This window comes from Desulfatibacillum alkenivorans DSM 16219, assembly GCF_900142135.1.
Lineage (GTDB): Bacteria > Desulfobacterota > Desulfobacteria > Desulfobacterales > Desulfatibacillaceae > Desulfatibacillum > Desulfatibacillum alkenivorans.
This window is the reverse complement of sequence record NZ_FQZU01000017.1, coordinates 1-57,671: the sequence shown is the minus strand read 5'-3', so window position 1 is coordinate 57,671 and position 57,671 is coordinate 1. Positions and strand designations below refer to the sequence as shown.

The 57,671-nt window shown below is 55.1% G+C and carries 43 protein-coding genes (1 of these 43 running past the window's edge); 26 read left to right on the top strand and 17 right to left on the bottom strand.

The features are described 5' to 3' along the window. Positions 1–707, top strand: the 3' portion of a protein-coding gene (locus BUE18_RS14300; protein WP_073476793.1) for a methyl-accepting chemotaxis protein. Its footprint begins 1,651 nt before the window's first position; 707 of the gene's 2,358 nt are visible here — the last part of the coding sequence; its start codon lies off the left edge, out of view; it ends in the stop codon at positions 705–707. 76 nt (positions 708–783) lie between these two features. Here BUE18_RS14300 and BUE18_RS27340 read toward each other — a convergent pair whose 3' ends face one another. Further along, positions 784–2,457: a LuxR C-terminal-related transcriptional regulator gene (locus BUE18_RS27340; RefSeq protein WP_083611027.1), complete on the bottom strand. Its 1,674-nt coding sequence runs from the start codon at positions 2,455–2,457 to the stop codon at positions 784–786. Positions 2,458–2,697: 240 nt separating this feature from the next. Between BUE18_RS27340 and BUE18_RS14285 the strand changes: the two genes are divergently transcribed. The 12 genes from BUE18_RS14285 to BUE18_RS14230 all read left to right on the top strand — a co-directional run bounded on the left by BUE18_RS14285 (position 2,698) and on the right by BUE18_RS14230 (position 21,362). Further along, complete coding sequence (locus BUE18_RS14285; RefSeq protein WP_073476792.1) at positions 2,698–4,188, top strand: 4-hydroxyphenylacetate 3-hydroxylase N-terminal domain-containing protein; 1,491 nt, start codon at positions 2,698–2,700, stop codon at positions 4,186–4,188. A gap of 229 nt (positions 4,189–4,417) precedes the next feature. Further along, on the top strand, positions 4,418–5,725 hold the full coding sequence (locus tag BUE18_RS14280) for a glycosyltransferase family protein (RefSeq protein WP_073476791.1): 1,308 nt from the start codon (positions 4,418–4,420) through the stop codon (positions 5,723–5,725). Between the two features lie 99 nt (positions 5,726–5,824). Then, positions 5,825–7,069, top strand: a complete 1,245-nt coding sequence (locus BUE18_RS14275; RefSeq protein WP_073476790.1) for a glycosyltransferase family 4 protein — start codon at positions 5,825–5,827, stop codon at positions 7,067–7,069. Between the two features lie 41 nt (positions 7,070–7,110). Next, positions 7,111–8,241, top strand: coding sequence for a glycosyltransferase family 4 protein (locus tag BUE18_RS14270; protein WP_073476789.1), 1,131 nt, complete (start codon positions 7,111–7,113; stop codon positions 8,239–8,241). Then, positions 8,225–8,845 carry a histidine phosphatase family protein gene (locus tag BUE18_RS14265; RefSeq protein ID WP_073476788.1) on the top strand — a complete coding sequence of 207 codons (621 nt, stop codon included), beginning with the start codon at positions 8,225–8,227 and terminating at the stop codon, positions 8,843–8,845. Before BUE18_RS14270 ends, BUE18_RS14265 begins: the two co-directional genes overlap by 17 nt. Before the next feature lie 39 nt (positions 8,846–8,884). Continuing rightward, positions 8,885–10,057 (top strand): glycosyltransferase family protein, encoded by a 1,173-nt coding sequence (locus tag BUE18_RS14260; protein ID WP_073476787.1) that lies wholly within the window; start codon positions 8,885–8,887, stop codon positions 10,055–10,057. Next, the gene (locus BUE18_RS14255; RefSeq protein WP_073476786.1) at positions 10,051–10,830 is read left to right on the top strand and encodes a polysaccharide deacetylase family protein; all 780 of its coding nucleotides are present in this window, start codon (positions 10,051–10,053) and stop codon (positions 10,828–10,830) included. The genes BUE18_RS14260 and BUE18_RS14255 overlap by 7 nt, the downstream gene beginning before the upstream one ends. A gap of 188 nt (positions 10,831–11,018) precedes the next feature. Continuing rightward, positions 11,019–11,717 (top strand): ABC transporter permease, encoded by a 699-nt coding sequence (locus tag BUE18_RS14250; RefSeq protein ID WP_073476785.1) that lies wholly within the window; start codon positions 11,019–11,021, stop codon positions 11,715–11,717. Next, complete coding sequence (locus BUE18_RS14245; RefSeq protein WP_073476784.1) at positions 11,714–12,466, top strand: ABC transporter ATP-binding protein; 753 nt, start codon at positions 11,714–11,716, stop codon at positions 12,464–12,466. Before BUE18_RS14250 ends, BUE18_RS14245 begins: the two co-directional genes overlap by 4 nt. Positions 12,467–12,630: 164 nt before the next feature. Beyond that, a complete protein-coding gene (locus BUE18_RS14240) occupies positions 12,631–17,379 on the top strand; it encodes a M28 family peptidase (protein ID WP_244549327.1) in 4,749 nt (1,582 codons plus the stop codon). Next, entirely contained in the window at positions 17,379–19,388 is a 2,010-nt protein-coding gene (locus BUE18_RS14235) for a DUF6785 family protein (RefSeq protein ID WP_083611025.1), read from the top strand. Before BUE18_RS14240 ends, BUE18_RS14235 begins: the two co-directional genes overlap by 1 nt. A 12-nt stretch (positions 19,389–19,400) precedes the next feature. Continuing rightward, on the top strand, positions 19,401–21,362 hold the full coding sequence (locus BUE18_RS14230) for a peptide transporter (protein WP_073476782.1): 1,962 nt from the start codon (positions 19,401–19,403) through the stop codon (positions 21,360–21,362). 401 nt (positions 21,363–21,763) lie between these two features. Here BUE18_RS14230 and BUE18_RS14225 read toward each other — a convergent pair whose 3' ends face one another. The 11 genes from BUE18_RS14225 to BUE18_RS14175 form a co-directional block, all read right to left on the bottom strand. After that, complete coding sequence (locus BUE18_RS14225) at positions 21,764–22,699, bottom strand: HD-GYP domain-containing protein (protein WP_073476781.1); 936 nt, start codon at positions 22,697–22,699, stop codon at positions 21,764–21,766. A 119-nt stretch (positions 22,700–22,818) separates the two neighbouring features. Next, positions 22,819–24,564, bottom strand: a complete 1,746-nt coding sequence (locus BUE18_RS14220; RefSeq protein ID WP_073476841.1) for a YgiQ family radical SAM protein — start codon at positions 24,562–24,564, stop codon at positions 22,819–22,821. A gap of 74 nt (positions 24,565–24,638) precedes the next feature. After that, positions 24,639–26,375, bottom strand: a complete 1,737-nt coding sequence (locus BUE18_RS14215; protein ID WP_170868372.1) for an RCC1 domain-containing protein — start codon at positions 26,373–26,375, stop codon at positions 24,639–24,641. A gap of 390 nt (positions 26,376–26,765) precedes the next feature. Then, positions 26,766–27,950: a hypothetical protein gene (locus tag BUE18_RS14210; RefSeq protein WP_073476779.1), complete on the bottom strand. Its 1,185-nt coding sequence runs from the start codon at positions 27,948–27,950 to the stop codon at positions 26,766–26,768. 104 nt (positions 27,951–28,054) lie between these two features. Then, entirely contained in the window at positions 28,055–28,738 is a 684-nt protein-coding gene (locus BUE18_RS14205) for an ABC transporter ATP-binding protein (RefSeq protein ID WP_073476778.1), read from the bottom strand. Positions 28,739–28,775: 37 nt separating this feature from the next. After that, complete coding sequence (locus tag BUE18_RS14200; RefSeq protein WP_073476777.1) at positions 28,776–30,008, bottom strand: ABC transporter permease; 1,233 nt, start codon at positions 30,006–30,008, stop codon at positions 28,776–28,778. A 13-nt stretch (positions 30,009–30,021) separates the two neighbouring features. Then, entirely contained in the window at positions 30,022–31,245 is a 1,224-nt protein-coding gene (locus tag BUE18_RS14195) for an ABC transporter permease (protein WP_073476776.1), read from the bottom strand. A gap of 2 nt (positions 31,246–31,247) precedes the next feature. Continuing rightward, complete coding sequence (locus BUE18_RS14190) at positions 31,248–32,006, bottom strand: outer membrane lipoprotein-sorting protein (protein WP_073476775.1); 759 nt, start codon at positions 32,004–32,006, stop codon at positions 31,248–31,250. Positions 32,007–32,010: 4 nt separating this feature from the next. Next, the gene (locus tag BUE18_RS14185; protein ID WP_073476774.1) at positions 32,011–32,637 is read right to left on the bottom strand and encodes a TetR/AcrR family transcriptional regulator; all 627 of its coding nucleotides are present in this window, start codon (positions 32,635–32,637) and stop codon (positions 32,011–32,013) included. 858 nt (positions 32,638–33,495) lie between these two features. Then, positions 33,496–34,479, bottom strand: coding sequence for a phosphotriesterase family protein (locus BUE18_RS14180; protein ID WP_073476773.1), 984 nt, complete (start codon positions 34,477–34,479; stop codon positions 33,496–33,498). A 77-nt stretch (positions 34,480–34,556) separates the two neighbouring features. Beyond that, a complete protein-coding gene (locus BUE18_RS14175; protein ID WP_073476772.1) occupies positions 34,557–36,218 on the bottom strand; it encodes a long-chain-fatty-acid--CoA ligase in 1,662 nt (553 codons plus the stop codon). A 1,599-nt stretch (positions 36,219–37,817) separates the two neighbouring features. On the opposite strand from BUE18_RS14175, the gene BUE18_RS14170 reads away from it, so the two are divergent. From BUE18_RS14170 to BUE18_RS14120, 11 genes are all read left to right on the top strand, one after another. Further along, entirely contained in the window at positions 37,818–38,366 is a 549-nt protein-coding gene (locus BUE18_RS14170; RefSeq protein WP_170868371.1) for an RsbRD N-terminal domain-containing protein, read from the top strand. Positions 38,367–38,397: 31 nt separating this feature from the next. Next, a complete protein-coding gene (gene dsrM / locus BUE18_RS14165; RefSeq protein WP_073476768.1) occupies positions 38,398–39,483 on the top strand; it encodes a sulfate reduction electron transfer complex DsrMKJOP subunit DsrM in 1,086 nt (361 codons plus the stop codon). A 1-nt stretch (position 39,484) separates the two neighbouring features. Beyond that, positions 39,485–41,104, top strand: coding sequence for a sulfate reduction electron transfer complex DsrMKJOP subunit DsrK (gene dsrK, locus BUE18_RS14160; RefSeq protein ID WP_073476767.1), 1,620 nt, complete (start codon positions 39,485–39,487; stop codon positions 41,102–41,104). A 1-nt stretch (position 41,105) separates the two neighbouring features. Next, positions 41,106–41,498, top strand: a complete 393-nt coding sequence (gene dsrJ / locus BUE18_RS14155) for a sulfate reduction electron transfer complex DsrMKJOP subunit DsrJ (protein WP_073476765.1) — start codon at positions 41,106–41,108, stop codon at positions 41,496–41,498. 5 nt (positions 41,499–41,503) lie between these two features. Continuing rightward, positions 41,504–42,319 (top strand): sulfate reduction electron transfer complex DsrMKJOP subunit DsrO, encoded by an 816-nt coding sequence (gene dsrO / locus BUE18_RS14150; protein ID WP_073476764.1) that lies wholly within the window; start codon positions 41,504–41,506, stop codon positions 42,317–42,319. A 7-nt stretch (positions 42,320–42,326) separates the two neighbouring features. Further along, on the top strand, positions 42,327–43,493 hold the full coding sequence (dsrP, locus tag BUE18_RS14145; RefSeq protein ID WP_073476762.1) for a sulfate reduction electron transfer complex DsrMKJOP subunit DsrP: 1,167 nt from the start codon (positions 42,327–42,329) through the stop codon (positions 43,491–43,493). 256 nt (positions 43,494–43,749) lie between these two features. Then, positions 43,750–45,579, top strand: coding sequence for an NAD-dependent malic enzyme (locus BUE18_RS14140; protein WP_073476760.1), 1,830 nt, complete (start codon positions 43,750–43,752; stop codon positions 45,577–45,579). Positions 45,580–46,156: 577 nt separating this feature from the next. Continuing rightward, positions 46,157–47,683: a HEAT repeat domain-containing protein gene (locus BUE18_RS14135; RefSeq protein ID WP_073476758.1), complete on the top strand. Its 1,527-nt coding sequence runs from the start codon at positions 46,157–46,159 to the stop codon at positions 47,681–47,683. Beyond that, complete coding sequence (locus BUE18_RS14130; RefSeq protein ID WP_073476756.1) at positions 47,665–48,336, top strand: CPBP family intramembrane glutamic endopeptidase; 672 nt, start codon at positions 47,665–47,667, stop codon at positions 48,334–48,336. The genes BUE18_RS14135 and BUE18_RS14130 overlap by 19 nt, the downstream gene beginning before the upstream one ends. Further along, entirely contained in the window at positions 48,336–50,315 is a 1,980-nt protein-coding gene (locus BUE18_RS14125; RefSeq protein WP_073476754.1) for a penicillin-binding protein 1A, read from the top strand. The genes BUE18_RS14130 and BUE18_RS14125 overlap by 1 nt, the downstream gene beginning before the upstream one ends. A 1-nt stretch (position 50,316) precedes the next feature. Continuing rightward, entirely contained in the window at positions 50,317–50,766 is a 450-nt protein-coding gene (locus BUE18_RS14120) for an N-acetyltransferase (RefSeq protein WP_073476753.1), read from the top strand. Between the two features lie 9 nt (positions 50,767–50,775). Here the strand turns inward: BUE18_RS14120 and BUE18_RS14115 are convergent, their stop codons facing one another. Genes BUE18_RS14115 through BUE18_RS14100 form a run of 4 tightly spaced genes read right to left on the bottom strand, consistent with a single transcriptional unit; the run spans position 50,776 to position 54,073 of the window. Further along, the gene (locus tag BUE18_RS14115; RefSeq protein ID WP_244549326.1) at positions 50,776–51,804 is read right to left on the bottom strand and encodes a hypothetical protein; all 1,029 of its coding nucleotides are present in this window, start codon (positions 51,802–51,804) and stop codon (positions 50,776–50,778) included. 45 nt (positions 51,805–51,849) lie between these two features. Further along, entirely contained in the window at positions 51,850–52,554 is a 705-nt protein-coding gene (locus BUE18_RS14110; protein WP_083611023.1) for a TVP38/TMEM64 family protein, read from the bottom strand. A gap of 38 nt (positions 52,555–52,592) precedes the next feature. Next, positions 52,593–53,786 carry a phosphoglycerate kinase gene (locus tag BUE18_RS14105; protein ID WP_139264745.1) on the bottom strand — a complete coding sequence of 398 codons (1,194 nt, stop codon included), beginning with the start codon at positions 53,784–53,786 and terminating at the stop codon, positions 52,593–52,595. A 26-nt stretch (positions 53,787–53,812) separates the two neighbouring features. Then, positions 53,813–54,073, bottom strand: coding sequence for a hypothetical protein (locus BUE18_RS14100; RefSeq protein ID WP_073476747.1), 261 nt, complete (start codon positions 54,071–54,073; stop codon positions 53,813–53,815). Positions 54,074–54,268: 195 nt separating this feature from the next. On the opposite strand from BUE18_RS14100, the gene BUE18_RS14095 reads away from it, so the two are divergent. Together BUE18_RS14095 and BUE18_RS14090 are read left to right on the top strand one after the other, a co-directional pair. After that, on the top strand, positions 54,269–55,093 hold the full coding sequence (locus BUE18_RS14095; RefSeq protein WP_073476745.1) for an amidohydrolase family protein: 825 nt from the start codon (positions 54,269–54,271) through the stop codon (positions 55,091–55,093). Positions 55,094–55,166: 73 nt separating this feature from the next. Further along, on the top strand, positions 55,167–55,679 hold the full coding sequence (locus tag BUE18_RS14090; RefSeq protein ID WP_073476744.1) for a chemotaxis protein CheD: 513 nt from the start codon (positions 55,167–55,169) through the stop codon (positions 55,677–55,679). Between the two features lie 423 nt (positions 55,680–56,102). Here BUE18_RS14090 and BUE18_RS14085 read toward each other — a convergent pair. Beyond that, a partial coding sequence (locus BUE18_RS14085; RefSeq protein WP_073476742.1) for an SUMF1/EgtB/PvdO family nonheme iron enzyme occupies positions 56,103–57,671 on the bottom strand: 1,569 nt, incomplete at its 5' end.

Below are 57,671 nucleotides of genomic sequence, written 5' to 3'. Positions count from 1 at the left end.
TTTCCATGGGGGAAATTTCCAAGGCCAGCGAAGAAACCTCCAAAATTATCAAAACCATCGATGAAATCGCCTTCCAGACCAACTTGTTGGCCCTGAACGCAGCCGTGGAAGCGGCTCGGGCGGGAGAAGCCGGCGCCGGGTTCGCCGTTGTGGCTGACGAAGTGCGCAACCTGGCCATGCGCGCCGCCGAAGCCGCCAAAAACACCGCCGACCTTATCGAAACCACGGTGAAAAAGGTGGGAGACGGCGGAGAGATTGTCACCAGAACAAACGAAGCCTTCAGCCAGGTTGCCGAAAGCGCCAAAAAAGTTGGAGAGCTTGTGGGCGAGATTTCAGCCGCCTCCAACGAACAGGCTCAAGGCATTGAGCAAGTCAACAAGGCTGTTTCCGAAATGGACAAGGTCACCCAGCAGAACGCCGCCAACGCCGAAGAGTCGGCTTCTGCATCCGAAGAGTTGAACGCTCAGGCGGAAGTGATGAAAAGCTCGGTGGAGGAATTGCTGGCCCTGGTGGGAGGCGCCGGTCAAAAACACGCAAGGAGCGAAAGGAAGGGCAATGTAAAGCCTCTGGCTATCTCTTCCGGCCGTGCAGGCGCCAAACCGGTCGCAAAGACGGCCGCAAAGCAGAAAAAACTGGAGCAGTCCCAGGAGGTCAGCCCTGCTCAGGTAATCCCTTTTGAAGACGATGATGATTTCAAGGACTTTTAACCAGCAAAAATGATCATGGGCTAAAAGGCCCGGACTAAAAACAGGGGGCTTGCGCACAATCCGCGCAGGCCCCTTTTTATAACAGCCCTTTGGAAACCACATAGCGCACAATTTGCGCGTCGGTTCGCATATGCATTTTTTCAAACACCCTGGCTCTGTACGTTGCGATGGTCTTGTAGCTGAGGCGCAACTCCGAGGCGATTTCCTTCATGGTCTTGCCTTCGGCGATCATAAACATGACCTGGCGCTCCCGGTCGGAAAGTTTGTATAGAAAAGGTTTGGGCGCGTATATGTCCACCTCAAAGGCCAGTTTTTCGGCGATGCGATTGCTCACATGCTTCCTGCCGGCGGCGACCTTGTGCACGGCTGCTATTAATTCGTTGACGCTACTGGAATGGGACAGGCATCCTGCTGCGCCATGGCGAAGCATCCGAACGCTGAAATCATCGTCATCGCTGTCCGGAGTTAGGGTCAGGATGGGGGTGTATGGAGAGGCTTCCTTGATTCTCATGAGATTATGGACCGCCTGGGCGCCCAGAACGCCGGTATCCAAAAGCAGCAAATCAAAATCCAAATCCTTGAGTCTCTCCATGAGTTCCAGGAAGGTGGAGGCTTCTTCCACGACGGCCGCATCTTCCATTCCCGACAAAATCCGAACAATTCCCTCCCGCAGGATGGGCTGCCCGCTTCCCAACAAAATGCGGGTTTGCCGCTCCCCCGAGGCGAAGGGCGGGGCAAACGAGGCCTTTAGCACGAGCTTGCGTTCCTGCTTGTCAAGAGCCAGGCCGCCGTCCCATTCTTTCAGCCGTTTTGATAAAGGATGAAAACGGGCTTCATCAATGCCCGGGATTGACGGGCCGCCTTTATCGGGGGGGCGGCAGATGCACTCCACTTCAATGCGTTGACCTTTATAATCGAGATGGACCTCCATGGCTTGCCAATCGCCGATGTCAGCAAGCGTCTTCAACATTCCCCCGCATAACCGGGCTATGGCGGCGGCGTCCTTTGCAGCAAGGCTGATTTTCTTTCGTGCAAGGCTTAGCTCCACCTTTTTGCCGGTTTGCTCTTCAACTTCCCTGGCATGCCTCCTGACCGCGCTGTTTAAGTCCGGGGTCTCCTTTTCCCGCCAATTCATGTGGGCCCAAATTCCGGACAAAGCGTCTTGCGCCAAGTCAATCTTGTGCAGGACAGGGGCCTTGTCCGATTTTCCGCCCTCAAACAACTCTTCGATTTCCGTGCGCAGGCTCTCCAGGGTTGATCCAAGGTTCTCCTGGATTTCCCAGCCAATCTGAGCACGCTCCTCTTCCCGCACCAGTTGCATGTTCAGAGTGGCCTCCTCCAGCTTTCGGCTGGTTTCCTGAAGCTCCGACCACGTTTCCTTTGTCCGGCTGATGTCAATATAACTTCCCAGGACTGCAGGGCGGCCGCGAAAATTGATCCTGACCAAAAAGCCCATGACCCACACGATGTTTCCGTCCACCGTGTGCAAACGCCACTCAAAGGGATGGATGCTTTCGCCGTTCATCACCTTGCGGGTCATTTCCGCGATGAGCTTTTTGTCATCCGGGTGCACGAACTTTAAGGCGGGCTTTCCGTATACGTCCCGCTGGTGATTCAGCCCCGTGATCCTGCATCCGTTCTTGTTGCCGTATACGAATTTTCCGTCCTGGATGACGTAAAAGACGCTTTGCGACGCCTCGTCCAGCGCATCCAGAAGCTCCGCCGCGATTTCGCTGCGCAAAACATCCATGCGTTTCTCTCGTTTCTTAGGTTAAAACGAACTTCCATTCCCGGGCCGGTTTATGATGATTCCAGGATATACTGTAGTCCAAATTCTGACAAGTTCCTATCGGCATTCTGTCAAAATTATCCGACAAGGGCCGATAGCCAGGGCGAATACCGCCCGCTATAATGGTCTCAACAAATTGCAGGCAAGGGACTAACGCCTTGTTTCATATCCCACAAAAACCAAAAATGGAAAGGAGACGCCATGGCTATCAAAACCGGAGAAGAATACCTGGATTTTTTGCGGCAGACCAAACCCAATGTATACATGTTAGGGGAAAAGGTGGAAAACATCTGGGACGATCCCCGTTTTGAATCCACCATGAAGATCGTCTCCCAAAACCATGATTTTGCCTTTGAAGCAGCCAACAAGGATGTGGCCGCCGTGCAGTCGCCCCTGACCCACGAACCCATCCGCAGGCTGAGCACCCACCTACAAACCTCCATGGAAGACTCCCTGCTTAAGCTGGATTTAACCCGGGACATTGCCAATCGGCGGTTTTGCGCCTGGTGCGGCTCCAACATCCAGACGCTATTATGGGCCGTTACCTGGGAGACGGATCAGAAGCACGGGACCAAGTATCACGAGAACATGAAGCGTTTTGCAGAGCTCATGCAGAAAAACGACTGGGATTCGTCTTTGGGCAAGATGGACGCCAAGGGGGATCGTTCGGTCAGGCCGTCCAAGCAACAGAACTATCCGGGGGTGCGGGTCGTTAAAAAGGACGCCAAAGGCATTACGGTCAGCGGGTGCAAGGTGCACACATCTTACGGCCCCTGCACGCCCATTATCAGCGTCATGCCTTGCCGGGCCATGACCGGGGAGGACAAGGATTTTGCCGTGGCCTTTTGGGCGCGCACCGACACGCCGGGCATCACCATGATCGCCAAACCCTCTCCCAACGTGGAGCATATCGACATGCCCATGCAGTGCCCCATGAGCTCCGCTTTTGGAATTGTGGAAGGCACGACCTTTTTTGAGGACGTCTTCATTCCCTGGGATCAGGTCCTCCTGTGCGGAGAATGGGACATGGCGGCTTTGTTTCCCTACTATTTCGGAACGATTCAGCGTCAGTCCAAGTGCAGTTGCCTGGCAGGGCACTCGGACCTGGTGGCCGGCATCGCCGCCCTGGTCGCCGATGTAAACGGAGTCTTGAACAAGTCCCATATCCAGGACAAGCTGACGCACTGCATGCAAATGGCGGAAATCGCCCAAGGTTGCGCTTTTGGAGCTGCGGCGGCGGGCAGGATGCATCCCAGCGGCGTGTTCATGCCCGATCCCCTCAAGGCCAATGCCGGGCTAAATTACATCAAGGAACTGACCGGAGAGCATATCCAAATGCTTCACGACATCGGCGGCGGAATTATTGTCACCATGCCCACGGCCAGAGATTACCAGAACCCCGCGCTCAAAAAGCTCCTGGACTTCACCCTGGCGGGAAACGGGAAATACACCACCGAAGAACGCATGCGCGCCCTGTATTTGTGCAGGGAGCTGTCCTCCACCGAGTTCACGGGCTATTATATGGGGTGGGGCGTGAACGCTTCGGGCTCTCCCCATACCGGGCATATTCTGGTGCGGTCCCATTATGATTTGGAGTACCGAATCGGCATTGCCAAGGAATGGGCCGGCATCGGCGAATCAAGCGAATGGCCGGGCCACAACAAGGGCGCCAAGGATTGGGCCGGCAATTAAAATACTGTTTGATCCCACTCACAAGGCCGGACCCTATCGGGTTCGGCCTTTTTTGTCCCATCCTTTTGTCATGGCATCTCCACGCCGCTTGAATTTGTCGATCGCCCTCCGCGACTTACGGAATTCTAGAAAATTGTTCCCAACCCGTCGAATTTGATTTCCCTATTGACCCGAAAAGCCATTATTGTTAATACGAAAACACTCCACGCACACCACGTTGGAACAAGGGATGAAACGCAAATCGACATATAATATCCTGATGTACTCCCACGACACTTACGGCCTTGGGCACATCCGCCGCACCATGGCCATTGCATCGCATTTACGTGGGCGTAACACCAATATACTCATACTGACGGGCTCCCCCATTGTGGGGCGGTACGCCCTGCCGGACAAGATCGACTTTGTCCGGATTCCGGGCATGATCAAAAAAGCCAACGAAGAATATCTGCCTCTTTCCATCAAGATTCATCCCAATCAGGCGCTGGACATTCGCAAGAGCATTATCAAGGCCACGGCGAAAACCTTTCAGCCCCATTTGTTCATTGTGGACAAAGAGCCCCTGGGCCTTAAAAAAGAGATCCTGCCCACCCTTCAGTGGCTGCGCAGGTCTTTGCCCGGAACCAGGACCGTCCTGGGGCTGCGCGACATCATGGACGAGTCGTCGGCCACCCGGAAAGACTGGCGGGATAAGGGCATCTACGACCTGCTGGAGGACACCTACAGCGAGATCTGGGTCTATGGAATTCAGGATTTCTACGATCCCATAACCGAGTATCAGATCCCTTCGGCAATCAGCGACAAGATGCTTTTCACCGGCTATATTCCCCGAAACGTACCCGAGACCGCCGCCGTAAAAGCCATGCGTAAGAGGTTTGGGTGCTCCAACGGCGAAAAGCTGGTAGTGGCCACCACCGGCGGGGGAGGGGACGGCTACTCCCTGCTGAACTGCTTTTTATCCATGCTGGAACGCCAAAAGGGAAAAACCTCCTTTAAAAGCCTGTTGGTCACAGGACCTTTTATGGCGGAAAAAGAGCGGGATAACGTGGTTTCCCGGGCCAAAAAACTGGGCGTACAAGCCATCCAGTTCCACCGGAGCATGGAGGAGGTTCTGGCCGCTGCAGACCTGGTGGTCAGCATGGGAGGATATAACACGGTTTGCGAAAGCCTTACTTTGGGAAGAATGTCCCTGATCATCCCCAGGGAGACGCCGCGCAAGGAGCAGTTGATTCGCGCCCAGGTTCTCAAGGAAAGGCGTTTGGTTGACTATATCCCCGAAGACTCCCTTTGCCCGGAGGCCATGGACTCCAAAATCAAGGAGCTTCTGGGCAATTCCAAACCTTATTTAAAGGCCATTTCGGAATTTCAACTCACGGGCCTGGACGTCATCAGCCAGCGCCTGAAACAATTCCAACGCCAACCCGCCGGTTGTTCCTGCAAAAAGGCCGCCGCATCCACCTCGTACGGCGGGCTTTCAGAGCCCTCCAACCCTTTGCCCGCCCACGCCCAAATGGCCCGCTATCATGGGCCGGATTGAAGTCAGAGCCCGTAATATTAAATTCAAAGCCGCCGCGGCGCTGCGGGGCCGTTGTTCCCGGCGAACGCCTTCGGCTTTTTACGTTTAGGAAAATGCATAATGAGTGATCAGGCAAAACCCGTGTTGGGCATCATCTTAAAAGGCTATCCCAGAATTTCCGAAACATTTATCTCCAATGAAATTCTTTTGCTCGAACAAATGGGATTTAAAATCCACCTGATTTCCATGCGGCATCCCAGGGAATCCTTTTGCCACGACAGCGTTAAGCAGATTAAAGCGCCTGTGGATTATCTTCCCCAGACCCTTTGGAGGCCCATGGGGACTTTTTTACGGCATAACATCCCTTTGCTGGTAAAAAAGCCGGATGTCTACCTGAAGGCCCTGGGCCTGGCCTTTAAACGATTTTTGCGCACCAGAAAGTCGGCCACTTTCAAGCACCTGCTTCAGGCCGGATACGTTGTGCATAAAATACTGCCCCAAAGCGGGGTTGCGCATTTGCACTCCCATTTCGCCCATTCGCCCACGTCCGTGGCCATGTTCACCAGCATGCTTTCCGGCCTTCCTTTTTCGTTCACGGCCCACGCCAAGGACATCTACACCTCGGACGAAAGGCAGCTTGCGGAAAAAATCAAGCTGGCCCAATACGTGGTGACGTGCACGGAATATAACCGCCGGCACTTAAAGAAAATCGCCCTGGACGGGTCGACGCCCATATACAGGATTTATCACGGGATCGATGTGGAGTTGTTCGCCGGGTCCGAAAACGGCGCCATGCCCAAACCGCCTTACAAATTATTCACCGTAGCCAGGATGACCGCCAAAAAAGGCCTGCCCACCGTGTATAAGGCTCTGAAAATTCTGGAGGAACGAGGCGTGGATTTCCAGCACACCCTCATAGGCGACGGAGACGACAAGGAAGACCTCCTGGCGCTTATCAAGGAACTTGGCCTGGAATCCAACACGAAAATTCTGGGAACCCGGCCCCACGGCGTTGTGCTGGATCAATTCCGCAAGTCAGACCTGTTCGTCCTTGGCTGCGAGGTGGCCAAAAACGGAGACCGGGACGGAATTCCCAATGTATTCCTGGAATCCATGGCCATGGGCGTGCCTGTTGTGGGAACCAACGTGTCAGCTATTCCGGAGGTGCTGCGCCATGAGAACACCGGTTTGGTGGTGGATCCCAAATCGCCCGAAGCCATGGCGGACGCTATTATGAAACTTCTCACGCAAGAAGAATTGCGGAAGGAAGTCGCCGAAAACGCCCGGGCGCTTGTCAATGCCGAATTCGCCAACAAAAAGCTCATAGGGGATTTGGCCGAACTTCATCGGGCCGCCGGAGTGTAATAATATTCAATTAGTCAGCCGACAATTGCCTGGACCGGTGTATGAAGATATTTTTTTATCCTCCATTCAAGCCGCTGGATCACCCCAATCCCTCCGGGGATCTTGTGACGGCCCGGGGACTGGTGGAATACCTGCAAAGCCGGGGCCATGAAGTCACGGCCGCCAGCAGGCTGCGCACCCGTTGGATGTATTGGAAGCCTGGGATGCTTCCCCAAATCCGGGCGGAAAAAAGACGGGTGCTGGATCTCGCCGCTTCTGAAAAACCCGACCTTTGGCTGACCTATCATTCCTACTACAAAGCCCCGGACCTGCTGGGGCCCGGCGTCTGCAAGGCGCTCAACCTGCCTTACGCGATTTTTCAGGGCATCTATTCCACCAAGCATAAACGCCGCATAAAGACCATGCCCGGATTCCACCTGAACCGGCTTGCCTTGAAGGCTGCGGATCATATTTTCGCCAATCGCAGGGAAGACCTGAAAAACCTCAGGCGGTTGATCGCTCCTTCCAGGCTAAGCTACATCCGCCCGGGCATTAAGCCTGGATTGTTTGCTTTTGATGAAGAGGCAAGAGTTGAACTAAGAAAACAGTGGGGCGCGGAAGACAAGCCCGTGGTGCTTTCCGCCGCCATGTTCCGGGCTGACGTCAAAACCCAGGGCCTGCTGTGGGTCATCAGGGCCTGCGGGATCCTCAAGAATCAGGGCCTTCCATTTAAGCTGGCCATCGCCGGCGACGGCAGGGAGCGCCGCCGCATCGAACAGGCGGCCGAAGAGTCTTTGGGCGAAGATTTTATTCTCTTGGGAAAAATTCCGCGGGATCACATGAACAGGGTGTACAGCGCCGGGGACGTGTTCGCCTTTCCCGGATTCAACGAAACGTTAGGCATGGTCTATTTGGAAGCCCAGTCCTGCGGCTTGCCTATAGTCGCCTGCCATAACGGCGGCATCCCCGAGGTCATGATCCACGGCCGGACCGGCTTTCTCACCCCTTTGGGCGATTTGGGCGCTTATGTGAACGCCATGAAGGACTTGCTGGTCAATCCGGAAAAAAGGGCGGAAATGGGCGCCCGGGCGGCTTCGTATGTGAGATCCCGGCATGACCTGGATTGCAATTATTCCAATATGGAAGATATATTGAACCGGTGCATTAGGGAGCATTATGAACGACAAGGCTGAAACAACCCGGTTTATTCTGGTGCGTCACGCGCAGACAAAATGGAACCAAATGAAGCTCATCCAGGGGATGACGGACAGCCCGCTCACCCCGGAAGGGGTTCAGGCCGCGCGCTCCTGGGGGGCGATTCTAAAAGAATATTCCCCGGATCGAATGATATGCAGCCCCTTGAATCGCGCTGTGGACACGGCCGTATACATCAACGAAGCCCTGGATTTGCCCCTGAGCCAGGACGTGGGTTTTCTGGAACAGTCCTGGGGGCGTTGGGAAGGCAAGACCCTGGCTGAGATCAAAGAGGAGTCGCCCGTTATATTGCAAAGCATGGTGGATTTGGGGTGGGAGTTCTCTCCGCCGGGCGGCGAGTCCCGCATATCGGTCATGAAACGCTGCATCAAGGCCTTACAAAGGCTTCATGAAAAATGGACGGGCCAGACCATCATTATCGTAGCCCACCGGGGCGTCATAGCCTGCATCATGTACCACCTTTTGGGCCGGGCTTTTTTACCCTCAGAGCCTTCGGTGCTGAAAAAAGGATACGCCCAGATTTTGACGTGCGACGGCGCTGGGCTGACAATCGAGGCCCTGAACGGCGTGGCTTTGAAATAATTGGCCCGGCTATTGCTGCTATCAATATAGAAAGAGTTCATGAAAATACTTTTTTACTGCCAACACGTGCTGGGGATGGGGCATTTTTTTCGCAGCCTGGAAATCATCAAGGCGTTTTCAAGCCACGAGGTGATTCTTGTGTCCGGAGGTCCTCCCGTGGACGCGGAGCTTCCCCCTCACGTTCGTGAAATCCGCCTGCCCGGCCTGGCCATGGACGCGGATTTTTCCCGCATGCACTCCCTGGACCCGGCCAAGAGCATTGAAGAGGTCAAACAAGAGCGCGTGGAGCTATTGGGGAAGATGTTTTCACATGAAAAGCCCGATCTTTTCATTGTGGAATTGTATCCCTTCGGCCGTAAGGCCTTCAGGTTTGAGTTGGATCCCATCCTGGCGGGAATCCGCCGGGGGGACTTGCCTCCTTGCAAAGTGGTGTGCAGCCTTCGGGACATCCTGGTGGAAAAGAAGAACCCCGCCTCCTATGAAAACAGGGTAACGAGCATTTTAAATGCGTGTTTTGATGGATTAGCCGTGCATGCGGACCCCTCGCTGGTCAGCCTGGACGACACATTCGCCTCCATGGATAAAATCACGGTTCCGGTCTGTTACACTGGTTTTGTCACGCCCAAGCCCAGGCCCGGCGCCGGAGAAAAGCTGCGCAAAGCCCTGGGGATAGGACCGGAGGAAAAATTGATCGTGGTCAGCGCCGGAGGCGGCAAGGTGGGGGCGCCATTGCTGGAGCCCGTGGAAAAGGCCTTTTTGGAAAAAGCCCCGGCAAATTGGCATATGCACGTTTTTACCGGCCCGTTTCTGGATGATGACCATTACGAGCGCCTGGCCGCCTGCTCCAACGACCATCTGGTCGTTGAACGATTTTCCGACGACTTTCTGACCTGGCTGGACGCCGCGGATTTGTCCATCAGCATGGCGGGCTACAACACCTGCATGAACACTTTGGCCGCCCATGCACCGGCCCTGGTACTGCCTTTTGAGCAGAATCGCGAACAGCTTATGCGCGCCCGGAAGCTGGAAGCCTTGGGCGCCCTGGAAATTCTGGACGAAGCGGGCTTAAGCCCGGACCAGCTCATCCCTCGCATGCGAAGAATCATCGAAAAGGGCAGGGGGAAAACTCCGCCGGTCAACCTGAACGGCGCCGCGGAAACGGCGGCATGGGCCGAGAGCCTGGCGCTCAATGGGAGCGGAGACGGATGCTGAAAGTTGTTTCTGACATTTGGAAATGCGACCCGGACGATTTTAAATGCTCGCTTGACCGAACCATGAATGAGTCCCTGGAAAAAATCAGCCGGGGAAAGGTCTTTTTTCGGGCTGACGATATTGCCGCGCCGTCCAAAAACTTCACCCAGATGATGGCGCTTTTTAAAAAGTATCAAACCCCTTTGTGCCTCGCTGTAACCCCCTCCTGGATTTCCCGCCCAAGATGGCAGGCTCTTCTAGAGGCCGCCGGGGATGAACCTTCCTTATGGTGCTGGCATCAGCACGGCTGGCGGCATATCAACCATGAGCCGGAAGGTAAGAAACAGGAGTTCGGGCCGTCGCGCACCAAGGAGGCGATCGCCAGGGACCTTGCTTTGGGAAAGGAGCGATTGGAGCAAATTCTGGGTCCGCGCTTTTTCCCCTTTTTCACCCCCCCCTGGAATCGATGCAGCGCTCATACGCTTGCCCTGCTGCAATCCATGGGGTATAATGGAATTTCGCGCAGTATAGGGGCCAAACCAAAATCGCAAGGCCTTCCCGACATCTTTGTGAATGTGGATCTTCACACCCGCAGGGAAAAGGATGGAAAAAAGGATTTGACGGTTTTTTTTCAGGAACTGTCCAGGGCCCTGTCCAGCGGGTATTGCGGGGTCATGATTCACCACCAATTGATGAACGACGCGGCTTTTGAAGCTCTGGAGGCTTTGCTGCAGGCCTTTTGCGCGGACAAGAAACTTGAGTTGGGCGCTTTTGATTCTCTCGGCTTAAATTAATATTGATTATTAATTTTACTTTTGCGCCTGATGTATTATAGTTTCTGCAGAACCTTAAAACAGGGCGTGTGGACGCCCAATTTCTTTCAAAAAAAATCATTTCCTTTGGACGCTCATTTCCATCAGAACATGGCGGAGTGCGCCTGATTTCTTAAAACCTATCGCTTCTTTTGGGGGCTTGCAAGTTCATGGTTAGCGCGGAAACAGCCCAAGGATCGAATGCAGGGAAAGGCAAAGTCAGCAGACTTGTGGTCCTTCCGTTCAGGAAATCCCTGGAAATTTCGTTCAAAAGCATTAAGGCGCGGTTTTTTCGTTCTCTGATAACGACCACCTCGCTGGTGTTGGCTATCAGTTTTTTCAGCTTTGTGCTGGTAAGCACGGACGCCGCCAATGGATTGTTGTCCTCTGGCGAGCGGGGATACAGGCAGGCATTGGTTCAGTCCGGTTATGATTTGGCTCCGGACCAGGACACGGCGGGGAGCAGCCCCAAGCAGCGGTGGATAGCCCTGTTGTCGCTTCTGGTGTGCGTGGTGGGTATTGTCAACGCGCACTTGATGGCCGTTACCGAGCGATTCCGTGAAATAGGCACGATGAAATGCCTGGGCGCCCTGGACCGTTTTGTCTTGCGGCTATTTGTATTGGAGGCGGGCATGCAAGGCCTTGTCGGCTCCCTTGCGGGGGCGCTGGGCGGCGCTTTTTTCGCCTTGCTTAGTTTTTTACTGCGTTTCGGGTCTCCGGTATTAACCAATATGAACTGGAGCCATGTGTTTATGTCCGTGGGAACGGCGATGGCGGCCGGAATCCTGCTTAGTCTGGCCGGCGTCCTTTATCCCGCCTGGATCGCCTCACGCATGCAACCAGTGGAAGCCATGAGGGTTGAGCATTGAGTAATATCGAGAATGTGGTCAGGGTATCGGAAGTCACCAAGAGCTTCAACCTTGGCAAAATCACGGTTCAGGCCCTTAAGGGGATCAACCTGGAGATCGCCACGGGGAACTACATTTCCATCATGGGGCCTTCCGGCTCGGGAAAAAGCACTCTGTTTAATATGATAGGCGGGCTGGACAAACCCACTTCGGGCCGGGTTTACATCGACGAAGTGGACATCGCCCAGTTGGACGCCTATGAGCTGGCCTGGCTGCGCTGCCGTAAAATCGGCTACATTTTTCAGACCTTCAATCTGATCCAGGTTATGACCGCCCTGGAAAACGTGACCCTGCCCATGACATTCGCCGGCGAGACCAGCAGCGCGTCCATGGAAAAGGGCATGGAGCTCCTCAAGCTGGTGGGCCTGGGCGACAGATACAGCCATAAACCCAACGAACTCTCCGGCGGCCAGCAACAGCGGGTCGCCGTGGCCAGAGCCCTGGCCAACGACCCCAGCATCATCCTGGCTGATGAGCCCACGGGCAACCTGGACTTGTCCACGGGCGAGGAAATCATTGCTCTGCTAAAAAAACTCAGCCAGGAGCGGAACGTGACGGTCATCTCCGCCACTCATGACTTTAAGATGCTCAATGTATCGGATCAGGTCGTCTGGATTCGGGACGGCTTGGTGGACAAAGTGGAAAACCGGGACGAACTGAACATTTCCGTAGGACAGATCGGAACGCGCGAAGCGGCGGAGACGCACTGATTTATAGGCATTTGCGGCTTCTCTCCGGAACGATTTTTATGATGGTCATGACACTCTCTTGATGAGCTGAACCAAATATGCCCCCAATGCACACAAATAAATTCTATGCAGGATTGCTCCTCCTGCTGGCCTTCCTTATCAGCCTCGGCTTGCCGGGCGCGGGATTGGCTTCCATTGATCACGACGGAATGCGGAAAGACACCGCCTACCTGTCCTCTCTGGGAGATCGCAGCACGGGCTCGGAAGGCTGCGTCCAGGCTTCGGCTTTTATTGCCGAACGGTTCAAGGCTTTGGGCCTGGAAGACGTAGAATCCCTGGACTTTCGCGTACCCATTTTGGAGCATAGGGGAAGCTCCCTTTCCTTGGGGGCGGACTCCCGGCCTGTGGCTTTAAATCCCATTTATTCCAACGCCATCGCCCCCCAATCCTTTGAAGACGGAGTCTCCGGACCCGTGGTCTACGCCGGAAAAGGCGGGCTGCAGGATCTTCAGGGAAAAAAGGTCGCCGGCTGCATCATGCTCATGGACATGGAGTCGGGCAAGAATTGGCAGAATGCCGCCTCCCTGGGCGCCAAAGCCTTGATCTATGTGGGCGATCCCAACACGTCCAAGATTTTTTTCCAGGAAAAATTCGAGCTGACCCCCTATAACTTTCCCCGGTTCTGGATGACCAGAGCCGAGGCCCGGGAAGTTTTCGGAGATTATGAATCCGCGCCCAGAGGTTTGGCCGCTGAAAACGCGGAATTGAAAACATCCATGGCCTGGGAGCAGGTCAAGGCGCAGAATATTTACGGTTTCATGAAAGGAACCGACGAGAACCTCAAGCAGGAGCTCCTGGTGGTGGAGGCCTTTTACGACAGCACCGCCCTGGTATTCGGCAAGTCCCCGGGAGCGGATGAGGCCGGCGGCATCGTGGCATTGCTGGAGTTGATCCGCATTCTCAAGGAAAATCCGCCGCCCCGTTCGGTGCTCTTCGTAGCCACCGCCGGGCATGCCCAGGGCCTTGCCGGCGCCCGGGAGTTGTGGTGGAGCCTGTGCACCAAGAATAAAGTCATCAAGGGAGAAAAAGCCCGTCTGGAGCAGGTCATTGAAGACGGCGAAAAGGCTTTGGAAAGCCTGGATGCATTTTCCGACAAGTTCCCGACCAACAGGGAAGACTTCAACGCCCTGCGCGACGCGGTGTCCGAAGAGCTTAAAACCCAGGTGGACGCCATATCCAACAAGCTAATGCGCCTGCGTTTGGCCGATAATAAGGACGAAAAGAAAAAGGAAATCAACAAGCTGGCGGAAAAGCGCATGGCTTTGCGCTCCCTGCTTTGGGTTCCGTACAAGGATTTGACCGATCAGGATCGGGAGTTGATGCATTCGTTAATCAATCCCGCCCAAAAAAACCTGAAATACGTGGTCAAGGACGCCAACAAGCAGCGCAAGATCATCAAGACGGCCAGGGCGTTCAGAAAACAGGTGGGGGAGTACAAGGTGGTTTCCGCCTTGTCGCTGCATCTTTCCAGCCACGGGGACGGCGCCGGCGGCTTCAGCCAGGGGTGGCATTATTCGCTAAAGGACGGAGTCAACAGGACTTCCGCCTATAAAACCCTGGACAAAGCCATGCAAAAGGCAGGCGCCAAGTTAAAAGAAAATGGCATGGAATACCCCCTGGCCGATACGCTCAGGCCCAGCGGGCTGCGCACCTGGCAAAGCTGGTTTGGAGATAAACCGGCTTTGAGCGGTGAAGTGGGAGCTTTGGCCGGATATCCCAGCGCCAGTTTTGTGACGATCAACGATTCCCGTCCCATGTGGGGGACGCCCTTTGATACGATAGATAACATGGATTGGAATACGGCCTCCAAGCAGGCCGAGATGGTCTTGGGGGTCCTGGAACAACTGGCATTCGCCGACGAATTGCATTCCGGAAAAGATCCTAAATTAGGCTTTTCCACTGTCACGGGCCACGCAAAATTTATGCGTCATGGCGAACTATTCGCCGACCAGGCCGCCCCCAAGACCACCATACTTTGCTTTCAGGGCCCTTCCATCATCCACGTTATGACCGACGCCCTGGGCGATTTTCAGCTAAAGGGCATGGCGGACAAGAAGCACTCCACGGATAAGGCGATCCTGGAAGGATACCGCTTTGACGAGAACGGCCAGGCTTATTGGGCCATCGACAAGGAGACCACCGGCAAGGACGCATACCGGGTCAAGGTTCTCAGAAAATCCGCGGAAACCGACCTTATCATGTTCTCCTGCCGCCAGACCACGTTGTTCAACCTGCTGGAACCGCGCAGTTTCTGGCCCATGACCAAAATTCAGTTGATCGACGCCAGGCAGGAGGCCGAACCCAGGCGTTTTTGGTATAGCCGGATTGACACCCGCACCTCGGTTTTGGCCTCCATATTCATGCCGCCCCAGTCCCGGTTCAAGCTCACCTTGTCGGACACGGTGCTCAAGAAAAAGCTGGTCCTGACCAACGCCACGGAAGGCGCGCCCGAGGGCGTGGGCTTTTCCGTGGACGATCAGGATGTCATCCTGAATACCGAGCAGCAGGCGGCCAAGGACATGTGGGCGCTTTTAGGGCCGCGCATCGACAGCTTGGAAAGCCACGGCATTTACAACGACAAGCTGCGGGAGCTCATGGACGACGGAACCGCTGCGCTGGATAGTTCCAAGCAGTTTCTGAAATCCAAGCAATACGCCAGGGCCTACGAGTCGGCTAAAAAATCCTGGGCTCTTGCCAGCAGGGTTTATGACGACGTGGAAAAGACTCAAAAGGACGTGCTTTTCGGCGTGTTGTTTTACATCGCCCTGTTCGTGCCATTCGCCTTTTGCATGGAACGGCTTTTATTTTCCTTCGCCGACATCCATCGCCGGATTATCGCTTTTATGGCGATCCTGGCGGCCCTGATTTTCGTCATATACAAAGTGCATCCGGCCTTCCAGCTTGCCTACAGCCCCATGGTTGTGGTTCTGGCCTTTTTCATTATCGGCTTGTCTCTGGTGGTCAGCCTGATTATCTTCTTCCGTTTTGAAGAGGAAATGACCTTGCTGCAAAAACGGGCCAGCCACGTGCGTGCGGCTGAAATGGGGCGCTGGCAGGCTTTTTCCGCGGCCTTTTTCCTGGGAGTCAGCAATCTGAGAAGGCGCAGGTTAAGGACTACCTTCACCTGCATCACCCTAATCATCCTGACTTTCACCATCATGAGCTTCACCTCCATACAAAGCCTGCGATACAGCTTTTCGCGCCTGTTCATGGATACGGCGCCATATAACGGGCTGCTGCTAAAAAATATCAACTGGCGGGACCTGCCGCCGGAAGCCCGGGAAACTCTTCGGGACGCACTGGCCGGAAAGGGAGTCTCCGCCCCCCGCGTCTGGCTGGAGGTGGAGGATAAAACCCGGCCGTTGCACATTACGGTGCGGCGCGGAGAAAAGGTGTTTGCGGCCGCCGGACTGGTGGGCCTTGCAAGCACGGAGCCCGAGGTTACCGGCATTGGCAAGGAGCTTGTTGGAGGCCGTTGGCTGGATGAAAACGACTCCCATGCCGTCCTGCTTCCGGAGCGTATGGCCGAAGCCCTGGACATTGATCCGAAAAATCCAACCGGCGCCGTGACCCTGTGGGGCGAGCCCTTTGACGTGGCCGGCGTGTTTTCAAGCCGGATTTTGGAGGAAAGACGGGACCTGGACGATGAAATGCTGACTCCCGTGTATTTTCCCGGGGAGATTTCCGCCCAGATGAGCGAGGTGGAAGCCGCCGCCCTGGAGTCCGGCGAGGACGTTAAAGCCTTCCAAAGCAGGTATCAGCATGTGGAGCCCAACCTGACGGTTATCATGCCTCACACCACGGTCATGGCCATGGGCGGGGGCCTGAAGGGTATTGCGTTCAAACCGGCCAAAGGGGTGGACGTCAAGAAAACCGCGGCCAAGCTGGTGGACCGGTTCAAGCTCTCCATCTTTTTAGGCGAGCCCAAAGGCGTGTTCGTGTATCACGCCAGCGACACGTTGAGCTACAGCGGAGTGCCCAACATCGCCATTCCCATCATCATTGCGGCGCTTATCGTGTTGAACACCATGATCGGCACGGTTTATGAACGCAAGCGCGAGATCGGCATATACACTTCCGTGGGCCTGGCGCCTTCTCATGTAGCCTTCTTGTTCGTAGCGGAGTCCATGGCTTTCGCCGTCATATCGGTGGTCCTGGGCTACGTCGTGGCCCAGACCGCAGCGGCCTTGTTTTCAGGCACGTCCCTATGGGCCGGGCTGACGGTCAATTACTCCTCCCTTGCGGGCGTGGCGGCCATGATTCTGGTCTTCGCCGTGGTCCTGATTTCAGTAATCTACCCCTCCAGGGTGGCCGCACGCATCGCCATCCCGGACGTCAATCGCTCCTGGAGTTTGCCGGACGCGGAAAAGAACGTCATCAACGTATCCATGCCCGTGCTGATTCGGTATGACGAGGTGCAAGGCATCGGGGGGTTTATCGCCGATTATTTCGCCTCGTACCAGGACGTGTCCCATGGGATTTTTTCCACCAACAAAATGGAAGTGGCGCCCCATTGCCAATTCATGGATTTTACCGCGGACGCCGTTCCCATTTTATGTACGGAAAACCAGTGCGAAAAGCGCCACTGCCTGCACTTAAAGGTCAAAGCCTGGCTGGCGCCATTTGACTTCGGCATCATGCAGCGGGTGGACATTTATATGGCGCCTTCCGAAGACGATCCTTATTTCCTGGAAATCCGCACCGTCCTCACCAGGGAAGCGGGGGAGACCAATGCCTGGAAGCGCATCAACAAGGTTTTCGTCAACCAGTTACGCAAACAGCTTTTGGTGTGGAGGTCCCTGACTCCGGAGGAAAAAATCCGGTATACGGACATCCTGAACAATGCCATGAACTCTCGATCGGCGGATGAATAGTGACCTTGGAAAGCAATGAAATACAACCCCGGTCGCAAAGCCGGAGCATAAGAAAAAGAGCGGTGATCCTGGGGTCCGTGCTGGCTCTGGTTATTTGCGCGGTAACGCCGTACAACAACGTCTATCTGCAGGGCACGCCCTTGGGCGGGGGGCATTTTCCCCTGGCGCCCTTTTGCGCCTTTTTGATTCTGACTCTCGTCGCCTACGCCCTGGCCAAACTGATCGGCCGGGAGATCCTCACCGGCATGGAGTTGCTGGTTTCCTGGATTTTAATGGCCCTGGTTTCGGGCATCGCCTACACCGGATTGGTGCGCACCTTTTTCATCAACATGACCGCACCGTACCACTTCGCCACGGCCGGCAACAGATGGGCCGAAACGCTCCACCCCTTGCTGCCCAAGTCGTGGTATCCCCAAAACCCGGACGCCGTTCAATTGCTGTACAACGGCCTGGACGGCGGCAGGGACATGGGGTGGATGGAGTTGATCAAAAACATCCCCTGGTCCGCCTGGGCCGCGCCCCTCATAACCTGGAGCGTGTTCATCCTGCTCAGCTATTTTGTCATGCTTTGCATGGTGAACATTTTCGCCAGGCAATGGGTGGACAACGAGCGCATGAACTTCCCGCTGCTTCAGGTTCCCCTGGCCATGGAAGAGGCCGTGCAAACCAAGAGCCTGGGCGGATTTTTCGGCAATCCGTATTTGCTGGCGGGATTGTGCATTCCGGTTTTTCTGCATATTTTAAACGGGCTGCATTTTTATTATCCATCGGTGCCCGACATTCCCACGCTGATTCTGGCCGGGCCGTACTTTCCCAAATACGGGCTGTTCTCCGCATTTCATAAGTTAAAGATTCATTTGTTTCCGGCTTATATCGGGTTCGCGTTTCTGGCTTCCAGGCAGATATCATTCTCCTTCTGGTTCTTCTTCATCCTGGGCGGATTGTTCATCGGCGCCTTGAGCCTGTTCGGCCTGAACATTCCGGCCGCGGCCCTGGGCGTGACCTTCGGCCCCAACATCACCAGGCCGGAGGAAACCCAGATGCTGGGAGCCTACGGGATCTTTTTCTTGTTTATTTTATGGCTGGCGCGCAGGCATTTGGCCGACGTAGTCCGGGAGGCCTTCGGGCGTAAACCCGTGGAATGGTCCGGAGCGGAATGGTTCTCCACCCGCCTGGCTTTTTGGGGCTTTGTAATCGGATACGCGGCGCTGACCTTGTGGAACTGGTATTTTGGCATGCCTCTGATTGTGAGCTTTTTGGTCATAGGCGCCTTTTTTATGATCATGCTGGTTGCCAGCCGGATTATTTGCCAGGGCGGCGTGGCTTATTTTTCCCTGACCATGGCGCCTTTGGACGGCATGATGTCCTTTTTCGGGCCTCAGTTTTTCAGCAAGGTGGGCGTGTTACTCGCCGGAGTGAGCCAAAAGGTCCTGTTTTTGGATCTCAGGGAATCGCTCATGCCCTCCCTGTTTCACGCAAGCAAGATCAGCAAAAGGGCGGGCAGGCCCAACATGTTTCTACTGGGCATGACCGTGACTATTATCCTGGCCGTGGCGGTGTCCTTTATCTCCATGCTGGCCCTGTGCTATAAGTTCGGCATTCGCGAACTGCAATTGGACTGGGCCACAAGGACGACCCTGGCCGCCCTGCAGAATGTCCAGACTCTGGTGGAGTCGCCCCCGGATCCGGGCCGCTGGGTGCATTTTTTCTCCATCCTGGGCGCTGTGGTCATGCTGATTCTGGTGGTCTGCTACCATCGCTTTTATTGGTGGCCCATCCACCCCATTGGATATTTGACCGCATACAGCTCGGCCATGAAAGTCCTGTGGTTCAGCTTTTTCGTGGGCTGGCTGGCCAACTCCCTGTGCATGCGGTACGGCGGGGTCAAGTTGTTCAATAAGCTGCGTTTGTTCTTTATGGGATTGATCATCGGAGATTTTGTCATGGGCGGGATCTGGGCGATTGTCGGGCTGTTCGGAGATTCCAGCTACATGGTCCTATACAACTAAAGGCTGCGGGTAATGTACGAGGACAAAGAATTACAAGAATATCGGGATTTGTTAAAGCCTCCCTCCCACTTTGAAGAGGGCTTTGACTGGAAAACCATTGTGGGCGCCATCTTCATTGGCTTCCTCATGATGCCCGGAAGCATGTACCTGCAACTGGTCATCGGCACGGGCATAGGACCGGCGGCCCGGTGGGTGACCATCATCCTGTTTGCGGAAATCGCCAAACGCTCCTACACCGAGCTTAAGCAGCAGGAGGTTTTTCTCTTATACTACATGGCGGGAGCAGCCCTGGCGTCGCCTTTCCAAGGGCTTTTGTGGAGCCAATACCTGGTGCAGTCCGACGCGGCCCGCATGCTCGGTCTGGTGGAATACATCCCAAGCTGGGTGGCGCCCGGACCCGATTCCTCCTCTCTGGTGGAGCGCACCTTTTTCCATAGGGACTGGCTGACGCCCATTCTGCTGCTGGCCGGCGCCCAACTGATTCAACGCATCGACCACTTCGGCCTGGGGTACACCCTGTACCGCATCACTTCCGACGTGGAAAAGCTGCCTTTCCCCATGGCGCCCGTTGGGGCTTTGGGAACCATGGCTCTGGCCGAATCCACCGAAGACCGCAAGACAAGCTGGAAATGGCGGGTCTTTTCCATAGGCGGCATGATCGGCCTGGGCTTCGGCGCCATCTACGTGCTTTTGCCCATAGTCTCGGGCCTGCTTTTCGCCAAGTCCATCCGGTTGATTCCCATCCCCTGGGTGGAGCTGACCGGCTATACCGAGCAAGTCCTGCCCGCTGTTGCCACCGGCATCCAGTTGGATATCGGGCTGATTTTCATCGGCATGGTGCTGCCGTTCTGGGCGGTGATCGGCGGGCTTGTGGGTCTGATCATCACGGTCATCCTGAATCCGATTCTCCATTCCGTGGGCATCCTGCATCGGTGGCATCCTGGCATGGGCACGGTGGATACGGTGTTCGCCAATAATTTCGATTTTTACATGAGCTTCGGCATCGGCCTGGGGTTGGCCATCGCCGCCGTGGGCGTCTGGCACGTGGTGCGCTCCTTTGGCAAGAAGGCGCCGGGCGAGAGAGGGGCGTGGAAAAACCTTTTGCACCCGCCCGAAGGCAGGGGGGATTTCAGCATTTACATATCCCTGGGGATCTACGTGTTCTCCACCCTGGCCTACGTGCTTTTGTGCGTATGGCTGGTGCCGACCTTTCCGTGGATATTCTTCCTGGCCTACGGGTTTATATACACTCCCGTGGTGTCGTACGTCTCAGCCCGGATGGAGGGCATTGCAGGCCAGTTCGTCAGCCTGCCCCTGGTGCGGGAGGCCAGTTTTATCGCCGGCGCCCGCTTTTTCGGATATTCGGGCATAGAAATCTGGTACGCGCCCATCCCCATCCACAACTACGGCGAGGCCACCGTGCATTTCCGGCAGATCGAACTGACCGGAACCAGTCTGCGGGGAATCATCAAGGCGGAAATCGTGGTCTTTCCGGTGGTGATCATCGCCAGCCTGCTGTTCTCCCAGTTCATATGGAGGCTGGCGCCCATTCCGTCCTCCAGCTATCCTTACGCTCAGGAGTTGTGGCATTTGCAGGCCCTGAACTCCCTGTTGATGCAGACTTCCACCCTGGAAGGCAACTCCCTGTTTTTTCAGGCCTTGCGTGGAGAGTATGTGGCGGCGGGCATGGGATTCGGCGTGCTGACCTACTTTTTGCTCATGCTGTTCGGATTGCCCATCATGCTGATTTACGGCGTGGTCCGCGGTTTGGGGCAGAGCACGCCCCACGGCATGCTTTTGGAAGTGGCGGGCGCCTTGCTGGGACGATTTTTCTTCCTCAAGAAGTACGGAAAATCCTGGCGGCAATACGCGCCGGTCTTATTGGCCGGGTTCTCCTGCGGCATGGGCCTCACCGGCATGTTCGCCATGGGCTTCGCATTGATTCTCAAGTCCTTGGGAAGGTTGGCGTATTAGAACAATATAGTGGTTGTGAGGACGGATTGCGAATTAGGCGCGGAATAGAGACCTTCGCTTGAAGACATTACTGAGGAAGTCAGAGTAATTGGATTCCCATTAACGATAGACTAAAAATGGGCGCCCGTTCGGCAAGTTTTCATCCGCTTGGAAACATAGGTTTCATCAAGTCCATCCGCCCGCCGACCTTTTGTAATTTCTAAACACTTTCCAGACCGCGCCTTTTGGCGCCGCGCAACCCAGGCAATACACTCATTGCCTGGGCCACCCAAAGGATAAGCGCGGCAAGCCGTGCGGCGCTGTTGTATATGATCTTCGGGGATGAAGTTTCAGTGTAGCTTCAGGGCTTGCCCTGCTCAAAGCGCACCCTGCACGCCTAAAAGGCGCTCACCAGAGGACGTCTACAGGGTAAAGTTGCTTTTGCCCTTCAGGCTCAGACAAAATTTCCTAAACACGGTTTTATCGTGCCGGCCGAATTTCAGGATTTCGTCCTGGACGATTTTGAGGGCGTTGAAAGGCTTTTTTCTTTTTCGGTGCTGTTTTTCCGTGTTGGTCAGGCTTTCGAAACTGTCCAGCATGCCAATTAACGAGCCGGCAAAGGAAATTTTGGTCGCGCCTTTGGGATAGCCCGACCCGTCAAAACGCTCATGGTGTTCGAGGATTCCCGTGGACATGGAGGCCGGCATTTCCACCTTTTCCCGCACCATGTCATATCCGATTTTCGGGTGCTTTTGATACTCTATGAATTGTGCATCAGACAGTTTTGTGTTTGTTTCAATCAGGCTTTTGGGAAGTTTGGTCAAACCCACATCATGGAGCAGGGCGGCCAGGCTCATATCCTTGGTGTCTTTAAAAGAAAATGAATCGCAGATGCAGTAGTTGATCGCCAACACCATGGTGTTGACCGAATGCTCCACCAGGCTTGATCCGCCCACGCGGATTTCGTTAATTTCTTTGATGAGATGAATAATATTGGGATAGCCTTCAAACATGATTTCCAGGGAATCCGGGAGGATTTGCAGACTGTCATCCAAGGGATCCTGGAACGCTTCCTCCACAATATTGCACATACCGGACTTGACAGCCTTTAAATCGCCGCCTTTCACGCTTTTTAAAAGCGCGTCCGTCAACTGGGCGCGCAACTCCTTGGAGGCCAATTCCTGGGCTTCAATGGGGGTAAACAGCAAAGGGGAGCCGTCCGCCGCAAAACGCTTTGGGTCGACTTTCAGGTGCGAGGCTTTATAAAGGACAAAGCCGCCCTTGTCGGTCTTTGTGTACAGCGGTGTTTTTTCGTAAAAATATATTTGGGATTTCCGAATTTGGATGAAGTCGCTCAATGAAATCAATCTCTCATTAAAAGTTAAGCCCCTAAATTTTATAGCAAAGAGAAAGCGTTAAGGGCAATTAATTTGCGCCGCCGATTAATCTGTAAGGATTTTTAAAATAATGGGTTTTATCAGCCTCTGCGCCGGCCTTTTCTATGGCGCTTGTCAGCCGGCCGGGACTTTGGTTTGGGCGCCGGCCCGGTCAGGGCGTCTTTTTGGTCTTGTTTGGCGGGGGGATTTTTTTCCACGAACACAGGCTTGCCGTCAAAGGGATTTTTCCCGGTGTAATACATGAGGGTGGAGTAGGTGGACGGAGTGGGGGTGAAAATCTGGACCTGCTGCGGGCGCGTCCGCAATTTTTCCTGCACGTATTTGGAGAGAGACCGCATGTGGTTCAATGTGCAGCCCGGATGGGCGGCCATGAAATAGTAGGTCAGGAATTGCTTTTTGCCCAGCCTGGATTCCAGGGCGTCGAACATCTCTTTGAAGCGCTCCAGGCCTTCGCCGCCGGGCTTGCCCATGAAATGCAGGACCGGGTCAACAGCGTGTTCGGGCGCGATTTTCATTTGCCCTGAAGTGTGATCCTTCAAAATTTGCCGCAGATAGGCGGCGCCCTGCTTCCCGTCTGCCAGGATCAGATCGTACCGGATTCCCGAGGCTACAAAGGCTTTTTTCACGCCGGGCAGCGCTCCCAGCTTCCTTAAAAGCGCCATTTGCTTGTCATGGCCGAAAACCAGGTTGGGGCAGGGCTTGGGCCACAAGCATCTTTTGTGGGCGCATGCGCCGGGGCCGCCTTGCTTCTTGCAGGCGGAGCCGAACATATTGGCGGTGGGGCCTCCCACGTCGGCTATGTAGCCTTTAAAGCCGGGGAGGGCGGTTATGCGTTCAGCCTCCCGCAAGATGGACGCCTCGGTCCTGCAATGAACCCGGGCGCCCTGGTGGGCGGTGATCGCGCAGAAATTGCATTGCCCAAAGCATCCCCGATGGGTGGTCAGGGAAAACCGGATGGTGTCCAACGCCCGGACAGGCCCCTGTTCCGCATAATAAGGATGGGCGTCCCGCTGGTAGTCCAGTTCGTAGAATCCGTCCAGTTCTTCGGCGCCGGGAAGAGGCTGTGGCGGGTTGTGGATCAGATACCGCGTGTCCTGCAACTGACAAAATCCCCGGGCTGTCTCCGGGTCCTGGTTTTCCTGAAAAGCCCGGAACATTTCCGAAAACTGCGCCTTGTCCTTGCTCACCGCCTGATGGGAGGGCGGTTCCAAAAAGCCTTCGGGCTTCGCTTTGTCCGCAAAGCAGATACCCCGGATATTGCGCCAATCCTCGCCTTTATCCAGGGCGGCGGCAAGCTCCAGCACGGCTTTCTCGCCCATGCCGTAGACCAGGACGTCCGCCTTGGCGTCGAACAAAATGGAGCGGCGGATGGATTTGGACTTAAAGTCGTAATGGGAGACGCGCCGCAGACTGGCCTCCACCCCGCCCAGGACGATGGGCGCCGTTTCCTTGAAATAGCGCCGCACCAGGTTGGTGTAGGCGATGACGGCCCGGTCCGGCCTGCGGTCGTTGACCCCGCCGGGGGTGAAATCGTCCTGCTTGATCTTTTTGCCCAGGGCCGTGTAATTGGCTACCATGGAGTCCACGCAGCCGGACGTGATTCCCCAAAACAATCTTGGGGCGCCCAAACGGGAAATGTCCTCCCCGGAGTCCATATCCGGCTGGGCGATAATTCCCACCCGGTATCCGGCCTTTTGGAGCACCCGCCCGATCACCGCAACGCCCGAGTAGGACGAGTCAATATATGCGTCGCCTGAGACCAGGATCACATCCAAGCGGTCCCAACCCCAGTTTTTGAGCTCCTGTTTGGTTGTGGGGAGAAACATAAAACAAATAGCCTTTTCCATAAAAGAGCGGGATCCATGGCAGATCATAACCACGCAATGATATTCAGGCTATATTATTCGCAAGCCCTTTGCAATATAAACACCGCCTCCTCCACGTCAAACCTGCCGTCATCGCCAAGGGCGTTGTCGCGATTGATCGTCCCGCCTGGATCGTTATTGGTCGCTATCTGCAGAATGCGGATGGCGTCGGCAAGGTCAGCCGAACCGTCGCCGTTCAAATCGCAGCCGCCTTTGCCCGGACAGGCGTCTCCAATCCCGTCGTTGTTTTCGTCCTGCTGGCTGAAATTGGGGGTGAAGGGGCAATTGTCGCAAAGATCGCCGCGGCCGTCGCCGTCCGAGTCGTTTTGGTTGGGGTCGGGATTGCCGGGGCAGTTGTCGCAGGCGTCTCCTACGCCGTCCCCGTCCAAGTCGTGTTGGTCAAGATTGTAGACGGAAGGACAATTGTCGCAGGCGTCGTTGATAATGTCCCCGTCCGAGTCCTTCTGATCGGGATTGTAGTCGCCGGGACAATAATCGCATAAGTCGCCCACGCCGTCGGCGTCCCTGTCCTCCTGGCCGGGATTGGAGAGGGAAGGGCAGTTATCGTACAGGTCGTCCACGCCGTCGTCATCCTGGTCCGAAAAAATCTTGAATGGCGAAGCCCCGTCCAGCACGGTCACGGGGTCGGGATGCGCGTCATAATCCGTAGTTCCAATTCCAAGCTGGCCGTACATGTTGTTTCCCATGGAGCGCACCTGGCCGTCATCCAGGAGCAGCAGGGACATATTTCGACCGCCCGCGGCCGCCAAGACCTTGCCCGGCGCCAGAACCCGGACGGGAGTCTTTCGCTCCAAGGCGCTTCCGTCCCCCAGGGTCCCAGTGTTATTGTAGCCGCAAGCCCAGGCCGACCCATCGGCGGCGACGGCGAAAGTATGCCACAGCCCGGCGGATATGCTGACGATATTGGATACAGGCCCTCCCATTTTTATGGGGGTGGAGAGGTCTTCATAAGCCCCTTGACCCAGGACGCCGTTGCCGCCGTATCCCCACACCCACACCCTGCCTTGGGAGTCCAGGGCCATGGCGTGCTGATAGCCTGCGGATATTGCCGTAATGCCAGACAGCACGGAGCTGGCCTGCGCCGGGAAGGGCCTGGGGGTATTGGTTCCGTCTCCAAGCTGCCCCCGGCCGTTGGCGCCCCATGCCCAGATCGAGCCGTCTTCGGCCAGAGCCATGGAAAAATCATAGCCTGCGGCGATGTCTTTTACCATGGGAAGCGTTCCCGACGCCAACCCCGGCTTGCTGCGTTCCGCAATGCCGGAAATCCCCAACGCGCCGCCTTCGTTTTTTCCCCAGGACCACACCCTGCCTTGGGAATCCAGGGCCAAGCCGTGGTTGTATCCCGCCGCAATGGCCTTACAGCCTGAAAGGACGGAGTTCACGCGGCCTGGAATATTGTCCTTATCAGGCTCCGAATCTGCGCCGCGCCCCAGTTTGTAATAATCGTTATCTCCCCAGGTCCACACCTGGCCGTCACCGTCCAGGGCCATGCCAAAGTTCTTTCCTGCTGCGATGCTTCGTACATCGGACAAGATTCCGTAGCCCGCCAAAGCGGGGGCGGTCTGATGGGTGGCGCTGCTTCCGTTTCCTATCTGTCCATAATGCCCGAAACCCCAGCACCAGACTTGTCCCGCATGATCCAAGGCCAGGGAGAAATACTCGCCGCAGGCGATCATGGGCTCGGGGTTTCCGCAGCCGGTAATGCCGGGAGCTGTTTTGAACGGGTCGGAGGGGCATAGGCCGTCTGCCAAGGAAATGCCTGCTTGCGCCAATATGATAAATAAAAGTATGAAAATAAAGGAAAAGCAGTGTCTGAAAAAAATGGCGTAAAGCGGCCTTGCCTTGATCCGGTGTACTGGGGCGGTCATGTTGCAACTCCTGAGCTGATTTTTATTGGCGTGACAATTTAGAACAATGCGAATCCTGCAACCCCGGCTCAGAAGATCCCCTTGATCCCCATCAAAGAACTGGCGTCTTACATCAGGACGAATCACATCCTGTAATGCTAAATTTGCCTCGTGCAATTAAACGGGACCAAACGGATTTGTCAAGGAAGGGCGGCATTGCGTTTGTTAACGGGCCTGAAGGGGCGCCAGGAGAATGGCTTTTAGGTGTGGATTGATTCCTCGTCCGTTCGAGAATTAGAAATACCACGTGCCAAGCAGATAGGCCTTGACCGGCGATCCCATGGACTTGCCGGTGAACGGCTCGTCCAGGCCGCCGAACTCCGTATTGCCGGACCCGGCGGGGATGTCCGTCCCAACAAGGATGTTGAAGGAGGACAGGGCGTCCCACGAGATTCTCGGTTGAATCAATAAGGAGCCGTCGTCCAGGTTGATGATGGTGGAAAGAAACAGGTTCACCAAAGGATGGGCTTCAAACTGCAATTGCCCGGAGGCGTACCACCTGCCCAGGGTGTATATTTCCCCCCGATCCAACCGGATAAGCAGATCCGGGTCCATCAGGGAGTCCCACGGATCGTTGCGCCCGAAACCGTTGTAATACAGCTCGCACAAGCCGTAAAAATTATGCCCGCCCCATATCCAGGAGTAATCCAGATTGGTTACGGCGCTGAAATCGCTGTCTGAAAAATCGCCGCCCAGGGCCGTGATGGTGAAGTCCATCCTCCACGCCGCATTTAAAACGTACCGGACCATGCCGAACCCTGCAACCGCGTCCTTGTAATGCCGCGCGGCCATGACGTCCCAATCCGAGCCGAAAGCCGAAAACTTGGCTTTGCCTGCAATGGAAGATTCGCTGCCGGAAACGTCGCCCGTGCAGACGTTTTTGCGGGGGACGTAAGCCAGTTGCAGGTCGGAAAAAGGCCCGGCCCAGCCTTGCAGCACCAGCATGTCGTCGCCGGTTTTGTAGTCGCGGACCACGTCCGAGGGGGAAAAGGGGTTCAGCAAGTCCATGGGGTTGAAAATCAGCCCGTTGCCCCAGGTGAGGGCCTGCCTTCCCGCCCGCACCGTCATCCTGTCTCCGGCGTAGGTTGCCGAAAGCCGGTCCAGGCGATGATATAAAAGGCAGTCCTCGTTTTCCTCCAACACGCCTGTGAGGGAAAAGAGTCTGTGCTCGTCCGAGGGGGCGCCGGCCGCAAGGGATTGGGCCGTGGGAAATCCTTGCGCCAACCGCCAGATTTGCCTGCGGGATTCCCCGCCTGTAAAAGCGGCTTGATATTGGGCTTCCAGGGTCAGATGCTCGCCCGCGAACAAAGAACCGTTCAATCGTCCGTCAAAGCCTCCGTCCGCAAGGGGGCCTGTGTCGCCCACGTATTCCAGCACATGGGGCTTGCCGTACCAGGAGGAGGATCCCTGGGCGCGCAAGTGGCCGCCCCATTTGGCTTCTACGTCCGGGCTCGCGGATTGGCAGGGGAGGGCTGCAATCCAAAGCAAACAGCAGATTATGCAAAGCGTGCGTGTGAGTCGCATTATTTGACCTTGTCGTCCACGATGGCGCCGTCTTTCATGGAAACCAGCCGTTTGGCCGCGTTCATGACCATGGAATCATGGGTGGAAAAGATAAAGGTGACTCCGTGCTTTTGGTTCATCTCGCGCATGGTGCGGAGCAGGCTTTCGCCGGTGACTGAATCCAGGTTGGCCGTGGGCTCATCCGCCAGGATCAACGTGGGATTGGAAACCAAAGCCCTGGCCACGGCAACCCGCTGCTGCTGGCCGCCGGAAAGCTGAGCCGGCTTGCGGTCGTATTTTCCTTCCAGGCCCACGTCGTCCAGCATGGCTCGGGCTTTTTTCTTGCGTTCGGCCTTGCCCTCGCCTTGAAGCTGAAGGATGTACTCCACGTTTTCCTCAGCCGTAAACACGGGGATAAGGTTGTATGACTGAAATACAAAGCCGATCTGGGATAGCCGCAGTTCGGCCAGATCCCCGGAGGACATGTTTGCAAAGTCCTTTCCGTTGACGGAAATTTTACCCCCGTCCGGCTCGTCCAGGCCGCCGATGAGGTTTAACAGGGTGGTCTTGCCCGATCCGGAAGGTCCGGCCAGAGCCACGAACTCCCCGGGTGCAACTTCCAGGCTGACTTTATTGAGCGCCGTCACCTTGACGTCGCCCTGCATATAAATTTTGGAAACGTTTGATGCACTTACCGCGTTCATGGTATTTTCCTCATATGAAGGCTTGAGCCATTAAAGATTAATTTTGCCGCATGGTTTCCACGGGGGTGAACCGGGCGGCCTTGACCGCCGGATAGACGGAGACGATCAATCCCAGCACAATCACCACGGCGTTGGCTGCGATCACGTCTCCGATATCGATGGCCGGATAAATCATCCGGGACATGCCCCACATCTTAACCCCCTGGGCGAAGCTGCCCAGGTCAATGCCCGTCACGGCCACGTACCAGGTGAAAGCCAGGCTGCACAGTGTTCCTGCGGCGCAGCCTGCAATCAGCAGAAACAGGCTTTCCCCCAGGACCATGCGGATGATCCACGCAGGCTTCATGCCGATGGCCTTTAGCAGGCCGAATTCCCGCATGCGTTCGAACACGGCCATGAGCACGGTGTTGACGATGCCAAAGCCCATGGCGATGAACACCACCACAAACCAGATGTAAAGAAACATGTCGAACATGGCCAGGTAGGCTTTCATGGCGGGGATCTGCTCCATCCAGTCGTAAACGGACAGATTGAACGGCTTGAGCGCCTCTTTGCACTTGGAAACGGTCTGCTCCAACGCCCGGTCCGCTTTATTTTCCGGCAGGGTGACTGCGATTTCCGTGGCGCAATTTTTGTTCCCGACCAGCTTGCGAGCCGCGTCCAGGGTGATGAAAACATAGGCCTTTTCCGTGGCCTGGATTTCCGCATGGTAAAGGCCCCTGATCCTGAACGCCCGGGATTGGGTCTCGCCGTCCGCCCGTTGGGTGGTCAGCACCAGCTTCTTGCCGACCTCCGTGTCAAACCGGTCCGCCAGGGCGGCGCCTAAAAGAATCCCGTGTTCGTCATCCTCCTCCAGCATTTCCCCCTCAATGGGAGCATCCCCGATGAACGAAACGCCTTTTTCTTTGGAAGGCTCAATGCCCGTGATTTCAATCCCCGCAGTTTCCCTGGCGTTGGCGGCCACGCCCTCCACCCGGATGCGCTGGACTATCTTCGATCCGTCAGGCAGTTCTGGCCGGATTTCGTCCATGACAGACCGGGGATCGTCTATCCGATGAGATATGTCCGGGTCGGAGCGATAGTCGGGATGCTGGATTTTAATGTGGCCCACCAGGTTGTCTATGGCGTTGTTCACCATGCCATTTGCCATGCCGCGGGAAAAGGCGGCGAAAAAAATCATGGAAAACACGCCCATGAAAATGGCCAGCAGGATGATCGCCGTGCGTCTTGGATTGCGCCAAATGTTGCGCCATGCCAATTGTGCAAACATATTTCCTCCTAAACTACACCGCCTTCATGGCGTTGGCGGGCTTGAGCCTGGGGATGCGCAAGGCCGGTAAAAGGGCCGTAAAAAAAGTCACCACGCCAATGAGGATCGGGCCGCTGAATAACGTGATCAGCGACAAGCGGGGATACATTCGGCCGGAAATCCCGTATTGGGCCATGAGGTCGGCCGCGCCTCCCATGGAAATTCCCGCGCCCGCAAAATACTGGGTGAGAAGCGCGCCCAGAATCATGCCGAACAACAACCCCAGGCCGGTCATGAACATGGATTCCATGAGGATGATTTTCACCAGCCGCAAGGGCTTGACGCCTATGGCCATCATGACCCCAAACTCGCGGGTGCGTTCAAACACGGCCATCAAAAAGGTGTTCATGATGCTGAAGGCCACCACAATGATCAGGATGACGTACATAATGATTCCGCTCACCAGGTCCATCTGGATGGATTGCTTAAGCCCGGGGGACAATTCCATCCAGTCAAGGACCGCCAGGCCTTTCAGGGCGTCGTCCTGCATCACGGTATTTTTGATTTCACCCACCTCGGTCAGTTTGTGGACTACGGCCACTACCGCGTGCACCGCGCCGTCCATGCCGAACAATTGGTCAAAGTCCGTCAGCAGCATCTGGACCGTGGACCGGTCCACCTCGTCGATGCCGGACTTGAAAATCCCCCTTACCGTCATGACCGTGGCTGCAATGGAGCCGTCCCTTGCCTGGCCTAAAATGGTCAGTTCCTCCCCCAGGCCGATTTTCAAACGCTCGGCCAATAGGGCTCCAATGATGACCGTGTTGGGATCGTCCGAGGAAAGATATTCCCCCTGGCGAATCAGGGAGGAGGTTTTCAAGACCCTGGATTCCGTTTCGGGATCCACGCCCATGATCATGACTCCCCGCGTGCGATCCTCGCTGGAGGCCAGCACAAAGGTCTGGCACCGGGCCGTGCACGCTTCAACGCCTGGAGTCCGGCTGAGGGCGTCCATGACCTTCCGGGGATTTTTCACCACCTTCCGCATTTCCGGTTTGTCGTGGTATCCTTGGGCCTGAACCTGCAAGTGCCCGGTGGAAAGCCTGACCGAAGCGTCTATCATGCCTTCGTAAGACCCGAACTGAAAGGAGAGCATGAACACCAGGAGCAGCGAGGCGAAGCCGATGGCCATCATGGTCAGGATCGACCGCCTTGTATGCCTCCAGATGTTGCGCCACGCCAGTTTAAGATCGCCCATGATTATCTCCGTTTGGTCTTGAGGCTGGACAGGGAAAACAGGTTGGGAGGCAGCTTCACGTCAAAGGCCAACTCCTGATAAGTTAACCGGGTGAATCTGTCGGTCTCGCCCGCCTTTTTCATGGTCCATACTTTGGGGAAAAGCCTGCCGCCAAGTTCCGCGACATCGCTGTTGGTCATTTCCTTGACCAAAAGGCCGTCCTCGTCAAAAAAGGCCTCCCGCAGCAACACGCCGTCCTCCCGGATGGTCAGCTCCAGCTTGCCCCAGACCACGGCCGCGCCTTCGTGGGGGATGGAGGTCAACTCATAAACCTTCATGCCGTCAACTTCCTTTTCCGCAGTCACTGTGTGGTCAAAGTCCTCCACCAGGGAGTCGGTCTTGGAAAGGTCGTCGTTGGAAAAATCCGAGCCCATCCAGGCCTGGCTCATCATGGAAGGGGGCAGCTTGATGGTGCGGTTCACCTTGGGGTTGTACGTCCACATATCCCGGCCTTTCTTTAAGGTGCCGTTGCCCGCGTCCTTGGGCGGACTTTCGATGAAAAACAGGGCGTCGCTCTTTCCCTTGGTCCAGCCCTTGATGACCATGGTGCGCGTGAAGTCCGGACGCTGGATGGTCATTTCCACCACCGACTTCGAAGTGTCGCCGCGCATGTACTCAAAAGCCTTGTTCACAATGGCCGCGCCGTCTTCATCCGCCAGGGCGGGGAAGGGGGCGAGGGCTAAAGCCAGCAAAACCAGAATGCCTGTCGCTTGTCGCTTCATGATATCATCCTTTATCGCCAGTTTCGGGATGAACGGAAATCCCATTTAAAATTGCAGCCATGGTTTGTTCGGCCGCCCCCCGGATGTCAAAGTCCGGGTCCATCCAAAATTGCAGGCCCAAAGCGTCGATGGCCCCCATGATTCCCGCCGAAAGTCCTTCCACATCGGTTTCCGGCAGGAATTCATCAGTTTCAATCCCTTGCTGAATCATGGATCCAATAAGATTGCGGTAATCACAGTACATCCTTGACATGGCTTGTTTTAATCGGTCCCGCAATCCGCCTGACGCAGCCGCGGACCAAAACTCAAGAGTCAGGGGATACATTTTAATGGACTCAATCATGCGCTCTACCAGTTCGGAGGTAAAACGCAGACAGGCTTCACGAACGGAAAGACGACCGTTAAAAAAATTTAAGTGAATATCCGTCATCAATTGCAGGGCGTACCAGAAAAACACGTCGAAAAAGAGATCCTCCTTGCTGGGAAAATATCCGTACACCGTGCCCTTGCCCATGCCCGCCCGGGCGGCCACGTCCGATATGGACGCCCCGGCGTAGCCTTTTTCCGCAAACACTTCCGCCGCCGCCTGCAGCAGCTTGTTTTTGCGTTCTATGCGAAGTTCTTTTCTCATAAATTCCTTACGCTGTTTTTCCTGAATGATTTTTTCGACCAGCGGGTCGATTTTTTACAGGATACGCCCATGCCAATGGCGGGTCAAGAAAAAAATGACCTATGGGTCGAAAAATATGGGGGAAGATTGGCTGTTTTGGCTCGTTCCCGTGCTTTGTGTGGGGGTGTATATGGAACTATTGAAATTAATTAGTTTTTAGGTGTTGGAAAAGTCGGTTGCAACCGTTTTCCATGATGGGCGCCCCAGGCAAAGCAGCGTCTTGCTTAGGCGTGAAGCGCAAAAGGAGCGGCCGTTGTGCTGATAGAAACCAAGACTTTTCTGCGGCCGAACGTCCTATCCGAAGTCAAAGATAAGCAAGGATTCGAACACGACCTTACGCCCGCCGGCCTTTCTAAACTCCAATAATTGTTCCGGCCGCACCTTTTGTTGCTAAAGCAACCCAGGCAGCAAAAAGCGCTGCATGGGCCTCCCGTAAATGGGCGCGGCAAGCCGCTCGGCTTTTTTGTAAACAGTCTCAGACCATGAATTCACTGTGTAGTTGCAGGCCCCCTTGCCTGCCAGGGTTCTGAAGCTCCAAAAAGGCCGAGAGAACCCATGCACCCGCCGAAAATTGGGGCGCGACTGAGTTGTGGCAGCAAGGCGCCGGCGCGGCCGGGAAAGACACTATGAAACGGGATGGCATGGCGGACGAAATCTCTTTCCCGAAACCCGGCGTAGTTGCGAGGTTTCCTTGCTTGTAGTTGCGAGGTTTTCTCGCGCGCAGCCGTGCGGTCCCCGCGCAAAAATTTGGAGCTGGGGCGATCCAGGAAAACACGGCGGGCCGTTGCATCGGCCCGCCGCGAGGAAAGGACGGTTATTCTATTCGCCGGCGAAGAGGCGGCGGGGGTTTTCCTTGATGATGGAATTGATCTGATCGTCGGTGACGCCGGCTTCTTTGAAAGCGGGAATGATGTTCTTGAACAGATGCGAGGGATGCCAGTTGGCGATGAGGGGCAGGGCTTCCTCGGGCAGATTCAGGGGCCTTCCCAGCCAGGTGATGATGAAGTCATGGGAGATCATCATTTTGTCGGCGTAACCCTTTTTAATCAGTTCGATCATGACGGGAATGCGTTCGGCGTCCATGGGGCAGCCCACCAGGCCTTGAAGCCCCATGCGATCCCAGGATACGTATACGCCGTGCTTGAAGGTTTCCTCCTGGTATTGAATGTCCACATTGTCGCTCATGTGGCCGATCTGGATCTGCTTGGGATTGGCGCCCGCCGCTATCAGGAGTTCGGCCTGCTCCGGCCCCATGGTGCCTTCCTGGGTGTGGGTGATGATGGGCACGCCGGTTTCCTTGGAAACCCTTGCGGCGGTTTGGAACATGATTTTTTCGTAATCCGTGATTTCGCCCTTGCTGGATCCTACCTTGAGGGCGCCGGCTTTGATGCCGGTGTCCATGATGCCCTGAGTCACTTCCGTCATGAAAAGATCGTACAACTCCCCGGAGACGTCGCCCAGGCTGCTCCGGAACTTCCAATAGGTGGGGGAGCCTTCCCCTTCGTAGTAGTAGCCCGTGGAGCAGATGATGTTCACGCCGGATTTTTCCGAGACTTCCTTAAGGATGTCGGGCATGCGGCCGCCGTCCAGGGCGGTGGCGTCCACATAGGAGTTCAGGCCGTATTCGTCCTTGAGCTGCTTGAGGGTTTCCACGCCTGCGGCCACGATGGCTTGGCGGTCCAGGGGGGCGATGGTCCTGTCGCCGTCCCATCCTGGGTAGCCGTACAAGATATGTTCGTGCATGAGGGTGACGCCGAGGTCGTCAGAAGAGATGGGGCCTAATACGGTGTTTACGGTAGCCATGGGATCCTCCTTGATCTTTTTAGGTATTTTGGGGGCCCGCCCGGATTATTCCCCGCCCGGACGGGCTTCAGGTTGCACTATTTTTTTAAACGCTCCCGCTCTTCCTCCTGAAGCTGGCGCCACAGAATCTTGCCTGCGCCGCTCTTGGGAAGGGATTCCACAAATTCCACAAAGCGGGGGTATTTATAAGCCGACATTTGCTCTTTGGACCAGGCGATGATGTCCTTTTCCGTGACCTTGCCCACCGAGTCCTTGTTCAGAACGATGATGGCCTTGACCGTCTCAACCCGCTCGTCGTCCGGGATGCCGATGACGCAGGCTTCCAGCACGGCGGGGTGGCGGTACAGGGTGGATTCCACGTCCGCGGGCCATACCTTGAATCCGGCCGCGTTGATCATGCGTTTCACGCGGTCCATGATGTAAAAGTATCCGTCTTCGTCCATGCGTCCGATGTCGCCGGTCCTGAGGAACTGCTTGCCGTCAATTTCCGTGAAGGCCTCGGCGGTGGCGTCGGGCTTGTTCCAGTATCCTTTGAGGACCTGGGGGCCGTTGACCACGATTTCGCCCTGCTCCCCGATGGGAAGCTCTTTCAGGGTGATCACGTCCACGATCCTGGAGTCCACGCCAAAGACCGGAATGCCCACGCTGCCCAGTTTGGGGTTGTCAGGCGGGTTCCAGTGGGTTTGGGAAATGGTTTCGGTCATGCCGTAGCCTTCGGCGAACTGAAGGCCGGTCATTTTATTGAATTTTTCGCCCAAAGCCGCAGGCAGGGGCGCTCCGCCGCCGCCCACAAAGCTGAGCGAGGAGATGTCCCGTTCGTTGATGTCAGGAGCCGCCAGCATGTCCACGAGCATGGTGGTGATGTTGGCCCACATGTTTATCTTGTATTTTTCAATGGCGTCCAGGGCGGCGGTCCTGTCCCAGCGGGTCAGGTAAACGGAGATGCCGCCGTTGGCGATGGGCGCTAAAAAGCTGTGAATCATGCCCGTGACATGGAAAAAGGGCAGGGCGGCCAATGCCACCATGCTGGGCGAGCCGTTGGCCCAGTATATGGAGCCCATGACGTTGGAGGTAACCGATTTGTGGGTGTGCATGCAGCCTTTGGGAACGCCCGTGGAGCCGGCGGTGTAAGGCAGCAGGCACAGGTCTTCGGGGCCTACTTCCACGGGGGGAGGCGCCGGGGCGTCCTTCAGGGCGTCCAGCCAGTTGATGGTTCCCTCAATGGAGGAGGGAACCTGGCTTATAAAATCCGGAACCGGGATGTCAGGATCTTCCGGGACGTAATCCGAAAGAGCGCCTACGATGATATTATTGATTCCCAGTTCGTCGCAAATGCCTTTCAGCCGGGGATACAGCTCCGTGGTGGTGATGACCGCCTTGGGCTCGCAGTCCGTAAGCAGAATGCGCAATTCGTTGTCCACCAGCATGGGGTTCAGGGGAACGACCACGCCGTTGGCCCTCATGCCGCCCAGGTAGCTGATGGAAAAATGCGGGCAGTTCTGCATGTATACGGCCACCCGGTCGCCTTTTTTCACGCCCATATCCGCAAGCACGCCGGCCAGCCGCTGGCAGGAGTCCCAGAATTCGGTGTAGGTGATTTCCCTGCCGTAATAAATAATGCCCGGCTGATCCGGGTAACGGCGGGCGGAGACTTCCAGAAAATCAAACAAGGGGGTTTGGGGGTAAACAAGTTCCTTGGGTACTCGCTTGGGCCAAAAGGGAAAATGCTTCTGGTTCACGGCTTCCTCCTTTTGCTGGGGGGGATTAAAACGGGTTTTTGGATGGGGAAGATAAATTTTCGGGCCTGGGCGCCGCCTCCCGCAGCGCTTAAAAGAAGCAAATCAAGAAATTACGCTTCTTTTCGCCCTGTTTAGCGCTCTTGTCCTGATTGCGGGACAAGAAAGGCGGAATCAAAAAAATTCGGAAAAACACTTGCGCATCCTCCATTTTGCGCAACCGAACGAACGTTCGTATTTTTTCGTGATACCACTAAATCGCTCGCAGGTGAAGCGTTTTTTTATAGTCCTGAAACTAAAAGCACCAGTCTTGGCAATTCTTAAGGATAAAAATGATAAACTTTGAAAATGCAGGCTGAAAGAGGAATGGACGGGCCGGAAAATGTGGGGCGATCACAGAGGAAAGGACGGGATTTTACGTCCGGGAGATCCAATCATCCGCAACCGCTGCAATTGTTTGGGCGCCCCAGGCAATGCGGTATCTTGCCTGGGCGCGTAAGCGCAGAAGGTGCGGCCCTTTGGTTGGCGGAAGTTGTTAGATTTTAGCGGGCGAAGATTCCATCCAAGGTCAGGCAAATGGAGGGATTCAATCGCCTCCGTACGCCCGCCCGCCGAAGATCCCCAATTTCTATTATCTTCCCCGTCGCCTCGTTCCCATGCTTTGCGTGGGAATGCATATATAAGTATTTGAAGTAAATTTGTTTTGTTATAGATAATGGCTTATCCGAGATCGCCAAAATGTCTCTTTCAATCAATACCGTACGCCCGCCATATATACCTGATTTCTATGTTCTTTCCCGGCCGCGCCTACTGTTGCTTTGCAACACTGGCAGCAAACTACGCTGCCAGTGCCACCCATTTTTGATACGCGCCGGGCGCGTTTTGGGCAGGCGCGGGGCCTGCCGTTACGAGGCGTGTTCAACGCTTCCGGTTATGGAAAATTACACTGCCGAGGCTATTCAAAGAGAATTGGCCGGTGCTGACAAGGGGATTTGCCTGCCTGAATAAATCAAAACAAGCGCATTCCATGGTCTTGTCGCAGGAAAAAGCCTGAACAAAAAGTCAAAGGAGCAAGTGAAAGTGAGGGGCTTTTCCGGCCTGTGAAAGCCTGGGAAGGGCCTGGGGAGAGGCGGCGGGATGAAGGCGGGGGAACAGGGCGAAAACCTCTTTTTTTTTCAAGGAGATTTAACCCCCCAATCCGCATGTGAATTCCTGCACAAAGCCCCTTATTTCGGGGCGCTAAACCCGGTTTTTTCCTTGACAGTCAAGGGCTGTTCGTCTAATGTCGCCCGTTGACGGACTGTACAGGTCAAATATGCATTGTCATATCAGCCGGTTGGTTTTGGGCGGCGGGGACGCCTGAGGCCATTGTTCCTTTTCGAAAAAGACGCGCTTTTGCGAGTGATATTCCAGGGCGCATCTTGTCGGAAGCGGGCGTAAACTAAAGAGTTACGCGCCCTTTTTGATAAGATAAGGCGCCGAACCGCGTTGACAAGGGGAGACGGGGAGGAACTTCAAGTTTTCCCGCGCACGGCCTGGGTTCGGCGACCAAATCTCCAATAAGGGTCCGGGGGAATAGACCGGGCGAGAGCAGGTATTCAGGTGGATCTATTTGATATTATAGAAAAAAGGCAGGGACGCATCCTTGACAAGTGGCAGGACCGGGTTCTGTCCACTTATTCGCCGGATGCCTACCGGCTGTTCAAGCATAAAAACGACCCGTTCGCAAATCCTGTGGGCAGCACTTTGAAAAAGGGGCTGGAAGGCCTGCTTGATTTGCTTCTGGGGGAGGGCGACGTACGGGAAAAGGCGGTGGACTTGCTGGAGGATTCCATGAAAGTCCGGGCTGTACAGGATTTTTCGCCGTCGAACGCGGTCGGTTTTTTGTTTGAGCTCAAGGGAGTGATCCGGGAGCAGGTTGGCAAGGATCTGCCCAACCTGGAGGAGAGGCCCGATTGGTCCGCCCTTGATTCCAAGATCGACGCCATGGCCCTTGCGGGTTTTGACGTGTTTATGGAATGCCGGGAAAGGTTGAACCGAATAAGGGTCAACGAAGTGCGCAACCTGTCCTATAAGGCCATGAAAAGGGCGAACCTTGTTTGCGATCTTTCGGAAATTCCGGACGATCCTGACGGGGAAACTGTTAACTAATGTTAAAGAGGTGGAAGAGAGGTAACGGTAAATGAACGTTTGGATTTCCCTCATCGCTTCTCTGATCGTGATTGGCGGGCTCGTAGTGGGCGCGGCCGGCGTCGCCGGTTTGGCCCAGTACTCCCACACTCCGGAGCTTTTGGTGCTCCTGGGGGTGGTTGTGCCGTTGCTCGCTTTTATCGCGTTCATCGTAGGAGTCATTCTTCAGGTAGTGAAGTGGGGACGCCGTCCTGTTCCGTTTCCCATCGCCACGGTGGCAGGGCAGGGCAAATCCCTTCCCTGGATTAAGGCCAATTATTTTGACGCGCCTTATACCAAAGCGGGGGTGGTTGGAAGGATGGCACTGGAAGTTTTGACTTTCAGGTCCCTGTTCCGCAACACAAAAATGGAACTGCACGACGGCCCCAAGCTGGCCTACGGATGGCAGATGTGGCTGTGGGTTTTCGCCCTGGCTTTTCATTACGCCTTCCTGACCGTGTTTATTCGTCACTTCCGTTTTTTCACTGAAGACGGCTCCCTGGTCTTCCAGGCTGTGATGTTCCTGGAGAACCTGGACGGCTTTCTGCAACTGGGTCTGCCCCACGTGCTGATCTCCGGCTTTGTCCTGCTTGGCGCGGCCACCATGCTGCTGCTCAGGCGCCTGACCAACGCCCAGGTTCGTTACGTGTCCCTGATCCAGGATTACTTTCCCCTGCTGCTGATCATCAGCATTGCGTTGAGCGGCATCCTGATGCGTCACGTAATCAAGGTGGACATCGTGGCAGTAAAAGTCCTGATCATGTCCATGCTGAATTTCGACTTTGCAGGGATCGGGGAAAAAGCGCTGGCCATAGGCTGGATGTTTTATCTCCATATTTTTCTGGTGAGCGTGCTGTTGGCGTACTTCCCCATGTCCAAGCTCATGCACATGGGCGGCATCTTCCTGAGCCCCACCAGAAACCTGCTGTGCAACTCCCGGGAATTCAGGCACGTCAACCCCTGGAACTACCCGGTCAAGGTTCATACCTACGAGCATTATGAAGATGAGTTCCGGGAAAGGATGATCGAAGCGGGCCTGCCCGTGGAGAAGACTTTGGAAGAAACCCAAGAGGCGGCTGCGCCAGAGGAGAAGGAGTAACATGGCTGACGAAGTCCCGAAGGTAGAAGAAATGGCCGCGATCAACCACACTCCGCCGAAAACGGGGTGGATGGATACGCCGGCGGTTATCAGACCGGGCATGTATTGCTACTCTGCAAAGGCCAAGCCCCTTAACATTGTAGGCATGCCCAACGGTAGAGACTGGGATCCCATCGAAGAGGATTGGCACCTGCCCGAAAACTGGATGGAAATCGTCCTGGAAGGCCTGCATGACAGGCTGCACAGGTTCCGCTCCCTCCAGCTTTTCATGGACGTGTGCGTGCGCTGCGGCGCCTGCGCCGATAAATGCCACTTTTTCATCGGCTCCGGCGATCCCAAAAATATGCCCGTGCTCCGCGCTGAACTGCTCCGGTCCGTATACCGCAAGGAATACACCCTGGCCGGCAAGCTGCTCGGCAAAATGGTCGGCGCCCGGAAACTGGACGAAAGAGTCCTCAAGGAATGGTGGACCTACTTTTTCCAGTGCACGGAATGCCGCCGTTGCAGCGTGTTCTGCCCCTACGGCATTGACACCGCGGAAATCACCATCATCGGCCGGGAGCTGCTGAACCTCCTGGGCCTGAACATCGACTGGATCGCCACTCCGGTTTCCAACTGCTACCGCACGGGAAACCACTTGGGCATCCAGCCCCACGCCTTCAAAGACATGATCGACTTTTTCGTAGACGAAGTCGAGGACGTCACGGGCGTCAGGGTCAATCCTTCCTTTAACAGGAAGGGCGCCGAAATTCTGTTCATCACGCCTTCCGGCGACGTGTTCGCCGATCCCGGCACATACACCGCCATGGGATACCTGATCCTTTTCCATTACCTGGAAAGCATGGGTCTGGACATCACCTGGAGCACCTACGCTTCCGAAGGCGGCAACTTCGGCTTTTTCACCTCCCATGAGATGATGAAGCGCCTCAACGCCAAAATGTACATGGAGGCCAAACGCCTTGGCGTCAAGTACATCATCGGCGGCGAGTGCGGCCATATGTGGCGCGTGATCCATCAGTACATGGACACCATGAACGGACCTGCGGATCATCTGGAAGTTCCCAAGAGCCCCATCACGGGCACGGTGTTCCAGAACGCCGCTTCCACCAAGATGATCCACATCACCGAGTTCACGGCCGACCTCCTGAGGCACAACAAGCTCAAGTTCGACAAAACCAGGAACGACAACTACAATCTGACTTTCCACGACTCCTGCAACCCCTCCCGGGGCATGGGGCTTTTGGAAGAACCCAGGTACATCATCAAGGAAATGTGCAACCATTTCTATGAAATGCCCGAAGGAACCATCCGGGAGCAAACCTTCTGCTGCGGCAGCGGGTCCGGCCTCAACGCCGGCGAGGATTTGGAGCTGAGGTTCCGCGGCGGCATGCCCAGGGCCAACGCAGTCAAGCACGTCCATGAGAAACATGGCGTTAACACGGTTGCCTGCGTCTGCGCTATCGACCGCGCCGCCCTGCCTCCCCTGATGGATTACTGGGTGCCCGGAGTTCAGGTCGCCGGCGTCCACGAACTGGTAGGAAACGCTCTTATTTTAGACGGCGAGAAAGAGCGCACCGAAGACCTTCGTTTTGAGCCGCTTGCCGGAATGGAGGAAGAATAGGATGTACGATTCAGGTAAAATCATCACCGGACTTGTCATCTTTGTGGCCCTGTTCGCCTCTCCGTTCATTCTGAACGTGGGCGGCGGCGCTCCGGCGGTTCCTCAGCCGAGCCTGGATACACCGGCCATCAAGAGCATGGGAAATCCCGTGTGCGTGCGTGAAAACATGCAGGCGAACCATATGCAGGTGCTGGACCTGTGGCGCGACTCCGTTGTGAGGGATTCCAACCACACGGCCCCCGGCATCGACGGCCAGCTCTACGAAATGAGCCTGTCCAACACGTGCATGGAATGCCATTCTAACAAGGCAGAGTTCTGCGACAGGTGCCATACCTACGCCGCAGTCGACCCCTTCTGCTGGGACTGCCATATCGAACCGCCGAAGGAGGGATAAGAGTCATGAAAAGCGATAGAAGACACTTCCTGAAGGCTGCAGGCGTCGCTACCATAGGCGTGGCGGCCGGGGCCACGGCGGCGGAGGCGAACTTGCTGGATTCCGCCAAGGAGCTGTTGCTCGGCCCCAAGGGAGCGGCCCCTTATCCGGAAGCCAAAAAGGGCGCCAGATGGGCGATGGTCGTGGACACCCGCAAGCTGACCGCGGAATCCATGGAAAAAATGATCCATGCCTGCAACCACGCCCATAACATCCCCCTGCATCCTTTGCGGAAAAAAGGGGACAAATACAACAAAGACGAAATCAAGTGGATCTGGGAAGAGGAATTCGAAAACGCCTTCCCCGGGCAGATGAACGAACATCTGCCCCCCAAGGTGACCCAGAACGAAGTCCTGGTTCTTTGCAACCAGTGCGAAAACCCCGCCTGCGTGCGCGTGTGCCCCACCAAGGCCACCTTTCAGCGCGAAGACGGCATCGTCATCATGGACTTCCACCGTTGCATCGGTTGCCGCTTCTGCATGGCGGCGTGCCCTTACGGGTCCCGGAGCTTCAACTTCAAGGACCCCAGGATTGCCAGTTTGGAAATCAATCCCGAGTTCCCCACCAGGATGAAGGGCGTCGTGGAAAAATGCAACTTCTGCGCGGAGCAGTTGGACAAGGGGCTGCAGCCCCATTGCGTGGAAGCCTGTAAGAACGGCGAACTGGTTTTCGGCGACATGAACGATCCGGAATCGGAAATCCGCAAGGTGCTGCGCAACAACTACACCATCAGGCGGAAACCCGAAGTTGGAACTCAACCCCAAGTTTACTATATAGTGTGAGGTAATTATGCTTGAAAAGGCGTTAACCGGAGACAGCAAATACTGGGGATGGATCGGATTTCTTCTGTTATTGATAGCCGTGGGATTCGGGGCTTATCTCCGTCAGTTCAACGAAGGTCTGACTCTGACGGGCCTTAGCCGCGACGTTTCCTGGGGATTCTACATCGCACAGCTCACCTATCTGGTGGGTGTGGCGGCCTCTGGCGTTATGCTGGTCATGCCTTATTACCTGCACGACCACAAAGCCTTCGGCAAAATCACCATCCTCGGCGAATTCATGGCTGTGGGCGCGATCACCATGTGCCTCCTGTTCGTATTGGTTGACCTTGGTCAGCCCATGCGCATGATGAACATGATCATCTTCCCCACTCCCAATTCCGTCCTTTTTTGGGACATGGTCGTTTTGAACACCTACATGTTCCTTAACATTATCATCGGCTGGACGGTGCTCCAGAACGAAAGGAAAGGCATCCACTATCAAAAGTGGGTCAAGGTTCTTATCTACCTGTCCATTCCTTTTGCTGTCAGCATCCATACCGTCACGGCTTTCCTGTATGCAGGCCTGCCGGGCCGCCATTTTTGGCTCACCGCCATCATGGCGCCCCGATTCCTGGCCGGCGCTTTCTGCGCCGGGCCGGCCATCCTGCTGCTGATTGTGTTCTTCCTCAGGAGGTTCACTTCTTTTGACGCAGGCGACAAGGCCATCAAATCCCTGGCGGTCATCATCACTTACGCCATGATCCTGAACGTGTTCTTTCTGCTTCTGGAACTCTTCACGGCTTTTTACAGCCAGCTTCCGGGCCATATGCACGCGTTCGTGTATCTGTTTGCAGGACTTCATGGAGGACACGCCCTGGTGCCTGTCATGTGGGCTTCGGTGATTTTAGCGGTGATTGTGTTGATCCTGCTGATTCCGCCCAAGTTCCGCAACAATTACAACCTGCTCATTCCCGCCCTGATCATGCTGGTGCTTTCCACCTGGTTGGAAAAGGGCGTGGCTCTGGTCGTGGCTGGCTTCATCCCCAACCCGCTTGAGCATGTGAATGAATACGCTCCCACATTGAACGAGCTGGTGATCTCCGTGGGCGTGTACGCCGTGGGCGCTTTGATCGTCACCGTGCTGTACAAAATCGCCATCGGCGTAAAAGCGGAAGTGGGCGACGCTGCCCACTAACCGTTCCGCTTGAATGAAAGAAACAAACGGGGTTCATCCATGAGGGTGAGCCCCGTTTTATTTAAAGAACGCTTAACAAAGCGGTTGCAACTGTGTTACATTATTCAGGGTTCATTCCTTTGGCTGGAATGAGCCCCGTTTTGTTCAAGGGCCTTGAAATATGATTAATTGCGCCGAAGGTTCACATGGGGGGCGGCGCGGGTTTTCAGCGGCTGACGCAGCCGCCTGGATTCAAATCCTTACAAGGGGTTTTACCATGTATAAGGTCCAATTCGAAGGCCAGGAAATGGTCATCCGCTTCCCCCAGGATCTGGTGGATAACGACGCGCTCTCCCAGTTTTTAGGCCATATCAATCTCCGTTCCATCTTACGCAAAAGCGTCTTTGCCAATTCCGCCGAAAATCTGGAAAGAATGGGGCGTCTGGAAAGCCTTCCCCACGGCGCGGCTATTCTTCGCGATCCTTTTTTAAACAAGGGCACGGCCTTTACCAAAGAGGAGCGGGAGCTATTGGGCCTGAACGGGCTTCTGCCGCCCCGGGTGCACACCATGGAAGCCCAGGTCATGCGCATTTTGGAAAACCTGCGCAAGATCGAAAACGACCTGGACAAATACGTATATTTGAACAGCCTGTCGGACCGGAACAAGACCCTGTATTACCGGGTTTTGATGGAAAATATCGAGGAACTCATGCCCGTGGTGTACACCCCTACCGTGGGCCAGGCCTGTCAGGAATACGCCCATATATTCAGGCGCTCCCGGGGGATTTTCATCAGCGCCGAGGACAAGGGCCGGGTGGCGGGCGTCCTGCGGAACTGGCCTCAAAAGGACGTGCGCCTCATCGTGGTGACCGACGGCGAACGCATCCTGGGTCTGGGAGACCTGGGCGCCGACGGCATGGGCATCCCGGTCGGCAAGCTGGCCTTGTATTCGGCCTGCGCGGGCATACATCCCTCCCTGAGCCTGCCCGTGACCATTGACGTGGGCACGGAAAACAAGGAATTGCTGGAAGATCCCCTTTATTTCGGGTTGACCCAGAACAGGTTAAGGGGCGAAGCCTACGACGAGCTGTTGGAGGAGTTTGTGGTCGCCGTACAGCAGGTGTTTCCCCGGTGCTTGATCCAGTTTGAGGATTTTTCCAACGCCAACGCGTTCCGGCTTTTGGACAAGTACCGGGACGAAGTCCTGTGCTTTAACGACGACATTCAGGGCACGGCCGCCGTGGCCCTGGCCTGCATCTATTCCGCCTTGCGCTATACGGGCGGCGGCATGGCCGACCAGAAATTCCTGTTTCTGGGCGCCGGAGAGGCGGGAATGGGTGCGGCCAACCTGATCGTCTCCGCCCTGGTCGACGAGGGCGTCAGCGAGGAAAAAGCGCGTCAATGCTGCTGGTTTGTGGATTCCAAAGGTCTGGTGGTTAAAAACCGCGACAATCTGAACGCCCACAAAAGGGAGTTCGCCCATGACCACGCCCCGGCTTCCAGCCTGTTGGAGGCTGTGGAATCCGTCCGGCCCACGGCCATTATCGGTGTTTCGGGCCAGGGAAAGATGTTCACGAAAGAAATCCTGGAGCGCATGGCGGAATATAACGAAAAGCCCATTGTTTTTCCCCTGTCCAACCCCACTACCAAAGCCGAGTGCACGGCCGAAGACGCCTGCCAATGGACCGAAGGCCGGGCCGTATTCGCCAGCGGCAGCCCGTTCAAGCCCTTCACCTATGCGGGTGAAAAGCGCTTCCCCGCCCAGGGCAACAACGTGTACATCTTTCCCGGCGTTGGCATGGGATGCATGGCCTGCTGGTCCCGCAAGGTTACGGACGAAATGTTTTTGGCGGCCGCCAGGGTTTTGTCCGGCTTGGTTACCCCCGAAGAGCAAGAGCAGGGTATGCTGCTGCCGCCTCTCACCCGCATCCGGGAGGTTTCCCTGGAGATCGCTTCGGCCGTGGCGGAAGTGGCCTATGACCAGGGCCTGGCCACCCATCCCAGGCCCGGCGACCTGGAAGCCCACATTGCATCCCTCATGTACATCCCCACATATATGGACTATGTGGGAAGCCAGGATTGTGATAAGGGTGAACCTGTAAAATAGAGCGATGTTTAAAAGCAATGGGGTCAAGTCTACGTTTGACGTTTGAGACCCGAGGAGGCGGGATTTTGTGAAGAACGGCCCGGGTTTTTTTATGTTGGGTTTTGCGAAAAGAAAAAGGCCACTCAATGCGATCCTGCAAGATGCAGTTCATGGGCTTTCATAACGCCTTCCCATGCTCTACCCAACCTACGATTCCATTAGGGCGTTCGTAGGTCGGGTTAGGAAGTCCGGCTTTGCGCAACTCAGCGGCGAAAATGAAAGCAATGGGGTCAAGTCTACGTTTGACGTTTGAGACCCGAGGAGGCGGGATTTTGTGAAGAACGGCCCGGGTTTTTTTATGTTGGGTTTTGCGAAAAGAAAAAGGCCAATGCAATGCGATCCTGCAAAATGCGGTTCTCGGGCCTTTAACACGCGTTTTCATGCTCTACCCAACCTACGATTCCGTTAGGGCGTTCGTAGGTCGGGTTAGGAAGTCCGGCTTTGCGCAACTCAGCGGCGAAAATACGGATGGACTTCAAACCCGACGAAAACTGTATTGATCTAAATCCATCCATTCTGCCTTGAGAGGGGGGCGGCGTTGACGTCTGATTCCGAAATTGCTGAAAACAGGATTCCCTGGCTTCTAAGCCCGCCTGTTGCTCTGCTATCCGGCATGGCCGTATGCCATATTATTGCTGCATTGTGGATTTATGCTTCCAACCAGGAGTATCACGCCATACTCCAGGTTTTGAATTCTCAGGGATATTTGGTCGTCCCGAACAAAATTGTCCAGCCCCTGCTGCTGGAATTCAAAACCGCTTTTTTTTCCGCTGTGTTTTACACATTTACCCTGGGCGTTGGGCTTTCTCTGGTTTTTATGGCCGTGGGCATGTTTTGCGGCAAAATACAGCGATTTTGGGCCGGCCTTTGCATCTTTCTTTTGTTTTGGGCGTATTTCTTTTTTCTTAACGCCAATTGGGGCAGCTGGCAGCAAACCGCCTTTTTCATCCTGATCCCGCCTGCGCCGGCGGCGATCATGTGGAGGCGTAACATCCTCTTAAGGCGGCAGCCCTCCCGAGGCTGGGCGCCGCAATTCTTTTTCGTCCTGCCGGTGGTGATTCTGGGCCTGCTCTGGGCTTTCCAATCTTCCAAAGACCCTTTTGTGGATTTGCGGGACGCCATTTTGCTGAATAACAAGCCCGGCCTGGCGGTGAACGATTTTTACTACGACTATACATTGTATGCTGCACGCACTTTTAAACCCCTGGACAAACGGGCCATGCGTACGGTTTATTTGTCCGGCAATCCGAACTCCAAAAAGAAGATGGTTTTACGCAATAAACTGCTGGCCGCGTACTATTTTGTCGTGGAAGATAAAAATGCGGCGGACATCGTCATAACCTACGGCGACGGCAAGGATGCCCCGTTTATCCTTGAAGGCTGGTGCGGCCGGAAAATAGAAAGCCTTACATACAAAGACTTCCTGCACGCTCCGGGGAAGCATTTGGAAGCCCTGGCCGATCAATGCGACCTGCAGAAGAACTTCCGCAGCACGGTGTACAGCAGCCTCCTGCTGGGGCTTCCCATGGGGATTTACACCTTTCTGTTCAGCATTATGGCAGGGCTTGCTTCCATATGGCTTGGCCGGAAAAAAGGCGCGGCTATAACCGCAGCCGTCTGGATGGTCATCGGCTTGTCCTTGTACACGCAATTGGCCTATTTTGCGCACAGGGGGCAGGAAGGCAAGCCGCCCCAGGAATTGCTGGAATCGTCTTCTTCCAGGGAGCGCCTGGCCGGCCTGCGCAATTATATGAGTAAGGACCTGAACATCCGCGAACACGCCGCCTATGATGATTTGCTCCATAGCCCCAAGATGGCCGAGCGCTATTGGCTGGCCAGGGTTCTGGCCCATAATCAGGACAAGGAAAGCCTTAAGGACTTGCTGTTTCTGCTAAAGGATCCTTCGCCCAATGTGCGCTGTCAGGCAATTTGGGCTCTGGGCCGCAGGCCGTGGGACAGGCCCTCGGGATATCTTGAGGATATCGTTAAAAATTCGGATCATTATTATGTACAGCTATACGCATATAATGCGTTAAGAAGGTTGGGATGGAGACAACAAATATAAAATCCATTGATATTAAAACCTTTTTTACGGCCGTAGCAGCAGTAATTCTGTGCGAGGCCTTGTTCGCCTATATTGCGCCCGAATCCAGGATCATGGCCAAGTGGGCCATGCTGGTCTTGCGCATGGTGGAAACAGCGCTTATCATATTGATTACGGTGAAAATGGGGTCAGGCGCTTCATGCCTCGGTTTTGGGCCCTCCACCTGGAAAAGGGGCCTGATCAGAGGCTGCATCTGGTGCCTGAGCTTCGCCGCCCTGGCAGGGGCGGGCATGGCCGCCGTTTATTTTTTTATGGACAGGAATCCCTTGACCTTGTTCGGCAATCCGGTTCCCCATGCTTTTTGGCCGGCCCTGGCCTATATTCTGGGCGCCGGCCTAATTGGCCCCATTGCCGAAGAGGTTTTTTATCGCGGCTTGTTGTTCGGCTTTCTAAGGCAGTGGGGCGCTTGGACCGCCATAATAGGCAGCACGGCTTTGTTTGTATTCAGCCACGATTTATCGGCCGGCATCCCCGTCACCCAAACCGTGGGAGGCCTTGTTTTCGCCTATGCATACGAAAGGGAAAAAAGCCTCCTGGTTCCTCTCATGATCCATATGTCCGGCAACCTGGCCATGGCCGGATTGGGGGTTTTAGGCAAGACCTTAGGAGTCTGATGGCAAAATCCAGGATTAAAAAATGGCTGCCTCTGGCCCTGACTATCTTGTTGGGCGCCATTGCAGGCTCGGGGATTGCGTTGTACTTCGGCCTGATGCACGACCTGCCGGAAATTCAAGACCTTCAAAGCACCAAGCCTTTAAGCATTACCCGCGTATATTCTTCGGACGGCGTGGTTCTGGATGAATGGTGCCAGGAAAGGCGCGACCCGGCGCCTTTGGAGACAATTCCCAAAGCTATCCGGCAGGCGATCATCGCCACGGAGGACCGGAGTTTTTACGACCACTTCGGCGTGGACGTGAAAGGGCTCATGAGGGCGGTGGTCAGCAATATCAAGGCGGGCCGGTTTAAGGAGGGCGCCAGCACCATCACCCAGCAGACGGCCAAGAACCACTTTCTCAGCCCGGAGAAAACTCTTACCCGCAAGCTGAAGGAAGCCGTCCTGGCTTTGCAGTTGGAGCGCCGCTACACCAAGGACGAAATCCTGGAGCTTTACCTGAATAAGATTCCCTTTGGCAGCGGCGCCTTTGGCGTACAGGAGGCCGGGCGCAGATTTTTCGGCAAGGAGCTGGACGAGTTGACCCTGGCCGAGTGCGCCTTGATCGCGGGCATGCCCAAAGCGCCTTCCGCCTATTCGCCTTTGGCCAACAAGGAAAAAGCAGAGTGGCGGCGGAATGTGGTGTTAAAGCAAATGCTGGACGTGGGCGACATCACGCAGGAGCAATATGAGCAGGCGGTGAACGAGCCCGTGGTCACGGCATCCCGGTCAGGAAAGGATAAAGCGCCGTACTATACAGCCCAACTGCGGAAGGAGCTTGGCGAAGAGCTTGGCGAGAACCTTTTGTATCAGGGCGGCCTGGAAATCCACACCTCCTTAAATTATCGGCTCCAGAAATTTGCGGAGCAGGCCGTAAAAAAGGGCGTGGAAGCGGTTCAGGAAAGGGAAGGGCTGGCGCCCGGGGAGGTCAACGCCGGGTTGATCTGCCTGAACGTGAAAACCGGGGAAATTTTGGCCCACGTGGGCGGCGTGGACTTTGGCGAGAGTCAATACGACCGGGCCGTCATGGCCAAGAGACAGCCGGGGTCTTCGTTCAAGCCCTTTGTGATCGCCGCCGGTCTGGAAGAAGGCCTGACCCAGAGCACCCTGGTCCTGGACGAGGAAGTGATTTTTCCCAAAAGCAGGGAAACCGCCGAATGGAAGCCTGAAAATTATTCGGGCAATTTTCAGGGCGAAATATGTTTTCGCAGGGCCCTGGCATATTCCCGGAATATCCCGGCGGCTCGTCTGATTTACGCCTTATCCCCCACGCGGGTGATCGAAAAGGCCAAAAGCCTGGGAATTCAGTCTGAATTAAAGCCTTATCTATCCCTTTCCCTGGGCAGTTCGGAGGTCACGCTCCTGGAATTGACGGCTGCTTACGCCGCTTTCGCCAACGGCGGAAAGTGGAACGAACCCAATTCCGTGCTGGAAGCCATAGACCGGTCAGGCCAAGTCATATACAGACCCAGGCACGAACAAAAGATCGCCGTCGCCGAACAGGACGCGGCCGTCATTGTGGATATGCTGGAAGCGGTGGTCAAGGAAGGGAGCGGTAAAGCAGCCCAGGTCGTGCCCGGTCCGGTGGCCGGCAAGACCGGCACCTCGTCCCAGTGCAAGGACGCCCTGTTTATAGGCTTCACCCCGGAGTTTGCAGCAGGCGTCTGGGTGGGCCGGGACGACGGCGCTTCCCTAGGCCGGACCGAAACCGGGTCGCGGGCCGCTTTGCCTATCTGGGTGGATTTCATGAAAAATGCAATGCAGGATCGCTCCGTTGTTTACTTTCCTCGCCCGGATGGGGTAATCTCGGTTTTTATAGACCCGGTGTCGGGCAAACCGACCTCGCCCGGGCATGGGGTGCAGGCCTTGTTCATAAAAGGAACCGAACCCCGGAGAGGGGCGCCTGAGCCCAGGCTGCCTGAAAAATTTTTGGAGAATTAACATGATACGAAAAGCCACCGTGGCTGATATAAAGCAGATCCATCAGATTTTACAGATTTTTTCCGCCAAGGGAACGCTCTTGCCCCGCTCTCTCATGGCCTTGTACGACCACGTACGCGACTTTTGCGTGTATGCGGAAGGCGACGAGGTGATTGGCTGCTGCGGGCTTCAGATTTGCTGGGAGGACATGGCGGAAATCCGGTCTTTGGCGGTCAAGCCGGAGCATCAGCACAAAAAAATAGGGTCTCATCTGCTGGAGTTCAGCATGGAAGAGGCCCTGAAGTTCAAGATTAAAAAACTGTTCACCCTCACTTATGCGCCGAAGTTCTTCGAACTCCACGATTTTGCCGTGATCGACAAAAATGAGCTTCCTCAAAAAATTTGGGCTGATTGCATCAACTGCGTCAAGTTCCCGGACTGCGACGAAATTGCCATGCTGCGCCGGATATAGGCCGCCTTATTAACTGTAAATAATGGGGTAGGGCAAGGGCGCGAATTTAAACACCCCGGGCCTGGGCAGCAAATGCTGGCTTTCCACCCGCAGCCAATGGAGATCCGGCTTGAGCTCACGCAGTTTGCCGTCTTCCGGCGGGCAGGCCTGGCTGGTGTGGACGTAGGTTGCCTGGAATATGGCCACGCCTGAGTTGCCTTCCCTGGCGACCAGATAATTCTTTTTGAAGGCGGCCAGGGACAGGAGGTTTTCCTGGGCGATCCGCTCCATTTCCTTGGCGTTCAACTTCATGAGGATGCATTTGGAAATGTCTTTTTCCGAAATGCGGATGGTGGCCCGGGTTTCGCTGCTTCCTGCGTATATGGTGGAGATGCAAGGGAGCTTTCTTAAAAATTGGGCTGCAACAATGGCCGCAGTCCTTCTCCCTCCCGCCATGACCGGCATGGAGTAATACTCAAAGAATTTCTTTTGCAGGTCTTCGGCGTAGGATTCCCCTTTTTCGTACAATTCCTTGGAAATATAACGCAGACGCCTGGCCAAATCTTCGGCGGCGTCCGCAATGGGCCAGTCCACGCGAACATGAAAATGCGAAAGGCTGAACCGGTCCCGGGTTTTGGATGCCGGTTCCCTTTGGATAAGCAGGGCGTAGTCCACGGGCAGCAGCCACTCCATGAGGTCGAAAAACTTACGGGACTCAAAATACTTCAAATTCCTGTCAAAATGGCTGGACAGGGGGATGGCCTTGTTTTTAAACAAGTTGGCCTTGGTCGTCTTGTTGACGTCAAAAAAGCGGATGTATTTCTTATGGATGGAGGGAACGCTGTCCTCCACAAAAAGGATTAAAAAGGCCTTTTGCTCCCCATATTCCTCCTGAGGAATGCGCGCCCTGGGTTTTAATTCCCTTTTTTCCACAAAAGGATAGGGGACGCCCGCGGCCTTGAAGGCTTTATAAGACCCTGTGAGGGCGTAATCCAAAACGTACTGGTCCAGTTCATCCCGAAGGACCTCGTAATGAGACCTCCGGAGCCTGTTCTGCATGCTCAGCTCATCTCTGCTCATCCAGTGTGACAATTGACAGGCCTCCTATTTAAACCTTTCCAAAAATGTGTAAATCCGTTGTTTATTAAGGGCGGCCCCCGCCCCGATCAAAACAGTAACCCCTGCAACTATTGCAAAAAGCGTATAATGGGCTTCGTACACGCTGGCCCCCTGGATGGCCAGGAGCAAGGTGCCCGGCATGCGCCCCAAGGTGCTGATGACCAGAAAGACCGCCAAGGGCATGGAGCCTAGCCCGACGATCAGGCACAAGACGTCTTTGGGGAAGCCGGGAATCAAAAACAGGAGGAATCCCACCACAACTCCCTGGCGTCTCAATAAGTCTCGAAACTTCTCCAGGCTTTTTTCGGATATAAAAAATTTTAAGTACTTACGGCCGAAAAATCTTCCCAGAAAAAAATTGATAACCGAGCCGATGGTAAGGCCCATGGTTGCAAAAATGAATCCAGGAAAAATTCCGAACAAATATCCGCCCACAAAGCCCGTGGCCTCTCCTGGAATGGGCGCCAGAACAACCTGGGCCGCTTGTATGGCGATAAAGTACAAGGGAGCGCTCGGTCCCAGGGACTCCATGAACATGCTCATGCTTTCCTTTTCCCGCATGAGCTCGGCCAGGCGTCCCAATCTCGCCCCTAAGCCGCCGTAATATAGTTCCAGTGCTGCTCCAATCCCCAATAGAACCAGGGCAGCCACGGCGATCCTGGTTCTAATTTTTGGGGTCGGTGTCTCCATGAGCCTTAAAGGCCTTTATTTCGCTATGCCTCTGCCGTTTAAATTTTCGCCTGATGCCTTTCCAAAGCTGCAACAGCCGGCAGGGTTTTGCCTTCCATAAGAGCAAGGAAGGCGCCGCCGCCCGTGGAAATGTACGTGATTCTATGCGTCTCACCGGCCTTGTGAATGGCCACGTCCGTATCGCCGCCGCCTACGATGGACAATGCATAGGAATTGGCCACGTAATTCACCATGGACATGGTGCCCCGGCTGAATGCGTCCATTTCAAACACGCCCATGGGGCCGTTCCAGATGATGGTTTTGGCGCTGGCGAGAACCTCGGAGTACAAAAGGGCTGTCGCCGGGCCGATGTCCATGATCATCCATTCCGGCGGAATTTCACGGATAGGCACGATTTTGCTTTCCGCATCGGGGGAGAAACGGTCCGCCACCACCGCGTCCACCGGGATGTAAAAGGCCGTGCCCTGCATGGTCGCTCTTTTCATCAGGGAGCGGGCTTCCCACAACAGGTCGTCTTCCACCTTGGACTTGCCCACATTGTAATCCACGCTTTTCAGGAAGGTGGAGGCCATGGCGCCGCCCACCACAAATTTGTCCACATGCTGGAGCATGTGATGCAGGGCGCCCAGTTTGCTGGAAACCTTGGCCCCGCCGATAATGGCCACCAGGGGCCTGGCCGGATCGTTCATGGCCTTGGCGAAATAGTTCAACTCGCTTTGGAGCAAAAAGCCCGCCGCGCAAACCGGAGCATGCCGGGTGATGGCCACCACGGAGGCGTTCTCCCTATGAGCCACGGCGAATGCATTATTTATATAAACGTCGCACAAAGACGCCAATTCCTTGGCGAATGCGTCGTCATTGTCAATTTCCGCTTGGTGGAAACGCAGGTTTTCCAGCATGATGACGTCGCCGTCCTGCATTTTCTCCACCATGGCCTTGACTTCCGGGCCTATGCTGTCCGGCGCCAATTCCACTTCCTTTTTCAGCAAACGCTTAAAACGTTTGGCCACCGGCGCCATGCTGAGCTCCGGAACGACCTGTCCCTTGGGCCTCCCCATGTGCGAGGCGATGATCACTTTGGCGCCTTCGTCCAACGCGTAATTGATTGACGGCAATACTGCGCGGATACGGGTGTCGTCCGTAATGTTTAAATTGGCGTCCAAAGGCACATTAACGTCAACTCGAATTAAAACGCGCTTCCCCGAAATATCCACGTCCCTCATGTTCAGCATGGCTTCCGCTCCGACTTTCTTAATTTTTATGTGTTTTTCTTTTTTGATTTCGCCCTGTGCAGGGTCTTTCTTTTGGACCACCGCTCCAAAAATCCCATATTCCCCGAATTATAAACCTTGTCCACCTGCTCCTCGTGCACCGCCGTCCCGTCCGTACCGGCCAGGGCGTATCGTAGACAATCGGTCTTGCACTGGCAGGCAAGGCATTCATCCGGCGACGCCCTAAGTCCGTCCTCCCCCATTGGGAAGACTTTTTGCAAATCCCCGAAGCACTTTGGAAATGTCATACGCCGCATCCGTCCTAGTTCATTTGAACAATTCCAACTTATTAACATATTTGTGATTTTTTAACAACCGCCGAAATGCACTTTTGAAATATTTTTGTTTGCCCTTGACCAAATGAACAAGCCCGTTCATACTGACTTTCAAAGCGGTACACCCCCCGGATTATAATAGCTTAAAAGGATCATAGCAGCAACGGAATGAACCCAAGAATTCCTAAAAAAATCATTGATTTCCATGTCCATTTGTTTCCTGACAAATTGTTTGAAGCGATTTGGCGGCAGTTCGTGCATGATTACGATTGGAAGGTGATTCATCAGCTTTACTACCGCGAATGCATCGACTACTTGCGGGAGCATAACGTAGAAAAAATCGTGTATTGCAATTACGCCCACAAACCGGGCGTGGCCAAGGCATTGAACGAGTGGAACGCCAAGGTCCTGGATGAATACGACGATCTTTTTTGCCTGGCCGCCTTTCATCCCGGAGACGAAGACCGCATGGCCTTGACCCGGGACATACTGAGCCATCCCAAGGTGTTGGGCATAAAGCTCCAGTTTCTGGTGACGGATTTTTTTCCCCATGATCCGCGGCTCTTTGACCTGTACGAGCTCATTATGGAAAAAGGCAAGCGCCTGCTCATGCACATCGGCACCGGGCCTGTGTCCAACAATTGCGTGGGGCTGGAATATTTTTTGAAAGTGCTGGAACGGTATCCTGAGCTTCCGGCCACCGTCCCCCATATGGGCGGCCTGGAATACAAAGGCTTCATGGACCTTTTGGATAAGCATGAGAACCTCATGCTGGACACGGCGTTTTCCTTTTTGCCGTGGGACAACGTTCGTTACGACCAAGGTCCCGAAAAACTGGAACAATATAAAAACCGGATCCTTTACGGATCTGATTTTCCCAATCTTATCCTTCCCAGGGAAGGGGAAATCGACGCCATGCTGGAAATGAAACTCTCCCAAGAGTTTTACGATAAGGTGTTCTGGGAAAACGGCGTGGGGCTTTTGCCCCAGTAAATCAACCTTTTCGGCGGAGGACTCCGCCGGATGCATTTAACAAAGCAACGTTAAACGGACAAAGAGGTGCGCCGTGACCGGGGCAAACAACATACCGGCCGAAGCGGATTATTTTCTCAAGCCTGCGTACATTTTTGTGCCCAGCAAGCCGACCCTTATTTCCACGGTGCTGGGAACCTGCGTGGCTGTGAGCCTTTTTGATAAAAAACGCCGCGTGGGCGGCATGAGTCATTTCAAATATCCCAGAACTTCCGATCCAAAGCAGGCCACCGCCCATTACGGAAACGTAGCCATCCCCACCCTCATCAACATGATGCTGGAAGCAGGCTCCAAAATTCGCCACCTGGAAGCCCAGATTTTCGGCGGCGCCTATAATCCGGAATACAGCCAGGAAGACGTGGGCGAGGAAAACGTGGAACTGGCCCGTATGGTGTTGAAGAAAAAAGGCGTCAAGGTCGTGTCCGAAGACGTGGGCGGGGAAAAAGGGCGGAAGCTGGTTTTTCATTCCGAGAAGAACGAAACCGCGGTCATGAAGGTGGAGCGTCTCAGGCCTTCGGATTGGTACCCTTACGAAGGGGAGCGTTGAAGTGCTCCCTGAACTTTATGCTTGTTTAATCCCTCCGAAAACAGCGTTCAGAAGCTGGCCGCCATGAACCAGTTCCGGGCCGCAAAAAAAATGACGCTGGGTCCCCGCTTGCGGGCGATCCGGAAACGCGGATCACCCTTGCGGGGATGACGGTCTTATGCGCTATAAGTGAGTTCATAGGGCGTGCAGGCGTAAAGGGAATCCCCTATAGGCCGCTTAAACCGATATATTCCTATAGCTGTCTCTCTCCGTCATCCCCGTGGAGGGATGCGGCGGGATGATTGTGGTTGTTTTGCAATCATCATGACGCAATTCCGGAAACGGGGACCCAGTGTCTTTGTGGAATATTGACGGGTAAGATTCAACAACTCGAATAGTGTGTAAAAACGGACTGCAATGCTGGCCGCATGAAATAAGGCGGCTTCAAATCGCCACGCATCTGAATCCCAGAATATTGGAGGTTTCGGACCCTTTGCAGAACGTCCGGGCGTATAAAGGGGCGGGCGGGGATGAAATCCAGGCGGAGCCTTTCACCACAAAGACTTCGGGCTTGTCAGAATCCGCCAGGTCCGCCGTCCATTCCAATATATTTCCCGCCATGCCTGAAATGTTTAATGCATTGGTGTTGGGCAAATGCTCCACAGGACAGGTGTCGCCGATTTTGGCCTCCTCAGTGTTGGCCCTGCCTTCCTCCCATTCGCTTCCCCAAGGATAAATCAGACCCTTTATGGTGCGGGCTGCGGCTTCCCATTCGTCCTCGCCAGGCAATTTTTTCCCGGTCCAGGCGGCGAAGGCTATGGCGTCCCGGCGGCTGACATGGACCACGGGGTGGTTTCTTTTTCGGTACAATGTGCTGCCCGGCCCCAGGGGTTGATACCAGTTGGCGCCCTCCACCTTTTCGCAACTGCGGGATTGATTATACCGGACATGGGTTTTGCCGGTGCGTGGATCGGTGATTTTTTCGTACCGGCTTTTATAGACCATGCTGTAGCCTTTTTCTTCAGCCGTAGTGGTGTACCCGGTTTTTTCCACAAAGATTTCAAACAAGGCGTTGGTGACGGGGAATTTGCCCATATAAAAAGGCGGCATGTCAATTTTTTGCCTGGGCCGATCCCCCTTGCCCGGCGATTTGCAACCCACAACATACCTGCCTTCGGGAATGAGCAAATATTGATTGTAGGCCTTTTCCATACTGCCTAAAAAGCCGTCGAACTGTTCGGCGAGGACGCGGGCCTTATCCTCCTCCACTTCCAGAGAATCGTCCGCGCCCAGAGCGCCCATGGAGGGTTCCATGGCGCCTTGCTCCGGCGCTTCCTCCACCTCTTCCAAGTCCATGTCGTCGTCCAGGATCTCCAGTTCCTCGTCGTCGTCCAAAAAGCCTACTTCTTCAAATTCCTCTTCGTCCTCTTCCTCCACATCTCCGTCGCCGAATCCGTCCCCCTCCGTTGGCTCGCCTTCCTCATCAGACAGAGCCTCCTCCACTTCCTCCAGTTCTTCATCGTCGTCCATCCCCTCAACATCTTCCAAATCGCCTTCCAATTCCTCAACATCTGCATCAATCCCATCTTCTACGATGTCCGCATCATCTTCCAACTCATCAATTTCCTCCAAACCGTCTTCCGGGGCGTCCACAATCTCCACATCATCATCAAGAGCGGCTTCATCTCCTTCCCAATCTTCCACATCAACCAATTCTTCGTCATCATCCAACTCCACGATTTCAACATCATCATCTTCTTCAATGGATTCCGGCTCTTCCTCAATGTCTTCATACTCCAATTCATCAGTATCGATGATTTCGACGTCGTCATCCAAATCTTCAAATCGCACATCTGCATCAGGTTCGCCAACTTCCTCCCCTTCTTCCCCTTCCCCTTCTTCCCCTTCCCCTTCTTCCACATCTTCAACTTCCAGGTCTTCATCCTCGTCCAGTTCGACGATTTCAAGATCCTCGCCGCCTGCCTCCTTTTCTTCTTCCGAGCCGCTTTCTTC

Coding starts and splice junctions, on each gene's coding strand:
- BUE18_RS14230 (WP_073476782.1), top strand. CDS start 19,401: ATGTACGAGGACAAAGAATTACAAGAATATCGGGATTTGTTAAAGCCT.
- dsrK (WP_073476767.1), top strand. CDS start 39,485: ATGGCTGACGAAGTCCCGAAGGTAGAAGAAATGGCCGCGATCAACCAC.
- dsrJ (WP_073476765.1), top strand. CDS start 41,106: ATGTACGATTCAGGTAAAATCATCACCGGACTTGTCATCTTTGTGGCC.
- BUE18_RS14270 (WP_073476789.1), top strand. CDS start 7,111: ATGAAGATATTTTTTTATCCTCCATTCAAGCCGCTGGATCACCCCAAT.
- BUE18_RS14265 (WP_073476788.1), top strand. CDS start 8,225: ATGAACGACAAGGCTGAAACAACCCGGTTTATTCTGGTGCGTCACGCG.
- BUE18_RS14105 (WP_139264745.1), bottom strand. CDS start 53,786: ATGCTGAACATGAGGGACGTGGATATTTCGGGGAAGCGCGTTTTAATT.
- BUE18_RS14190 (WP_073476775.1), bottom strand. CDS start 32,006: ATGAAGCGACAAGCGACAGGCATTCTGGTTTTGCTGGCTTTAGCCCTC.
- BUE18_RS14275 (WP_073476790.1), top strand. CDS start 5,825: ATGAGTGATCAGGCAAAACCCGTGTTGGGCATCATCTTAAAAGGCTAT.
- BUE18_RS14130 (WP_073476756.1), top strand. CDS start 47,665: ATGGAGACAACAAATATAAAATCCATTGATATTAAAACCTTTTTTACG.
- BUE18_RS14220 (WP_073476841.1), bottom strand. CDS start 24,564: ATGTTTCTCCCCACAACCAAACAGGAGCTCAAAAACTGGGGTTGGGAC.
- dsrO (WP_073476764.1), top strand. CDS start 41,504: ATGAAAAGCGATAGAAGACACTTCCTGAAGGCTGCAGGCGTCGCTACC.
- BUE18_RS14185 (WP_073476774.1), bottom strand. CDS start 32,637: ATGAGAAAAGAACTTCGCATAGAACGCAAAAACAAGCTGCTGCAGGCG.
- BUE18_RS14260 (WP_073476787.1), top strand. CDS start 8,885: ATGAAAATACTTTTTTACTGCCAACACGTGCTGGGGATGGGGCATTTT.
- BUE18_RS14195 (WP_073476776.1), bottom strand. CDS start 31,245: ATGGGCGATCTTAAACTGGCGTGGCGCAACATCTGGAGGCATACAAGG.
- BUE18_RS14110 (WP_083611023.1), bottom strand. CDS start 52,554: ATGGAGACACCGACCCCAAAAATTAGAACCAGGATCGCCGTGGCTGCC.
- BUE18_RS14200 (WP_073476777.1), bottom strand. CDS start 30,008: ATGTTTGCACAATTGGCATGGCGCAACATTTGGCGCAATCCAAGACGC.
- dsrM (WP_073476768.1), top strand. CDS start 38,398: ATGAACGTTTGGATTTCCCTCATCGCTTCTCTGATCGTGATTGGCGGG.
- BUE18_RS14140 (WP_073476760.1), top strand. CDS start 43,750: ATGTATAAGGTCCAATTCGAAGGCCAGGAAATGGTCATCCGCTTCCCC.
- BUE18_RS14125 (WP_073476754.1), top strand. CDS start 48,336: ATGGCAAAATCCAGGATTAAAAAATGGCTGCCTCTGGCCCTGACTATC.
- dsrP (WP_073476762.1), top strand. CDS start 42,327: ATGCTTGAAAAGGCGTTAACCGGAGACAGCAAATACTGGGGATGGATC.
- BUE18_RS14285 (WP_073476792.1), top strand. CDS start 2,698: ATGGCTATCAAAACCGGAGAAGAATACCTGGATTTTTTGCGGCAGACC.
- BUE18_RS14180 (WP_073476773.1), bottom strand. CDS start 34,479: ATGGCTACCGTAAACACCGTATTAGGCCCCATCTCTTCTGACGACCTC.
- BUE18_RS14255 (WP_073476786.1), top strand. CDS start 10,051: ATGCTGAAAGTTGTTTCTGACATTTGGAAATGCGACCCGGACGATTTT.
- BUE18_RS14100 (WP_073476747.1), bottom strand. CDS start 54,073: ATGACATTTCCAAAGTGCTTCGGGGATTTGCAAAAAGTCTTCCCAATG.
- BUE18_RS14095 (WP_073476745.1), top strand. CDS start 54,269: ATGAACCCAAGAATTCCTAAAAAAATCATTGATTTCCATGTCCATTTG.
- BUE18_RS27340 (WP_083611027.1), bottom strand. CDS start 2,457: ATGGATGTTTTGCGCAGCGAAATCGCGGCGGAGCTTCTGGATGCGCTG.
- BUE18_RS14205 (WP_073476778.1), bottom strand. CDS start 28,738: ATGAACGCGGTAAGTGCATCAAACGTTTCCAAAATTTATATGCAGGGC.
- BUE18_RS14115 (WP_244549326.1), bottom strand. CDS start 51,804: ATGCAGAACAGGCTCCGGAGGTCTCATTACGAGGTCCTTCGGGATGAA.
- BUE18_RS14120 (WP_073476753.1), top strand. CDS start 50,317: ATGATACGAAAAGCCACCGTGGCTGATATAAAGCAGATCCATCAGATT.
- BUE18_RS14250 (WP_073476785.1), top strand. CDS start 11,019: ATGGTTAGCGCGGAAACAGCCCAAGGATCGAATGCAGGGAAAGGCAAA.
- BUE18_RS14280 (WP_073476791.1), top strand. CDS start 4,418: ATGAAACGCAAATCGACATATAATATCCTGATGTACTCCCACGACACT.